Here is a 57,671-nt window from a genome sequence, read left to right on the forward strand (position 1 = left end):
TGCAAAACCAGCTTGCCGGGGCCATCTCCCAGCTGGATGGGACCGTGGCCGACAACCTTGCAAGCCAGGCCGTGCTGCTGGTTTCCCTCGAATACGAAGCCCAGGGCATCGCTCACGACGTGCAGATAGCGTATCTGCTGCGCATTGGCGGGCAGATGCTGGGCCTGACCCTGCTGATGGTTGCCGCCGCGGTGGCGGTAGGCTTCATCGCATCCCGCGTGTCGGCTGCCATTGGCCGCGACCTGCGCCGCGAGGTGTTCTCCACCGTCGTGGGTTACTCCAACGCGGAGATCGAAAAGTTTTCCACAGCGTCGTTGATAACCCGCACCACCAACGACATCCAGCAGGTGCAGTTCGTCTGTGTGATTCTGCTGCGCATGGTGGCCTATGCGCCTATTTTGGGTGTTGGCGGCATTTTGCACGTGGCAGCGGGCAATACCGGTCTTTCCTGGATCATCTTTGTGGCGGTGGCCGCGCTGCTGGTGCTTATCACCATCCTGATGAACGTGGCTATGCCGAAATTCAAGCAGATGCAGACGCTGGTCGATCGGCTGAACCTTGTCAGCCGCGAGATCCTGACCGGCATCATGCCCATCCGCGCCTTCAGCCGCGAAAAGTTTGAGGAAGCCCGTTTTGATAAAGCCAACCGCGATCTGATGGGCACCCAGCTGTTTACCAACCGCACCATGGCTGCCATGATGCCTTTTATGACTCTCATCATGAACGGCACCAGCCTGCTCATTGTCTGGTTCGGCGGTAAGGCCATGGACCTGGGCAACATGCAGGTGGGCGAGATGATCGCTTTCATCACCTACACAATGCAGATCGTCATGTCCTTCCTGATGCTGGCGATGGTAGCCGTCATGCTGCCCCGTGCCGGTGTGGCAGCCGACCGTATCGACGAGGTCATCAAGACGCCGGCCACCATCCACGACCCCGATGCCGCCACCGCCAAACCGGCGCTGGAACGCAAAAACTGGAATGGCGAAGTGGAGTTCAAGGATGTCAGCTTCCGCTATCCCGGCGCCGACAGCGACGCACTGGAGCACATTACCTTTACCGCCAGGCCCGGCGAGACCACGGCCATCATCGGCTCCACCGGCTGCGGCAAATCGACGCTTCTCAACCTGATCCCGCGCTTTTATGATGCCACCGGCGGTGCGGTCTGCATCGACGGCGTGGACGTGCGCGATATGCCCCAGGCCACGCTGCACGACCTGATGGGCTATGTGCCGCAAAAGGGCGTGCTGTTCAGCGGCACCATTGACAGCAACCTGAAATTTGCCGGCGAGCATATCACCGATGAGGACGTGCGTACCGCCGCCGGCATTGCCCAGGCCACCGAGTTTATCGATGCCAAGCCCGAGGGCTATGCAAGCCCCATTGCTCAGGGCGGCAGCAATGTCTCCGGCGGGCAGAAGCAGCGTCTTTCCATTGCGCGTGCCATCGCCAAAAAGCCGCGCATCTACCTGTTTGATGACAGTTTCTCGGCGCTGGATTACAAGACCGACGTGGCCCTGCGCCGTGCCCTGAAAGCCCAGACAGACAACGCCACCGTCATCATTGTGGCCCAGCGTATCTCCACAGTGCTGCATGCCAACCGCATCCTTGTATTGGACGATGGCTGCATCGTGGGCGACGGTACCCACGCCCAGCTGATGGAAAGCTGCCCCGAGTATCAGGAAATCGCCCGCAGTCAGCTGAGCCAGAAGGAATTGAACCTGTCGAAGGAGGGCGAGTGATATGCCAAGACCCGGACGCATGACCACCGAGCGCGCCAAAGACTTTAAGGGCAGCCTGCTGCAGCTGCTGCGGGCGATGGGCAAGTATAAGCTTTCGCTCATCGTGGTCGTTGTTTTTGCCATTTTGTCTACCATATTTAATATAGCAGGCCCCAAAATTCTCGCCAAGGCCACCACGGCCCTGGCCACCGGCTGGATCGCCAAGCTGCGGGGCACCGGCGCCATCGACTTTGGCTACATCGGTAAAATTTTGCTGATCCTGTTGGGCATGTACCTGCTGTCCTCGGCGTTCAGCTTTATCCAGAGCTGGCTGATGAGCGGCCTGTCCCAGAAAGTCTGCTATGATTTCCGCCGTCAGATCAGTGAAAAGATCGACCGCCTGCCTCTGGCCTATTTTGAAAAGCGCACCGTGGGCGAAGTGCTCTCCCGCATCACCAACGATGTGGACACCCTGGGCCAAAGCCTGAACCAGTCGGTCACACAGCTGATCACCAGCGTGACCACCATGATCGGCGTGCTCATCATGATGCTGTCCATCAGTCCCAAAATGACGCTGATCGCACTGCTGATCCTGCCGGTCTCGTTGGCGCTGGTGCTGCTGGTGGTCAAATTCAGCCAGAAATATTTTAAGGCGCAGCAGGCAACGCTGGGCGTTGTCAATGGCCAGGTCGAGGAGATCTACTCCGGCCACAACGTCATCAAGGCTTTCAATCGTGAGAACGCCGTGCTCGCAGATTTCAATGCCGCCAACGATAAATTGTACGAATCCGCGTGGAAAAGCCAGTTCCTCTCCGGCCTGATGCAGCCCATCATGAACTTTGTGGGCAACCTGGGGTACGTGGCCGTAGCTGTGGCGGGCAGTATTTTTGCTGCCGCCGGTGCTATCACCATCGGTGACATCCAGGCGTTCATCCAGTACGTCAAAAACTTCACCCAGCCCATCCAGCAGTTGGCGCAGGTATCCAACATGCTGCAAAGCATGGCCGCCGCGTCGGAACGTGTGTTTGAATTTTTGGGCGAGGAAGAGGAGGACCAGCTGGCTGATCCGGCCTGCCGTGCCGACCCGGCCGCCATCGACGGGCAGGTCACCTTCGACCACGTCCGCTTTGGCTACACGCCGGAAAAGACCGTCATCCACGATTTCAGCTGCAAGGTCCGGCCCGGCCAGAAGGTGGCCATCGTCGGTCCCACCGGCGCAGGCAAGACCACCATGGTCAAGCTGCTGATGCGTTTTTACGATGTGGACGCCGGTGCTATCACCTTAAACGGCCGCAATGTGCGGGACTTTGACCGCAGTGCCCTGCGGGAAGGCTTCGGCATGGTATTGCAGGATACCTGGCTGTTCAAGGGTACTATTATGGAGAACATCCGCTACGGCCGCCTGGATGCCACCGATGAGGAAGTCATCGCTGCCGCCAAGGCTGCCAATGCCGACCACTTCATCCGCACGCTGCCCGGCGGCTACCAGATGGAGCTGAACGAGGACGCCTCCAACGTCAGCCAGGGCCAGAAACAGCTGTTGACCATCGCCCGCGCCATCCTGGCGGATAACCGCATCCTGATTCTGGATGAAGCAACGTCCAGTGTGGATACCCGCACCGAGCAGCGCATCCAGTCCGCCATGGACCGCCTGATGAAGGGCCGTACCAGCTTCGTCATTGCCCACCGCCTGTCCACCATCCGTGATGCCGACAAGATTTTGGTCATGCGGGATGGCGACATTGTGGAGCAGGGCACCCACGATGAGCTGATCGACCAGGGCGGCTTCTACGCTGATCTGTATAATTCCCAGTTCGAGGATGTGACGGCGTAAGATTTTAAAGGCCCCTCTGGAAGAGGGCTCCGGCTCCCTCTCAGGGGGGCCTTTTTATGCCCTCTTATTTCGATGCAATACTTCTTGACAATTGCCTTAAATAACGATAAAATTGTAAACAGGAATAAAAGGAAAAGCGCCGCACCTTAGCCACTGCCTGTGCGGTTGCGTCCATAGGGTGTCGCCCACCGGGAACACCGCTTTTTTACGATACAGTATCCGCCTGTTTTTGGCTTAGTTACGTTTTATATTGCTGCCTTGTGGCATAAGTGTGTGCTTTTTTGCCCGCATTTGCCGCGCTGTGTTGCTTTTGCCATAAAAAACAAACAAACCGTATATTGAAAAAGCGTCCCGCTGTGCTGCGCCCTCCTGAATTTGCATTTTTCCAAAATTAAGGAGTGAACTGACCATGAGCCCAATTATCACTGTGCTGCTGGTCCTTGTTGCTGCTGCTGTTTGCGGGACGCTCGGTTTTTACCTGGGCGGCGAAAACCGCAAGCGCACGGCCGAAGCCAAGATCGGCTCGGCGGAAGACGAAGCCAAGCGCATCGTAAACGATGCCATCAAGACGGCTGAAGCCAAGCGCAAGGAAACCATCGTAGAAGCCAAAGACGAAGCCTTCAAACTCAAGAGCGAAGCTGACAAGGAGATCAAGGACCGCCGCGCCGAGATCACCCGCCAGGAGCGCCGCATGGACCAGAAGGAGGAGGCGCTGGACAAGCGCTCCGCCGCCATGGAGCGCAAAGAGGAAGACCTCAAGCGCCGCACCGAGACCGTGGAAGCCCGCCTGGACGAGCTGGAGCAGCTGAAAATGCGTCAGACCGAAAAGCTGGAGACCATCGCCGCCATGAGCCAGGAGGATGCCCGCGCCGTGCTGCTGAAGCAGGTGGACGACGAGCTGACCCACGAAAAGGCCATGAAGATCAGCGCCTACCAGGCCAACATGAAGGACGAGTGCGACAACATCGCCCGTGAGCTGGTCGGCCAGGCCATCGCCCGCTGTGCCGCCGATGCCACCAGCGAAGCTACCGTCAGCGTGGTGCCGCTGCCCAGCGACGAGATGAAGGGCCGCATCATCGGCCGTGAAGGCCGCAACATCCGCGCCCTCGAGACCGCCACCGGCTGCGACCTCATCATCGATGATACGCCGGAAGCCATCACCCTGTCCAGCTTTGACCAGACCCGCCGCGAGGTCGCCCGCATGGCCCTCGAGCGCCTGATCGCCGATGGCCGTATCCACCCGGCCCGCATCGAGGAGACCGTCGACAAGTGCCGCCGCGAGCTGGAGATTCAGATGAAGCGCGAGGGCGACAAGGCTGTCATGGATCTGGGTATCCACAGCCTGCACCCCGACCTGGTCAAGCTCATCGGCCGCCTGAAGTACCGCACCAGCTACGGCCAGAATGTGCTGAGCCACTCGCTGGAAGTTGCCTGGCTGGCCGGCCTGATGGCTGGCGAACTGGGCATCAACGTTCAGCTGGCCCGCCGCGCCGGCCTGCTGCATGACATCGGCAAGGCCCTTGACCACGAGATCGAGGGCAGCCACGTGCAGATCGGCGTCGACATCTGCAAGAAATACCGCGAGAACCCGCAGGTCATCCACGCCATCGAGGCCCACCACGGCGACGTGGAGCCCAAGACCACCCTGGCCTTCATCATCATGGCTGCCGATGCCATCTCCGCTGCCCGCCCCGGTGCCCGCCGCGAGAACATGGAGAGCTACATCAAGCGTCTGGAAACGCTGGAGGCCCTCTGCAACGGCTTCGAGGGCGTCGAAAGCTCCTACGCTGTCCAGGCTGGCCGCGAGGTCCGCATCCTGGTTCAGCCGGACAAGGTCAGCGACGATCAGGTCATCCTGCTGGCGCGCAATGTCGCCAAAAAGATCGAGAACGAGTTGGATTACCCCGGCCAGATCAAGGTCAGCGTCATCCGCGAAAGCCGCGCTACCGAGTACGCAAAATAATTTCCGCAGCCTGCCGCTTGCCGGTGGGCTGCTTTTTTATTATTCGGCCCCCTCTGGGAGGGGGCCTTTTTCATATTAGCATCTTGCATATTTCCCCGCTACGCTTTATAATAAATAAGAATACTGTTATAAGGAGGGGTGCGCCACGACGGAGAAAAACCTGCCGCAAAACCCCCATAAAGAAGTTCTGGGCATCCTGGGTGGGCTGGGGCCTGCCGCCAGCTGCTACCTGTACCAGATGCTGATCGACCATACCCCCGCATCCTGTGACCAGGATCATATTGACATCGTCATTTCCTCCCGCGCGTCCACGCCGGATCGCACGGCGTTCATCATGGGCGAAAGCAAGGACGATCCCTTCGCTGTCATGGAGCAGGACGGTTTCAGCCTGGTGCACTACGGCGCTACGGTCATTGCTATCCCCTGCAACACCGCCCACTATTTCTACGACCGCCTGGCCGAGGCACTGCCCGTGCCGGTGCTGAACATGCCACGCCTGACCGTGGCCGACGCCAAGGCTGCAGGCTGCACTAAGCTGGGCATCCTGGCTACCGACGGCACCCTGCAGGCCGAGACCTACCAGATCGCCTGCCGCGATGCGGGCATCGAGTGGGCCGCCCCCGCCGGCGACCACCAGGACGACATCATGTCGGTCATCTACGACGACATCAAGCAGGGCCGCCGCGCCGACATGGCCAAGTTCGGCGGTGCTGTGCACGACCTGAAAAAGCAGGGCTGCGATATGGCCGTCCTGGGCTGCACCGAGTTGAGCCTCGTCAAGCGGGACGAGCACCTGGGTAAATTCTTCATCGACAGCACCGAGGTGCTTTGCCGCCACGCGCTGGAAGCCTGCGGCGTAACACCCATCGGGTTTTAAAAGTAAACACACCTGCAAAGTGAAAACACCTACGCGGTTGTTATAAGGAGAGAATCATGGATCAGAAAAAATTCTACATCACAACGCCGATCTATTACCCCAGCGATAAGCTGCACATCGGCCATACCTATTGCACCGTGGCCACCGACGCCATGGCCCGCTACAAGCGCCTGCAGGGCTACAACGTCAAGTTCCTGACCGGCACCGACGAGCACGGCCAGAAGATCGAGCTGAAGGCCAAAGAGGCTGGCGTCACCCCGCAGCAGTTCGTCGACAACATCGTCGAAGGCCCCAAGGGCGTCAAGGACCTGTGGAAACTGATGAACATCAGCTACGACCGCTTTATCCGTACCACCGACGATTATCACGTTGCCGCCATCCAGAAGATCTTTAAAAAGATGTACGAGAAGGGCGACATCTACAAGGGCACCTACAAGGGCAAGTACTGCACCCCCTGTGAGAGCTTCTGGACCGAGAGCCAGCTGGTCAACGGCTGCTGCCCGGACTGCGGCCGTCCTGTCGTCGATGCTGAGGAAGAGGCTTACTTCTTCCGCCTGTCCAAGTACGCCGACCGCGTGCGCGACCTGCTGGTCAACACCGACTTCCTGCTGCCCCGTTCCCGCGTCAACGAGATGGTGCACAACTTCATCGATCCGGGCCTGGAGGACCTCTGCGTCTCCCGTACTAGTTTCAAGTGGGGCATCCCCGTCGACTTCGACCCCAAGCACGTCGTCTACGTTTGGATCGACGCCCTGTTCAACTACACCACCGCCCTCGGCTTCATGAACGATAAGTACCCCGACAGCGACTACGAGACTTTCTGGCCTGCTGACGTGCATTTTATCGGCAAGGAGATCGTGCGGTTCCATTCCATCATCTGGCCTGCCATGCTGATGAGCATGGATATGCCCCTGCCCAAGCACGTTTACGGCCACGGCTGGCTGCTGCTGGACGGCGGCAAGATGTCCAAGTCCAAGGGCAACGTGGTGGATCCCTACCTGCTGGCCGAGCGTTACAGCGCCGACGCCCTGCGTTACTTCCTGCTACGTGATTTCCCGTTTGGCTCCGACGGCAACTTCTCCAACGAGCTGCTGATCAACCGTATCAATATGGACCTGGCCAACGACCTGGGCAATCTGCTGTCCCGTACCACCGCCATGGCGGACAAGTACTTTGGCGGCTGCCTGCCCATCGAGCAGGACGAAGGGGCCGAGGATGCCGCCCTGCTGAAAAAAGTCAGCGGTCTGCGCGCCCGCTACGAGGCCGACATGGAGGCTTATGCTTTCCAGAACGCTTTGGCCGACGTGTTTGAGGTCATCGACAACGCCAACAAGTACATCGACGCTACCGCCCCCTGGGTGCTGGCCAAGAGCGAGGACACCAAGCCCCGCCTGGCCCGTGTGCTGTATAACCTGGCCGAGACCCTGCGCATCTGCACCGTGCTGCTGCAGCCGTTTATGCCTGCCACCTGCGAAAAGATCTTTGCCCAGCTGGGTGTGGATGACAGCCTGAAGACCTGGGACAGCGCCGCTGCCGTGGGTTCTATGCCTGCCAATGCCACCCTGCACAAGGGCGAGAACATCTTCCCCCGCATCGACACCGCCAAGGAGCTGGCCGAACTGGATGCCCTGGAGGCTGCCCAGAAAGCCGCTGCCCAGGCTGCCAACGCCCCCGCCGAGGAGCCTAAAGCCGAAGCCGCTGCTGCCAGCGCCGAGCTGATCGGCGACCATGAGGAAGAGATCAGCTTCGATGATTTCTGCAAGGTAGAGCTGCGTGTGGCCGAGGTTCGTGCCTGCGAGCGCATGAAGGAGAGTAAGAAGCTGCTGCACCTGACCGTTTTTGACGGCGAGCGCGAACGCTGCATCCTGTCCGGCATCGCCAAGTGGTTCGCACCCGAGGATCTGATCGGCAAAAAGATCGGCATCGTGGCTAACCTGGCACCCCGCCCGATGATGAAGGGTAAGTATGTCAGCGAGGGCATGATCTTTGCTGCTGATACTGATGTCGACGGCGGCTGCTCCATCGCCTTCTTCCCGGACAGCACCCCCGCCGGTGCACGCATCCATTAAGGCTGTTTGTTCCTTTCTTGAAAGAAACTGAAAGAACTTTTAATTAAAATCACATAGTCATGCAATTTTGGGAGAATAAAATTTGGATAACCAGAAGTCAAAGCTGGATAAATTCTTCTCCAATCCGGCGGCTGCTGTAGCTATGGCTATCCTCTGCAACATTCTGTGGGGGTCGGCACTGCCGTTTATCAAGATGGGGTATCGGATGTTCGCCATCGATTCCTCCGATACAGCGACCATCCTCTGTTTTGCAGGCGTCCGCTTCATGATGGGCGCGGCGCTGGTCTGGCTGGCCGGGCTGGCGCTTAACCGCCGCCCGCTTCCCATGCCCCGCGGCAAACAACTGGCCGTCTGCTGCGGATTGGGTCTGTGGCAGACCGCCGCGCAGTATTTCTTCTACTACTCGGCGGCCGCGCTGCTTACCGGTGCCATGGGCGGCATCATCAACAGCACCCAAAGCTTTATGGGCGTTATCGTGGCCCATTTCCTGTACGGCAATGTCGACCGCATGACCCCGCGCAAGGCATTGGGCTGCGTGCTGGGTTTTGGCGGCGTCCTGTTTGCCACCTTAGGCAACTACGGCAGCGGCAGTGCCAAAGGCATTTTGTACATGCTGCTGGCTTCGGCCATCTTCTCGTTGGCCGGGCCGTGGAATAAGGCCGCCGCCAAAAAGACCGACAGCTTCACCGTCAGTGTCCTCAACCTGGGCTGCGGAGGGTTCGCGCTGGCCGTCATCGGCTTTGCCATAGGTGGCAGCTTGCACCCGCAGCAGGGCTGGGCTATCCCGGTATTACTCGTGCTGGCGTTCATTTCCGGTGCTGGCTATGTGCTGTGGGCTTTGCTGATGAAGAACAACCCCATTTCCCGCATCGCCATCTTCGGGCTTATTATCCCAATCATGAACGTGCTGCTCTCGGCCCTGCTCAACGGCGAGCCGCTGTTTGAGTGGCAGTACATCGCGGCGCTGGCGCTGGTCTGTGTGGGCATCTTCCTAGTCAACCGCGCCCCGCAGCCAAAGGAAAGCTGAATCATGACGAATATTTTTGACACCCATGCCCATTATGCCAGCCGCCAGTTTGACGGTGACCGTGTCGACCTGCTGGCCGCGCTGTCCCGGGGCGGCGTGGTGGGCGTGCTGGAATGTGCCACCCACTCCGGCGACGCCCAAAAGGTGCTGGAACTGGCGCACACCGCGCCTTACTTCCACGCCGCGCTGGGCATCCACCCGGAAAGCCTCATCGAGGAGGACGCCGCCACCGTGGCCGTCTACCACGGCGATTGGCGCGCCGAGCTTACCGCCATGCGTCCGCTGTATGAGGATCCCGCCGTTGTCGCGGTAGGGGAGATCGGCCTCGACCACCACTGGCCCGTGCCCCGCGAGGAGCAGTACGCCCTGTTTGAGGCCCAACTGCAGCTGGCCAGGGAGCTGGACCTGCCCGTGTCGGTCCACGACCGGGAAGCCCATGCCGAAATGTACGATCTGCTGCGCAAATATAAGCCCCGCGGTGCCCTGCACTGCTACAGCGGCAGCGCCGATGACGCCGCCTGGCTGGTGGAACAGGGCATGTATCTGGGCTTTGGCGGTGCCGTGACCTACAAAGGCGCCAAACGTGCCGCCAAAGTGCTGGCCGCCATCCCCCATGACCGCGCCTTGCTGGAGACCGACTGCCCCTACATGGCGCCGGAGCCGGTGCGCGGCACCCGCAACGACAGCCGCAACATTGCCCACGTGGCCGCCTACATCGGTACGATCTGGGACGTGGACGCCCAGGCCGTGCTGGACCAGACCGCCGAAAATGCCCGGCGCTGTTTCGGGCTGTAAATTCGCCTGAATATACAAAACGTATATTTTTTATAAAAATCACAGGAGTGTATCATTATGAAAGCACGTATCCCCAAACACCGCGAATTCATCATCGATTTCCCCCAGAGCATGGACCAGGCCAAGGCTGACGAGGGCTGGGCAAAGCTGAACGAGATCGTGGAAGAGTACAAGAAGGCCCACAACGGCCAGAGCGTCTACTCCGCCACCTTCATCGAGGACTGCGAGCCTGCCGTGAAGAAGCTGCAGGAAGAGTACGGCTTCAACTACACCATCCAGGAAATCAAATGAGAAAGCGGCGGACAAGTGCGTCCGCCGTTTTGTTTTAGCGTTAAGGCAATACCGCATAATTCTAAGTGCCGATACGGCGAGCGAGGTGCGGCAACTGCTAAGCCAAAAGCGCAGATAATACTGGATGTCTTATCGAGCATTTTGGCAACGCAGATGCCGTGCCGCAGCCGCCGGAGCGGTGCTTGAGCCGTTAGGCGGGAATTGTGCGGTGGTGCCTTATATAGGATTGGGGGAATAAGCATGCCCAAGATCACGATCCACCCGGCCGGGGAAGGGGACATCCCGGCCGTCGTGGCACTGTACCGCCAGCTGGATCAGGCGCTGGTCGACCTGCAGCCGGAGTTTTTCTGCGTTGCCCCGCGGGAGGATGAGTTTGTCCGCCAGGCCGTCAAGGCCGCGGATGCCGACTATCTGCTGGCCGAGGAGGACGGCGCGGTGGTCGGTTTTGCGCTGGTGAATTATGCGGGTTGGACGCCGGAGTTCAGCTGTGTGCTGCCCCACCGCTACGCCTGCCTGGCGGACCTGGTGGTAGACGAAGCCCACCGCCAGCAGGGCATTGGCAGTACCTTGTTGGGCGCCGCCAAGCGCTGGGCGCGGGACCGCCGGCTGGAATACCTGGAGTTAAGCGTCCTGTCCCAGAACGCCCCCGCCATCGCCCTGTACGAATCCCACGACTTCGTAGAGGCGACACGGGTTATGCGGTGTATGCTGTAAAACAATAAGTGCCAACCTACATCTTTGCAAACCAAAATAGAATCACAAACCAAAAGCCGGGGCGAACATTTCTGTTCGCCCCGGCGGTCTTACTTCTTCGGAGTCATAGCCTCATAACCCTTACTCGTTATTTTTCGGACTGTACCCTTGTTTTCATAAGGATCATCCTAACTTTGCGATTTTGTTTAACCCTTTCAGGATCTCAATTTACCTGTTCATTGGTCTTACCCTCTGGTTCGTTATTTGCTGAAAAGCATTTGTGGAACGTGGTAAAATCGGTTCGGCTCTTAAGATCGTTCCTGGGGTATCGGGGTCTGATGCTGAGGACTGCGCCTCTTAACTCTAGTACATTGGAGTGTCTCCTTGTGGATCAGATGAAATTCAGGTTCTTCCTGTTCGGTGGAGTGGTGACGGTCATCGCTACCGACCTTCTTTCATCTTAATCTATATTACACGCCAGAGTCTGTCTTGACGGCCCCTGGACTTGCTGAATCTGATTTATGAACCAACCATCTGAATTTTTCAATCTTTTACAGGTTACGACCTGCGGCTTTCAATGTGGTTCTCTTCGTTTCAGCAGGCCCAGGCCCGCCGGTGATGAATGGGATCTTTAAAGTTTGCCATCGGGTCCAGAGCCTCCTTTCATCCGAAATCCTGCCGGCGGCCTTTACAATTTCTTCCTTGTTCTTCCCGCTGCCCTCGTGCTGCTGGATCGGAGTCCTTAAAGTGCTCCTTCTTCGCGTTTCCGCTTCGGGAGATCTGCTTTAAGATGTCGGTCTGTTCACGATCGGTCTTTTATGGGGAAGTGTTAAGAAAGTGGCTTCGCTTGGAGTTCTTATCTCCTTATCTCCGGCTGTTTTCTTTCTGTGACTATACTATAGCACACGCTTAGAAATTCGTCTATTCGCAGAGCAGACAATCCTGCGATGAATTATTTGTGCATGTTAAGGATTGATAAGTGCATGTAAAAGGTGCTATAATAAATATGTTGGGCTGCTATAACCTTGAATGGGTTGCAACCTCGCTGTAGGGGCGGATGCTCCCTACTATTAATCACAAAAAACAAAACCCCCGCCGTTATTCCTTGCGAACAACAGCGGGGGATATTTTTATGTTTGCGCCTTACTTATCTTACTTATACTCATCCAGCAAATTGGTCATGCTCTTCAGGCTGATGGCCAGGGTCGAGGCGTTGTGCAGCAGGGCCGAAGTGGCAGGCTGCAAAATGCCCATGGCGCCCAGCACGATCAGCGTGCTGTTGAAGCCCATGATAAAGCGGTAGTTGTCATGGGTACGCTTCTGCAGGCCGTTGGCGATGCACTTCAGGATGACCAGCTCATTCAGGCTGTCGGCGGCCACGGTCACATCGGCAATTTCGCGGGCAATGGCAGCGCCGTCGCTGATGGCAATGCCAACATCAGCAGCGGACAGGGCGGGGGAGTCGTTGATGCCGTCGCCCAGCATGATGACGGTGTGGCCTGCGGCCTTCTCCTGCTCCACAAAGCGGGCCTTGTCCTCGGGCAGCACCTCGGCATAGTAGGCGTCCACGCCTACCTGCTTGGCAATGACGGAAGCCGTGCGGTCGTTGTCACCGGTCATCATCACAGCCTTGCGGATGCCTAAGCCGCGCAGGGCCTTCAACACATCGGCGGCCTCCTCGCGCAGCGGATCGGCAATGCAGATGACACCGGCCAGTTCACCGCCGATAGTCAGATACAAATGGGAATATTCCGGCGGCAGAGCGTCAAATTTATCGCTCTCGCTGGTGGGGATGTAGCAGCCCTCATCCTCAAATACAAAGTGTTGGCTGCCGATGACGACTTTCTCACCGGCTACGCTGCTGGCGATGCCGTGGGCCACGACGTACTGCACTTCGCTGTGCATTTCATCGTGGTTGATGCCCTTATGGGCAGCGGCCTGCACAACGGCGTTGGCCATCGAGTGGGGATAATGCTCCTCCAGGCAGGCGGCAATGCGCAGCACATCGTCGGCATTGCGGCCGCCAAACGGCACAACGTCCACCACGGTGGGGGTAGCATGGGTCAGGGTGCCGGTCTTGTCGAAGACAATGGTGTCGGCTTTGGCCAGGGCTTCCAGATACTTGCCGCCCTTGACGGTGATGTGGTAGCTGCCGCACTCACGCATAGCAGAAAGCACCGCCAGCGGCATGGACAGCTTCAGCGCGCAGGAAAAGTCGACCATCAGGATCGAGATGGCGCGGGTGGTGTTGCGGGTCAGTGCGTAGGTAACGGCGGTGCCCAGCAGGCTGTAAGGCACCAGTTTGTCTGCCAGGGCGGCGGCACGGGTCTCGCTGGAAGACTTCAGCTTTTCGGAAGCCTCGATCATCTGCACGATCTGGTCATAGCGGCCGTTGCCGGCCTGCTGCTCCACGGTCATCACCAGCTGGCCTTCCTCGACCACGGTGCCGGCATACACAACAGCGCCGGTGCTCTTGCGCACGGGTTCAGCCTCGCCGGTCAGGGAGGCCTGGTTCACACTGGCTTCACCCTCCAGCACGCGGCCATCCAGCGGGATGACGCTGCCCGTGTGTACGACCACGGCGTCGCCGGGGCGCACCTGGCTGATGGGCACCAGTACCTCGCCCTCGGCAGTCTGCTGCCAGACGCGGTCGACGTTCAGTGACATGCAGCGGGCCAGATCGCTCAGGGACTTCTTGCGGGTCCACTCCTCCAGCAGCTCGCCCAGCCGCAGCAGGAACATAACGGACCCTGCTGTGGGGAAGTCCCCCCGCAGCATTGAAACGCCGATGGACAGCGCATCCAGCACTTCCACTTCCAGCTTGCGGCGCAGCAGGCAGGTCAGCCCGCGCCACAGGTAGGGCAGGCTGCGCACGGCGGTGTAGGCGATGCGCAGCGGCATCGGCAAAAACAGCTTGCGCGCAAGGTGGAAGATCGTCATATTGACGAGCTTTTCCTGATACTCACGGTTCACAGCGCGGGGACTGTTGGCGGGTACCTCGGCCAGGGCTTCCACATCAAAACGGAAGGCGGCCAGGCCCTTCACCAGGCTTGCGCGGTTCTCGGTATACACGACCACCACATCACAGGTGCGCTCATACACGGCGGCGGTGCGCACGCCGGGCAGGGCCGCCAGGTAATCCTGCAGCTGGTCGGCTTCGGCCAGGCTCATGCGCGGCTTGTTCAGGTGCAGGCGCATGCGGCCTTTGCTTTCATGCAAAATTTTCCATTTCATTGTTATACTCTCCCACAAATAAAAAGCTGCCCACCGTGCAGCGGGCAGCTCTTTTCAGTGAAAATTATTCGGCTGCCTTGTCTTCAGCGGCCTCGTCGGCAACGACAGCGGCCTCGTCAGCGGCGGCGCGCTCCTCGTTGATCTCCTTGGCGTCGGCCAGGATGTCACCGCAGTTCTCCTGCAGGGTGGTAGCAGTCTCCATGACGCTGTCCTTCATGCGCAGCACAGCGGCGGTGCACTGGGTGTACAGCTTCTTGGCGTCCTTGCTGGTCAGAATTTCGATACCGGCGGAACCAAACAGTGCGCCGCCTGCGAACAATGCAACTTTAGCCCAATTCATAATTTTTGTCCTCCACTCTATATATTTCACAACAGTGTTGAGATGTTGACAACAGAGTTGTTGTCGGTGTACAAAATATTTTATTAGGGTTAGTTATAACTGGGTTATACGCAATCGGCCGGAAAATATGCCGTTTGGATTTTTGTCAAGCGCTGGCATCGCTCTCGTTTTCGGGCGGTGTGGGGCAGGGGACACGGCGCAGTTCGGTGGGGCGGCAGCCGGTATGACGGCGGAAGGCTGCCGCAAAGCGGCTGGGGTCCTCGTACCCCACGCGGTGGGCAATCTCGGCCACCGGAAGGTCGCTGCTGCGCAACAAATTGGCGGCGGTGTCCATCCGCAGCCTCCGCAGATAGCTGGCCACTGGTACGCCGTACAGCGCCTTAAAGCAGATCTTCAGCGAGCTTTGGGACAGGTGGAACCGCGCGGCCAGCTCGGCCAGCGTGATGTGGCTGCCCTGGTTGGCCAGCAGGTAATCGTGGGCCTGGCGGGTGTGCTCCAGCTGCAGGCGGTCAAAGTAGGGTGTGGGCGGTGTTTCCACTTCGGTGTAGCGGCTCACCAACTCATCCCAACAGTTCATAGCGGCGGCCACGACCTGTGGATCATACATTACACCGCTGTTTTTCTCGATTTCATGGTGGCAGACCGTTGCGGTCATGGCCGGGCGGTAGCTGCGGTTGCTCATCATGGCGTCGATGGAATCCGCCACCGCGATGATGCGCGCCCCCAGCGGAATGGCGGTCCCGGCCAGCTGGTCCGGGTAGCCGCGGCCGTCCCACCGCTCGTGATGGTGCCGCACGATGAGCGCCACCCGCTGGAACTGGGGCACCTTGCGAAGGATGTCGTACCCCGTCACGGGGCAGCGGCGCATCTCCTCCCACTCGGCGTCGGTCAGCGGCCCGGCTTTGCGCAGCACGGCGTCGGACATCGAAATTTTGCCGATGTCATGGGCGAAAGCGGCAACCTGCACCGTGGTGGTGTCGTCCTCGCTCAAGTGCAGGACCCGGGCCAGCACCACCGCCATAGCGGCCACCCGGTCGGAATGGTGGGCAGTGTAGACATCCCGTGCGTCCACGGCGGCAACGATGCTCTGGATCAGATCGCGGCAGGTCAGCAGAGAAGAACTTACAGGCTCCGTCATGGAACGCACCTCCTTTTATAATTTACACCGCAAACCCCGGTTGGCGGATAGGGCGGAAAGATTCACAAATCCTAACAGTTAGCGTAGACTATCTTACCGCCTTTAGGGCGAAATGTCAAGTGCACGGCCGCCCAAAAACCGCCCTGCTGCCAGAAAACATGTCAAACGGGCAGGAATAAGACCGATTGTGAATTTATTTTGGGCAAAAACCTGTTATCTTATTGACAAAGCACCCCTGTACATGGTATCGTATCGCTGGTTAGCAAAAGCTAACCAAAAGCGCGCCCACATGCCTGCGCATGGGCATGTTTGCACGGCACTTCACCCATACTATCCCTGTTCAATATTGTTATAGATAGAAAGGAACGTGCACCATGAGTTATCTGGAAATTGAAAAGGTCATCGGCCGTGAGATCATCGACTCCCGCGGCAACCCCACTGTCGAAGCCGAGGTCTGGCTGGCTGACGGCACCATCGGCCGCGGCGCTGCCCCCAGCGGCGCTTCCACCGGCGAGTTCGAGGCCCTGGAGCTGCGCGACGGCGACAAGAGCCGTTTCGGCGGCAAGGGCGTCAGCAAGGCTGTCGAGAACATCAACACCACCATCAACGAGGTGCTGGTCGGCCTGGATGCCGCTGACATCAATGCGGTCGACGCTGCCATGCTGAAGGCTGACGGCACCAAGGATAAGTCCAACCTGGGTGCCAACGCCATCCTGGCGGTCTCCATCGCTGCGGCCCGTGCTGCTGCCACCTCTCTGGACATTCCCCTGTACCGCTTCCTGGGCGGCGTTTCCGGCAACAAGCTGCCCGTCCCCATGATGAATATCCTCAACGGCGGCGCCCATGCAGCCAACACTGTTGACGTGCAGGAATTCATGATCATGCCCGCCGGCGCCCCCAGCTTCAAAGAAGGCCTGCGCTGGTGCACCGAGGTCTTCCACGCCCTGCAGGCTCTGCTGAAGAGCAAGGGTCTGGCTACCTCCGTTGGCGATGAGGGCGGCTTCGCTCCTGACCTGGCCAGCGATGAGGAGGCGATCCAGTATATCCTCGAGGCCATCGAGAAGGCCGGCTATGTGCCCGGCAAGGACTTCGTCCTGGCCATGGATGCCGCTTCCAGCGAGTGGAAGGGCAGTAAGAAGGGCGAGTATAAACTGCCCAAGTGCGGCAAGGTCTTTACCAGCGAGGAGCTGGTCGAGCACTGGAAGCAGCTGGTCGAGAAGTATCCCATTTACTCCATCGAGGACGGCCTGGATGAAGAGGATTGGGAAGGCTGGCAGTATATGACCAAGGAGCTGGGCGGCAAGGTCCAGCTGGTGGGCGACGACCTGTTCGTCACCAACACCGAGCGCCTGTCCAAGGGCATCAGCCTGGGCTGCGGCAACTCCATCCTGATCAAGCTGAACCAGATTGGCTCTGTCTCTGAGACGCTGGAGGCCATTAAGATGGCCCACAAGGCTGGCTACACCGCCATTGCTTCTCACCGTTCCGGCGAGACTGAGGACACCACCATTGCTGACCTGGCCGTTGCCCTGAACACCTGCCAGATCAAGACCGGTGCCCCCAGCCGCAGCGAGCGCGTTGCCAAGTATAACCAGCTGCTCCGCATCGAGGAAGAACTCGGCGGTGCTGCCCAGTACCCCGGCTTCGGCGCCTTCAACATCAAGCGCTGATTTCCGCGTAAAGCCCCCCCTCTGGGAGGGAGCTAAAAAAGTTAAAAATGTTGCCTGGACAACATACTAAATCCTTATCTTTTGGTATGATATACCTGCCGGGTGGGAAAATCCATCCGGGTACACAATTTTCCAGTTGCACAGCATACCATCCATAGTGTATAATGCTACTGGTAAAGCATATATCTGGTATTCCTGATTTTAAAAAGAGGTGCAATATGACAGATTTCAAACAGTGGGAAGGCTTTGAAGGCCGTATCTGGAAAGAGGAAGTCAACACCCGCGACTTCATCCAGAAGAACTACACCCCCTACGACGGTGACGAAAGCTTCCTGGCTGGCCCCACCGATGCTACCAACAAGCTGTGGGGCGCCCTGCAGAAGCTGCAGAAGGAAGAGCGTGCCAAGGGCGGCGTGCTGGACATGGAGACAGAAGTCGTCTCCGGCCTGACCGCATACGGCCCCGGCTACATCGACCCCGAGCTGAAGGATCTTGAAAAGGTCGTCGGCCTGCAGACCGATAAGCCCCTGAAGCGTGCTTTCATGCCCTACGGCGGTATCAAGATGGCTGAGCAGGCCTGCACGACCTATGGCTATCAGCCCAGCGAAAAGCTGCACGAGATCTTTACCAAGTACACCCGTACCCATAACCAGGCTGTGTTTGATGCCTACACCCCCGAGATGAAGAAGGCCCGCCACAGCCACATCGTCACCGGCCTGCCCGATACCTACGGCCGCGGCCGTATCGTCGGCGACTACCGCCGTGTGGCCCTGTACGGTATCGATTACCTCATCAAAGCCAAGCAGAACGACTTCGCCAACTGCGGCGACGGCACTATGACCGAGGAGATTGTCCGTCTGCGCGAGGAGATCGCCCTGCAGATCAACGCCCTCAAGGGCATGAAGGAGATGGCTGCCTCCTACGGCTACGACATCTCTGAGCCTGCTGCCAACGCAAAAGAGGCTGCCCAGTGGCTGTACTTCGGCTACCTGGCCGCTATCAAGACACAGAACGGCGCTGCCATGTCTGTCGGCCGCGTTTCCACCTTCCTGGACATCTACATCCAGCGCGATCTGGACAACGGCACCCTGACCGAGACCGAGGCCCAGGAGCTGATCGACCACATGGTCATGAAGTTCCGTATGGTCAAGTTCGCCCGTATCCCCAGCTACAACCAGCTGTTCAGCGGCGACCCCGTCTGGGCCACCCTGGAAGTTGGCGGCATCGGCATGGACGGCCGCTCCATGGTCACCAAGAACGACTTCCGTTTTCTGCACACCCTGGAGAACATGGGCCCCGCTCCGGAGCCGAACATGACGGTTCTGTACTCCTCCGCTCTGCCCAAGACCTTCAAGGATTACGCCTCCAAGATCTCCATCAGCACCTCTTCCGTCCAGTACGAGAACGACGATGTGATGAAGCCCGTCTGGGGCGATGACTACTCCATCTGCTGTTGCGTGTCTGCTACCCAGACCGGCAAGGAGATGCAGTTCTTCGGCGCCCGCGCCAACCTGGCCAAGTGCCTGCTGTACGCCATCAACGGCGGCGTGGACGAGAAGCTGGGCGAGCAGGTCGGCCCCGCTTACGCCCCCATCACTGCCGAATATCTGGATTACAATGAGGTCATGGCCAAGTATGATGTCATGATGGACTGGCTGGCCGGCCTGTACGTCAACATCCTGAACCTGATCCAGTATATGCACGACAAGTACTACTACGAAGCCGCCGAGATGGCCCTCATCGATACCGATGTCCGCCGCACTTTTGCCACCGGCATCGCAGGCTTCAGCCATGTGGTCGACTCTCTGTCCGCCATCAAGTACGCCAAGGTCAAGTGCATCCGCAATGAGCAGGGCCTTGTCACCGATTACGAGATCGAGGGAGATTTCCCGAAGTACGGCAACGATGATGACCGCGCCGATGACATCGCCGTTGAGCTGCTGCGCAGCTTCCTGGAGAAGATCAAGCGCCGCCACACCTACCGCAACTCCGAGCCCACCACCTCGATCCTGACCATCACCTCCAACGTTGTCTACGGCAAGGCCACCGGCGCTATGCCCGATGGCCGCAAGGCTTACACCCCGTTTGCCCCCGGCGGCAACCCGTCCTATGGTGCCGAGACCCACGGCCTGCTGGCATCCCTGAACTCCGTTGCCAAGCTGCCCTATCACTGGGCACTGGACGGTATCTCCAACACCCAGACCATCAACCCCGATGCCCTGGGCCACAGCGAGGGTGAGCGTATCAACAACCTGGTGCAGGTCATGGACGGCTACTTTGACCAAGGCGCCCATCACCTGAACGTCAACGTCTTTGGCACCGAGAAGCTGATCGACGCTATGGAGCACCCGGAGAAGGAAGAGTACGCCAACTTCACCATCCGTGTTTCCGGTTACGCCGTTAAGTTCATCGACCTGACCAAGGAACAGCAGCTGGACGTCATCGCCCGTACCTGCCACAAGGTGCTGTAAGTCCTACGGGAGTTTTTCCACCTTTTTTGCAAAAAAGGCGGAAAAACTCCAAACAAAAAATAAAATAGCAAAAGGGCCTGTGGCTGTAGCTGCAGGCCTTTTTATATGGTATACTAATAGGCAACCTACATACTTCTGGCCCCCTCTGGGAGGGCTCCCGCGAAGCGGGTGGGGGAGAGAGCCCTGGTTTATATGCCGCTTTCTCCGACGCACCAATACAAAAACAACGGAGGCAACCTATGTCCGAAACTTTGGGCTACATCCATTCTGTCGAAACCTTTGGCCTGGTCGATGGGCCGGGCGTGCGGTATATTATCTTTATGCAGGGCTGCGCCATGCGCTGCCAGTACTGCCATAACCCCGAGACCTGGGCCTTTACCCAGGACACCGCCAAGACCCCGCAGGAGGCCTTCTCGGCCGCCTACCGCTACCGCAACTATTGGCGCAACAACGGCGGCATCACCATCAGCGGCGGCGAGCCCCTGCGCCAGCTGGATTTCGTCAGCGAGGTGTTCCGCCTGGCCCACGCCAAAAAGGTGCAGACCGCCCTGGACACCAGCGCCCAGCCCTTCGCGCCCGATGACGCCGAATGGATGGCCCGCTTTGACAAGCTGCTGGCCAACACCGACCTGGTGATCTTGGATTTAAAGGAGATCGACGACGAAAAGCACAAAAAGCTGACCGGCCACACAAATAAAAACATTCTGGCTATGGCGCAGTATGTGGCCTCCAAAGGCGTGGACCTCTGGATCCGCCACGTGCTGGTTCCCGGCCTGACCGATGACACCGACGGCCTGCGCCGGCTGGATAGCTTTATAAAGTCACTGCCCACCGTGCGCCGCGTCGAGGTTTTGCCTTACCACACACTGGGGCTTTTCAAGTGGCAGAACCTGGGTATCCCGTACCCTCTGGACGGCGTGCGCGTGCCCACTGCCGAGGAAGTAGCTGCCGCCGAAGCCCTGCTGCACGTAAAAGACTACCCCGACGCCCCGAAAGAGTAAGGGCAACACCGCACAATTCCCGCTTTACAGCTTAAGCACCGCTGCTGCGGCTGCGAAGCACAATCTGCGTCGCAAAAATGCTCGATAATACATCCAGTATTATCTGCGCTTTTTGCTTAGCAGCTTGTACTTCTCGCTCGCCGCATCGGCACTTAGAATTATGCGGTGTTGCCTAAGAATAGATGAAATTCTTTTGCAGAGCAGGGACGAACATGGTTCGCCCGCCTCTTAATTGCCGCCGCATGTATGTAGGGGCCGATGCTTGCATCGGCCCGCAGGCGCTCCGACAAATGCCTTTTTGTCAGGTTTGACACAACAAATAACGTTACAATGACAAAAAATCAAACACTTTTCTACACGGAAAAAATCCTACAAAAATACAGGAATTATTTTGGAAAAACGCTTGACATTAAGGCTTTGGTATGGTAAAGTATAACCGTGGTTAGCGGATACTAACCATAACCAATCTCGAACCCCATCGGCCTATTGCCTCACCGGTGCGGTTCCTGCCAATAACAGGCTGCGCCTCCGTTATGGCGTTTTGCTCTGCGCCTTTTTTAGCGGTCTGCTTATTGCGTTACGCCCGCATCGTTTACTGCTCCAAACGATGCGGGATTTTTTTATGCCTTGCTAAGGCCCCGTTCAAAATAAAAGCAAGCGGGTACGGTTTCTTTTCCGCAACGGGTAGTTGCAACTATGCGTTGTGTGTGATTTTTCTCATAATTGGTACAAAAAACAGGGTCAATACACATTACATCGTGCATCGACCCTGTTTTTTAATCTCGTTTCATTTTGCCCAGCAGTAAATAATACCCGGCCCAATCCAGCTTGCCGTACAGGGGGGCATTGGCGCGCCGGGCTTCGTCCACACGGCACACAAGGCCCACGTTACGCCAGCGGCAGGGCAGGTAATAGGCGCTGTAGCAGTGCTCGATCTTCATCCGCTCCAGCAGCGCCCGCAGCCAGGGACTGCGCAGCGCGGCCTCGGCCTTGTAGCCTTTCAGCCGTTGGGTGGGGGAGGGATCGCGCCGCATGATGTCGGCCACGCCCTCGGCAAACACCTGCAATTCGGCGCGGTGTAAGGGGCGCATGTCCTCGGCCGGGCAGGCGGCGGCATGGCAGGCGGCGTTCAGCTTGGCAAAGTGTTTCGGCCAAATGTCGCAGTAGTTGGCGTGGTACCGCGTCGAGAGCGTCCCGCCGCGGCTGCAATCATAAAAAGTCAGGGGGCTGGTCATTACCCGGTAGCCGAACTCCGGCATCGTCTGCCCCAGCAGGGCGATGTAATCCAGCACAAACTGCAGGTCCTCGCCTAAGGTGTACTGCACATCAAACTGCAGTTGCTTGGCCAGGTCGGCCCGGTACAGCTTGTTCCAGGGCATAGCCAGCAGGCAGTCCAGCCACAACCGGGCAAGGCCTGCCTGGGGGCGCGGCTCCGCATCGGCAGTCACGGCGGCGGGGTCTTTTGCGTCGGTGGTATAGTGCCACACCACAAAGTCCTGCGGCGCGGCGCGCTGGGCGGTCAGGGCTGCCTGCAAAGCACCGGGGCGCAGTGCATCGTCGGAATCCAAAAAGACGATAAACTCACTGTCCGCGGCAGCCAGTCCGCTGTTGCGGGCACCCGAAACACCTAAATCGTCCTGGTGGATGACCGTCACCCGGTCGTCCTTTGTGGCCCAGGCGTCGCAGAGCGCACCGCTTTCGTCGGGGCTGCCGTCATCCACCAAAATGCAGGTCAGCCCGCCCTCCACCTGCTGGGCCAGTACGCTTTCCACGCAGCGGTCCAGAGTGGCCATGGCTTTGTATACGGGCACCACCACGCAAATAGCTGCTTTGCTCATGGCGTCCCTCCGTTCTGTGCGATCTCGCTCACAATACGCACAAATTCATCATAGTAACGTGCAACAGAAAAATCTTGTGCCCGCTTGGCCCCGGCGGCGCCCATCTCGGCGCACAGGGCCGGGTGCTCGTACAGCATGCGGATGCTCCACGCCAGCTGGTCGGCGATATTCTCGCCCCGCTCCACCAGAACGGCCTGACTGCCCTCCAGATATTCGGGCATACCGCCGCTGCGGGTAGCCAGCACGGGGCGGCCGCAGGCCATGGCCTCCATGGCTACCAGCCCGGCGGCTTCCTCCACCAGGGTCGGCACACAGACAAGGTCGGCCAGGCGGTAGTAATCGGGTAGGTCCTCGTTGGGGATGTAGCCGGTAAACTGTACGCGGTCGCCCAGCGCCTTGGCCTGCTGCTCCAGCTTGCGCAAAAAGCTGCTTTGCTGGGTGCGGCCAAAGAACGGACTGCCCACGATCAGCAGCCGGATATTCGGCACCGGCAGCTTGCTCAGCGCTTCCATCAGCTTGTGGATGCCCTTGTCCGGCTCCAACCGGCCGCAGAACAGCATCACAAAATCCCTGGGGCCAAAGCCCAGCCGGGTGCGCAGGGCCATCGGCGGCGGGGCAGGGCGGAAACGCTCGGTATCGATGCAGTTATATAAAATGTAAGCGCTGCGGCGGTCAAGACTGCTGTTTTGCAGGTAATCGTCCCGGATGAACTCGCTTAATGCCAGCACGCCGCCGTAAATAGTATCCATGGCAGGGCTGCCGCTGGTCTGGCCGTGCAGGTGGGCCAGGCAGCGCTTGCGGCCAAACATGCGGCTGATGGCGCTGCACTGGGTCAGGTTGCCGCCCTCAGCCACGATGACATCGGGCGGGGGCAGTTCCAGCGCCAGCGAGAGCTGCACTTTCTGGTACCACGGGTCGTAGGGGGCAGCAATACCCACGCACCGTTCCAAAAAGACCATGGGCCAATAGCGGCGGTGGCCATGGGGGCGGGCGACGTACAGCATTTTGGTGTGCTGCAGGCCCTCGGCGGCACGGCGGGCGGCCTCATCAGGCACGCTGGCGCATAGCAGATCCAGCCGGCCCTGCTTCTCGTTTTCACGGATCAGATGGGTCAGCAGCGTTTCTACCGCGCCGCCCTGCACCGCAGGCACCGGCAGGTCCGGCGGCGGGATCAGCAGCACGCGGGGACGCTTGTTTGCGTCTTTCTCTTTGTCGGGTTTCAGGATGGGCAAAGGGGGTAACTCCTTGTTAGGGTCACGCCGTACTGTAGGGGCGGATGCGGGCATCGCCCCTACAAAAAAGCACGAACCACAAAAATTATTTTTTGATCGGGCACAAACTCTCCGCACTCATCATGGCCCAGCGGGCGGCGGAAAGTTTCTCGGTCATCTTCATCTGGCGGCAGTTGGGCAGGTAGCTGATGAGCCCCTGCATCAAAAACTGCTCCTTGCTGATGGCCTTTACCAGCTGCGGGGTGGGGTTCTGGCGCACCTTGGCACACAGGAAGAGATACCGCCGCCAGCAGGCTGCATAGGCGGCATCGATCACCGCGCGGTCAGCACCGTTTTCCACATAGAAGCGGTAGCGGTCGGCCAGGCCGTCCACAGCGTCAAAGGCTTCGGGCTTGGTGTTAGTGCGGCAGATGCTGCCGCCGCGCAGCCGGTAGTGGTACAGCACCTTGTCCACGCAGACGACCTTGTCGCACCGCCAGAACAGGCGGTGGGCCACAAAGTCATCCTCGTGCAGGCGGCCTTCGGGGTAGTGCAGCAGCTTCCAGACCTCGGCGCGGTAGAGCTTGTTCCAGGCAACGGTGTACACGGTGCCGTTGGGGGTGTAAAACTCATTCAGCAGGTCTTTGCCGCAGAAAACGCCCTCGGCGTTGGGGCGGGTATAGCTGGCAGGATCGCAGCTCTTGCCGTTCTCCTGCACGTCCTCCACGGAGCAAAGCGACATGTAGGCGTCATTTTTCTCGCAGGCGGCGTACAGGGTGTGCAGGTAGCCGGGGCAGACCACATCGTCCGAGTCCACAAAGGCGTAGTAGCGGCCGCGGGCGGCGTCGATGCCGGTGTTGCGGGCGGCGGACAGGCCCTGATTCTCCTGGTGGAAGACCCGCACACGCTTGTCCTTGGCGGCAAACTCATCGCACATTTCGGCGCAGCCGTCGGTGGCGCCGTCGTCCACCAGCAGCACCTCAAAGGGCACTTCCACTTCCTGCTTCAGGATGCTGTCCACGCACTCTTTCAGGTACGGTTTGGTATTGTAGATCGGTACGATCACGCTGATTCCGATATGTTCCATCGTTTATTTCCCCTTCCTCTTTGCTGTCAGGCGTCCCCAGGCCGTGGCGGCCCCGTAAAAGGCCGATGGATTGGCACTGAACAGGACAAGCCGTACTTTTTCCCCCGCCGACAGCAGCGGGCTGCGCATCAGGTCCGGCACAACGGCATCCAGATGCTTTTTATGTGCCATAAACTGGTCTTTCAGATCGTTCAGATTGCCAGCCGTGCCGGATTGGCACCAGAACTGGTAAAACAGCCGCCAGTAGCAGGCCGTGGCCCATTGCTGGTATTCCGTGCGGTCTGGTTTGGCGGCAAAATATTGCAGCCAATCCCAGTACATGCGCAGGTCATCCAGCTTGCGCGGCGGGAAGCCGGCCGTGGTGATCTGCCCCGCGCGGGTGCGGTAATGGTAGAGCGTATCACCCAGGCAGTTGCATTTCTCACCCTCAAACACGCGGTGCAGCACGCTGGCGTCGTCGCCAAAAAGCATCGTTTCATCGTAATGGATGCCTTTGTCTTTAAACAGGCGCGCATCAAACAGCTTGTTCCAGCTCAGCGGTCCGTAAAAGCTGCCGGTCTTAAACGCATCCAGTAAAAGCTCCTGGGCGTCATGCACGCCCCGCAAGTCACTGGTGACGACGCGGCCCTCAATTTTGATGCCGTCCTCGTCGATGCAATCGCCCGTGCAGGCGGCCAGCCGCACGCCGGGGGCCTGTACAGCGGCGTAGAGTTTCTCATACATATCCGGCGCGATCAAATCGTCGGAATCGACAAAGCCGATGTAGTCGCCGCGGGCGTTGTCCAGTCCCATGTTGCTGGCGCTGGCAGGGCCGCCGTTCTCCTTGTGGAAAACGCGGATGCGGGCATCGGTCTTGGCCAGTGCATCGGCGACCTCGCCGCTGTTATCGGGGCTGCCGTCGTCGACCAGCAGCAGTTCAAAATCGGTAAACGTCTGGGCCAGGATGCTTTGCACGGTCAGCGGCAGATAATGCCCGGTTTTGTAAACCGTGGTGATAATGCTGATTTTGGGGTGATCCATCGCCATGGCGGACTCCTTTTATCATTTACAAAAATCGCTGTTTGGCCAGCGTGTAGGCAGCCAGCAACCCCGGCGCGCGCAGCGCCAGCCCCAGCTTGTAGGGCAGGGCCAGCAGGCGGTTGGGGTCGTTTTGCAGCCGCGCCCGCAACGCCGCGCGGGCATCGGCATCAGCCAAAATGCGGGCAAATACATCCCGCCGTTGTTTATAGGTTAAACTGCCCTTGCAGCCGGTCAGCAGCCCGTACTGGTTGATGCAGGCACGCACCCGGCTGGTTTGCAGGTAGGGGGCGGGGTCAATGCCGTTTTGGGTCAGCAGAGCTTCCAGCGCCGGGCGGGTGATGGCCTCGGCATCCAGCAAGTCTCCCCGCAGTGAGCGGGAAAGGCTGCCGATCCCTACATCGTTTTGTTTATAGTATACACCATGCAGGCAATAAATGGCAGAGCCATTTTGTAAAAATTGCAGATTAAACAAAACATCTTCGTTGATCTGCAGCCGCGGGTCGAACCGCAGCGCCCCTATCACGGTCCGGCGGAACAGTTTGGGGTAGGGGGCCGCCAGCAGGCCGCTGGTAAACAGCAGCGGCTCCAGCGCAGCGCCCAATGCGGACAGATCCGGGTAAAAGCCTGGTGCCAGCACCCCGGTGGTGTCGCCGCCGCTGGCCCGGCACAGGTGAAACAGCAGCAGGTCGGCTTTTTGGGCGGTGTCATCCAGCGCGGCCAGCTCGTCCCACAGGCCGGGCAGCAGTTCGTCGTCGGCGTCTAAAAACAGCACCCAGTCGCCGGTAGCGGCGTCCAGCCCGGTGCTGCGGGCCGCACCCGCGCCGCCGTTTGCACGGTGCAGCGCGGTGATGCGGGGGTCAGCGGAGGCCAGCTCGTCGCAAAGCGTGCCGGTCGAATCCGGGCTTCCGTCGTCCACCAATAATAGCCGGGTATCGGCTGGCGCACCGCACAGAGTGGAATCCACAGCCCGGCGCAGCGTGGCAGCGGCTTTATAACAGGGGATGATGATGGTGACAGCGCCGATCCTCACTGGGCATCCCCCTTCAAAATCGTTTCGTAAATGCCCACCAGCGCGGCGGCGTTGGCGGCGGCATCGTGGGTGTGCAGGGCACGGGCGCGGGCTGCCTGGCCCAGGGCCGTGCCGCCGTCGGGGGCGGTCAGCACCTGCAGCAGGCAGCGGGCCAGGGCGTCCGCGTCCTGGCTCTCGCCGTAAAGCAGCCCCTCGCGGCCGGCGGCCAGCATATCGGGGATGCCCCCGGCGTTGCTGGCCACGCAGGGCATGCCCAGCAGCATGGCCTCGCCCAGGCTGTTGGGGCTGTTCTCGCAACTGGAGGGCAGCAAAAACACGTCTGCCTCTAAGTACGCCTGGCGCATGGCGGCGGCATCCAGCGGGCCGGTATAATGCAGAGCATCAGCCACGCCCAGCTGCGCTGCCAGCCGCTTGCAGTAGAGTTTATAGGGGAACATGCGGTCGATGATGGGCCGCAGAAGCGGGCCTTTGTCCAGCGGCGGCCAGCCAGCAATGTGCAGCGTGGCACCGGGAAACTGTTGGCGCACGGCAGGCAGCGCCCGGATGACGGTGTGCAGGTTTTTCAGCGGGTAGTTGCCTTGGGGCAGAAACAGTACCGGCGCGCGGCCAAACTCCCGCGCATGCCACAGCGCCCCGGTGTAAAACAGGGGGCGCAGCGTCTCGTTGCAGGGGTAGTAGCGGGCGGCGGGGGCCAGGTCGGCGGCGGCGCGGCGGTCAAAGCCGGTGCGGCCGGTGACGCAGCGGGTCTTGCCCAGAACGGCGGCTTCTTTCTGCGCCAGAACGTCAAAATTGGCTTGCATGTTGTCCAGCAGTTCGCCGGGAATGACCTTATCAATGGTGTGCCACAGTCCGCCGGAATGGCGGTAGGCGTCGGGCACGCCGTCGCACAGGTGCGCCGCGCAGTCCCGCATCACGCCCTGGATGCTGATGAGCACCGGCAGGTTCGCCGCAGCGGCGGCATCCTGCATGGCGGCGGCTTCGGGGTACTCGGTGCCCCAAATATGCACAAGGTCGGGCTGCTCGGTTTGCAGCAGGGCGGCAAAACCATCGGCACCGGGCAGGATGCGGTAGCTTACGCCGTCCTGCTCCCCCTGCAAGGATGCTTTCTGGCGGGCATCGGTGCAGGCTACGGTCAGGCGCAGTTCCCCGTGGGGGCGCAGCGCTGCCAGCTGGCCGGTGAGCCAACTGCCGCTTACATCGCTGGCACCTGCCAGCCCGCAGGCAGCCGCCGCCTGCGGCAATACAGTTTTTACAAGCCAGAGGATGTGCATAAAGGTTGAGGTCCTTTCATGGAGTTGAGGTACGGCCCTCTCTGCGAGGGGGCTCCCGCGCAGAGGGAGCCAAAGAGCGATGCGGCTTACTAAATCCGCCCAATAAACGTCTGTGCCACTACTCCCGGCGTAAACTCCGGGTAGAGGGCGGCCACCTGTGCATAGGGCAAGCACTGCCCCTGCACGTCAGTCAGCCAGCGTCGCAGCGTGTCTACTACTTCCGGCGTTACGCCGTTCTTTTTGTGCAGCACCAGCGCCAGCGGATACTTCGCCAGGTAAGGCAGGGTGGGGTCGGTGTCGGTCACGGCCAGGTGCAACAGCGGCTTGCCGGTGCCCAAGTAGCTGAACAGCTTGCTGGGCATCTGGTTGTCAAAGGCGTTGCCAAGGCTGAGCAAAATGTCAGCCCCGCTTTCCAGCTCTGCCGCCTTTTCCGGCGGCAGCAAACCGGGGCGGACGAACCGTGCCCCCAAAACGCCCTGTGCCCTTTGCGCCGCCGCTTCAAACGGTTCCCACCCACGGCCGGCCATCGTCAGAGTCAGGTCGGGGGCGTTCAGCGCGGTAAACAATTCCAACGTAAAATCCGGCTTCCGTAACGTGGGGTACAAACTGCCGCAAAATACGCACCGCACCCCCTCGTGCGCAGGCACCGGCCCGCCCGGCAGTAAAACCGGGAAGCCCAGCACCTGCACCTTGCCGCGCCAGGAGGAAAGCGGCCCGCCCTCATAATCCGGCAGGGCCTGGGGCGTGATGAACGCTGTATCAATGGTTTGCAACAACTGCCCTTCCCGCGCGTAACCACCCGGGGCCGTGTAGTCTTTGTTGCTGGCGTAGGGGTCCAGCTGCCACAGCAGCTTTTTGCCGCCGATCTGCGCGGTCTCCAGCGCAAAGGCGGTGCGGTAGGGGGCACAGACGGCACACACCGCGTCGAAGTGAAATTCCGCGTCCAGCCGTTCCATTTCCCGGCGGCTGTCCACCGTGCGGCGGGGTGCATGCAGCACCAGTTGGCGGAACGCCGCCGCTACGGCCGTGGGGTGGGCCGCCAGCCGCAGCAGCCGCAGGGGCACTGGGTTGCCGGCCTTGGCACCGTTTTCCAGCGCATGGTTCATCAGCCGCTCATCGGCAAAGGCCAGTGTGTGCTGGCTGGCCCCGGCGGGCGGCGCGGGGGGCGGATTCTCGCCATCCCACAATTCCAACAGGTGGATCTCGTGCCCCTGGGCCAAAAGCTGCTCTGCCAGGCGGCAGGCCAGCTGTGCGTTGGCGCTGGCGGGGTTCTCTACCCGGTCTAACACAAATAAAATACGCATTACTGTCGATCTTTCAAATATTTGCGGCACACCTTGCGCCACAGTTTGGGCGCGTGTACGGTGGCCCAGGCCGATACTTTAATGGCAAAGGGCAGCTGTGGATTGCGGCCCAGCTGGCGGTCGTTCAGCCCGGCGGTGATGCCAATGCGCAGCTCACCCAGCTGCACGCGGTAAGGCTCAATGTCGGCACGGCGCAGGATCATGCTGGCCAGGTACACCAGCTTTTCATAGTAGAAAGCGTTGGCGCTTTGCTGCAGCACGGGCCACTGCCCGGGCACGCTGCCGCGAATCAGCGCAGCCGCGCGGCGCTGGTCATCGAGACTTTGGGGTGGCAGGCCCCGGCGGCTGGCGCTGTCGGCATGCTGGCGGTAGTGGTAGCCCGGCCAATCGCAAAAAGCACAGCCGGGCGCGGCGCAAAACGCCTGCCAGTTGGCCAGCAGGTCTTCGTTGTAGGCCAGGTCATTGTCCAGCATGGCGGGGGTCAGAAGCGTGGCGGAGTACAGCTTGTTCCACAGGCCGTAGTCCACGGCGTGGTCATGCAGCAGCGCGTCCAGATGCGCCGGGCCGTCCAGCCGCTTTACGGCGGCAGGGGGCGCGGCCTCGGCAGGCAGGGCATCGGCAAAGGTATCGTACCGGCAGCAGGCCAGCGGTAGGTGGGTCTCCTGCACCGCCTTATATAAGGTGGACAAAAACGCAGGGTGGTACAGATCATCCGCATCGCAGAACGCGATCCACTCGGCCCCGATCTCCAGTGCCCGGCGCAGCCCGGCGGTGCGGGCGGCACTCACCCCGCGCTGGGGCTGGTGGATGACGGTAAACCGCGCATCCCCGGCGGCCATATTGTCGCACAGCAGCGGCGATTCGTCCCGGGAGCCATCGTCCACCAGCACGCAGCAAAAGTCGTCAAACTGCTGGGCCGCGATGGCGTCCAGGCAATCCGGCAAATATTTGGCCGCGTTGTGTACGGGCACGATCACCGCAATGGTGCAGACCGGGGCGCTCATCGGGTCACCTCGGCATAGCGGCGCAGGTAGAACTCCTGCAAAATTTCGGCGCTGTGGTGGATGTCATACCCGGCCTCCACGGCCTTGCGGCGGGCGTCCGGGTCGCGGCGCAGGCTGGCCCCGGCGATGGTGTTCGCCCAGGCGGCTTCATCCTGCAGCGGCAAAAAATGCACGCGGTCGGTAAAGGCGGCGCCCTTGTCCACGGTGTCGGCCACAAAGCAGGGCAGTCCGGCGGTCTGAGCCTCTACCAGCACCACGGGCAGGCCCTCAAACAGGCTGGGCAGCAAAAAGGCGTCCATGGCGTCGTAAAAGCCCTGCATGTTGCTGCGCACTCCGGCAAAGATCACGCTGTCGCCAAGGCCCAACCTACGGGCCAGGTTTTGTATCTCTTCTATGTAGCCGGGCTCGCCGCCGCCCAGCAGCACCAGGCGGGCTTTGGGCAGACGGGCGCGCACAGCGGCAAAAATTTTCAACAGCCCAGGGTGGTTTTTCTGCGCCGAGAACCGCCCTACATGGCCAAATAAAATTTCGTTATCCGCTACGCCCAGTTCCCCGCGCAGCAAGGCGCGGCGCTGCGGGTCGCGGGCGGCAAAGCGGGCCGTGTCAATGCCGTTGGGCAGCACGGTGAAGGGGCTTTTGCCAAACAGCATCTCCCCGGCCTTCTGGCTGCAGGCGAAGCGGTCGGTCAGGCCTGCGTTGAAGCGGCTGCTCATGAGCTTATCCAGCCGGCCCACCAGGTTCGGCTCATAGGCAGTGTTGTGGCTGTGGCCCACCCGCACAGGGATGCCCGCCCGGAGTGCCACGGGGTTGTAAAACATGCCAAAGCCGCTGTAATGGCCGTGGATAATGCGCCACTCCGGGTGGGCGGCGAACAACTCGCGCAGTTCACGCAGATAGCGGGGCAGGTTATTGTCCTGCCGCACGGTCATTTTGTAGATATTGCCGCCTAATGTGCAGATCTCATCGTCAAAAAAGCACGGCTTATCGTAATGATACAAAAAGTCGAACTGCACCTTGTCCCGGTCGATGGTGCGGTAGACGTTCATCACAAAAGTCTCCATGCCGCCGGCGTCCATGGCGGGCATGACCTGTAAAACGCGGATGGGTACCATCAGCTGTTCTCGGCCTCCAATCGGGTGCGGCAGTCCTGCAAGTTCTGCTGCGCTTCGGTGCTCAAAACGGGGTAGTTGTGGCTGGTATGCTCCAGCGCGTCTACTACAATTTCACTCACGAGATACCGCGTGTACCATTTCTGGTCGGCGGGCAGGGCGTACCACGGGGCCTCCTTGGCGGCGGTGGCATCGATGACCTGCTCGTACAGGCGTTGATAATCGTCGAAATAGGCGCGCTCGGCCAGGTCGCTGGCGGAGAACTTCCAGTTTTTAGCGGGGTTATCGATGCGCTCCAAAAAGCGCTTTTTCTGCTCGTTTTTGGACACATGCAGGAAGATCTTCACCACGCGGTAGCTGTTCTCATAAAGATACTGCTCGTAATGGCGGATCTGGCGGTAGCGCTGGGCGAAAAACTCGTCCTTGTCCTGCTCCAGCACACGCGGGGCCATCTGGTAGCCTTTTTGCAGGTCGTGCAGCTGGACCACCAGCACATCCTCGTAGTAGCTGCGGTTGAAAATGGCGATGGACCCGCGGGCGGGCAGTGCCTTGTTGACCCGCCACAGGAAGTCGTGTTTCAACTCTTCGCTGTTAGGTTGTTTAAAACTGGTCACCTGCACGCCCTGGGGGTTCAGGCCGGACATCACATGTTTGATGGTGCTGTCCTTGCCGGCGGCGTCCATGGCCTGCAAAACGAAGATCAGTCCTTCGCGGCCGTCGGCATAAAAGGCGTCCTGCAAAGCGGCCATTTTTTGCAGGTTTTCGGTGGTCTTTGCCAGAATTTTCTCTTTGTCGATCCCGTCGGCCTTGCTGTTGGTAGCCAGTTTGTCCAGTCGGCACTTGCCGCTGCCGTCAAAACGATAGGAATCCGCTTTCATTCAGGTGCCCTCCCCGCAATGTATACTTATTTATAGTATACCCGTTTTTGCAGAAAGACGCAACCATGCGGGCATAAAAAAGGCTCCCCATGCAAAGGGGAGCCGTAGCGCAAAGCCTCCCTTGTGTAAAGGGAGGTGCCCCGAAGGGGCGGAGGGATTGTCCCGTTTGTCGGGCAAGCCGGTTTACAAAACAAGGCCACAATCCCCCAGTCAGCTTCGCTGACACCGCTTACGCGGCCGAACCTCTCTGTCGCTGCGCGACATCTCCCCGCACTGCGGGGAGTCACCCTTTACATAAGGGGGCCTTTGGCGGCTGCTTATTCAAACCCATCCAGTACTTGCCGCAGTGTTGCGCGGCAGTCATCCAGTGTGACCACGGAACCGTCGAAATAGTTGGAGACCGGCGTACAGGCCAGCTGATACAAAATGCCGTCTTTTTCAAAATAAGCCCGGCAGCTGCTCCAAGGGGAACTGTTGGGATTGCTGGTGCAAAGCGGTAGCAGGGCGGTGCAGCCGTTGGACATCTCGTAAGTTTCGCAATCCCAGGTAAGAGCGGCGCGTTTGTTGAAATAGTTTACGGCGGTGGTATCGGAAGAACCATCGCCCAAGTAGACAGTGCCCAGCAGTTCGATGCAGTAGCGGTAGTCATTCAGATAATCCAGCCGCTTAAAGCACAGTTTTTCAGGGGCATTTTTGCCAACGGGAACAAAGCCGACTTGGGCGGAGGAGACATCGGTCCAATAGCCATTCTCGGCGATGATCTTGCTGTGCAGCCGTATGGCAGGTTCTTCTTCACCGGCGTCCAACACAGGGTTCTCCGGCAGCGGAAGCCCAGTGGCTTCAGCCATGGCAGACCAACTCTCGTATCCGCGGGAAGCGTTGCTGTAAGTGGTGCGCCCGTCGCTGCCCGTGAGATAGAGATAACCGTCAAAGTGTCCACTCATGGGCAGTGTTCCATCTTCAGCGGTTTCCAAATCGTGGTTGGCCTGCATCCCGGCCCACAGGTCGGCAGGCAGGGTGTAATACTGTCGCTCATAGCTGATAGCATACCCGGCGGTGGCGTCAGGGGCAAAGCTGGGGCGGGGGTTCGTGCGCAGGTCGGTGAACTGTGCGCCCGTGGCGGCCACCCCGGCGGCAATCAGCAGCGGCGCGGCCAGACACAGCCACAAATGGCGGCGGTGCGGCTTGGCGGGTAAATTTTCGGCCACCGCAGGCCACAGGTCCACCGGGGCAGGGTGCAGGTCAGCAGAGAATTTTTCGTGCAGAAATTGTTCATCGCGGTCAAAGGTCATCGTGTTCACCCTCCTTTAAAGTGGCGGCCAGTTTGGCTTTGGCCCGGCTGTAGCGGGTGCGTAAGTAGGGCGCGGGCAGCCCGTGGATGCGCGCCAGCGCGGCGTAGTCCATGCCGTCCAGCACCCGCTCCAGCATCAGGGCACGGTCCAGGGGGGACAGCGCGTTTAAGGCGGCGCGCAGTTCGTCGCTGATGCCGGGGTCCTGCTCCAACGGCTGCGGAGTGGGGTAGTTGGCGGCGCGTTTGGCTGCCCGCAGCATGTCCAGCGCCGTACGGTAGGCAATGCGGTACAGCCAGGCGCGGATGTTATTTTCACCCTCGCGCAGGGTGTGGCGGCGCTGCCAGGCCTTGATAAAGGTTTGCTGCACGGCGTCCTGGGCGTCATGTTCACTGCCCAGGATGCCGGTGCAGTAGCGCAGCAGCGCCGGGGTGTAGGTGCGGACAAGTTTTTCCAGATCCTGCTCTGTCTGCATGGCGGGCCTCCTTTCTTTGGGTTTCACCCTTATAACGCCGATGGGGGAGGGTTTGTATCAACTTTTTATGATTTTGTTGAAGGCGGTGGTTTTCGGTGTCCGTCACCTTGTGGCGGACACCTCGGAACGAGCGGGACTTTTCTGGTACTCTTTTGGTAACAAAAGAGTACGCATAGCGGCCGGATGCCGTTAAAAAAGTGGCTCACCGCAAGGTGGTGAGCCACGTAAAAGCTGCTATTAAAAACTAAAAATCATTCCTTATCAATGGCCGCCACAACCCCCGAAAGTGCCAGCAGTGCCAGCAGGTTGGGCACGGCCATCAGGCCGTTGAAGAAGTCCGCCATGGCCCACACAAGGTCCACTTTCAGCGTAGAGCCGACCAAAATGAACACCACTACGATGACGCTGTACACCGGCAGGGCTTTCTCACCAAACAGGGCCTTGAAGTTGGACTGGCCGAAGAAGTACCACCCAATGATGGTGGAGAACGCGAAGAAGAACATGCAGATGGCGATAAACACTGGACCGAACCCGCCGAACGCCTGGCTGAACGCTGCCTGGGTCAGGGAGGTGCCGGTCAGCCCCTCGGGGATCAGGCCGGAGGTGATGAGCACCAGGCCGGTCAGGGTCAGCACCACGAAGGTGTCGATGAACACGCCCAGGATGGCCACGGCGCCCTGCTCACGCGGGTGGTTGACCTTAGCCAGTGCGTGGGCGTGCGGGGTCGAGCCCATGCCGGCCTCATTGGAGAACAGGCCGCGGGCCACGCCAAAGCGCATCGCCTGCTGCACGGTCACACCGGCCACGCCGCCGGCCATCGCCTGCGGGTTGAACGCCAGCACAAAGATCTGCGTAAAGGCATTGGGCAGCGCCTTGTAGTTCATGACCAGGATCACCACGCAGCCCACAATGTAAAACGCCGCCATGATGGGCACGATCTTTTCGGTCACAGCGGCAATGCGCTGCACGCCGCCCAGGAAGATGAACGCTGCGATCAAGGCTACGACAATGCCCACGGCCAGATGGCTCATGCCAAAGGCGTTATGGAACGCATCACCGATGGAGTTGGACTGTACCATGTTGCCCATGAAGCCCAGCGCCAGAATAATAAGTACCGAGAATACGCCCGCCAGCACCTTGCCAAAGGTGCCCTTGAACGCCGCGCGGATGTAGTACGCCGGGCCGCCGGTGACTTTGCCGTTGACGGTGGTGCGATAACGCTGGGCCAGCACGGCCTCGGCGTAAATCGTCGCCATGCCGAAGAACGCCGATACCCACACCCAGAACAGCGCGCCCGGGCCGCCGCTGACCAGCGCCGTGGCGCAGCCGGTGATGTTGCCGGTGCCCACCTGGGCCGCAATGGCCGTGGCTAATGCCTGGAAGCTGCTCATTCCCTGGTCATCGGCCTTTTTGCCCCGCAGGGTGAAGTTGCCGAAAACGCGGTGGAACCCCTCGCCAAAGCGGCGTAGCTGTACGCCCCGCAGCCGGATGGTGAAAAACACGCCGGTGCCGACCAGCAGGAACAACAGCAGTGAATTCCACAGAATATCGCTGGCCTGCTCAATGGCCGCCGTAAAAATTGTCATGCAAAATACCCCTCTTCTTACATCTTGTCTTTTATACACTTACCTCTGCCCGCTTTGCGCGGACAATGTAACTACTATACTATGCTTTCTCAATAAAGTCAAGTGTATTTATATAGTGAACATACCAGAGAAAAAAGTTGTAAATTCTCCCGAAAAAGCGCAGAATTGAAACAACTCTGTCACAACTGTGGGGTATCCTGCAGCTAAACCGAACGCGAAAGGAGAACACATCATGAACAAGCTGCTGCCCTTTGCCCTGGCTTTGGCGCTGGCCCTGCCCGGCTGCGCCGCAGGCGATACCGCGCCCCAGCCCCCGGAGACACCCACCACCACCACCGAGACCGCCGCAGAGGCCCCGGCCGAGAGCACCCTGCCCGGTCTTGCGGGCCGCCTGCGCCAAACGAGTTATGATACCGCCGCCGTGGGGCAGACGTTCTACGGCATGATGAGCACCTACGATGAGGAGACCTTGACCAGCGTCTACACCATAATTGCAACCGACACCGCGGCCAACACCCAGCAGAAAGCGGCCGAGCTGGAGACCCAGGGTTACTATACCAGTCTGGCCGCCTGGCAGGACGGCCTGGAACTGTACATTGACGATTGGTTGGATGAGACCGGCCAGCCCGTGACGAACAGTTACCAGAATGGCGAGATAACCAGCTGGCGCTATAAGATCGACCCCGCCACCGGCCAGATGGAGCGGCTGGAAGTGGAAGGTGCGCCGTATTCCCCGCAATGGCAGGACGACGCGGCTGTGTACGCCGAGCGGAGCATGGGCCAGTGGATCGAATGTATCAACCGGCTGGATCACGCCACCGGCCAGCAGGTGGACCTGCCTCTGCCGTCCCAGACGCAGAACGTATATGATGCCATCGGGCAGCGCTGGCTGATCGGCCGTATCATCAGCCCCGGCCCCATGCCGGATTACACCACCGACCGGGATGCCTTTTTTGCCATGTGGCAGAACTCTCAGCTGGAGATCGACCTGTACGACCCTGCCACCCGCGCCTGCGAAAAGCTGTTCGAGACCCCCTGCTGCGACGGGGAGAAGTGGATGTACAGCGGCCAGCGGGACGGCGTACCGTACTTTATCCACTATACCGCGACGGAGGACCAGAGCTACACCATGGCGGTGGGGCTGGACAAGCTGGAAAACGGCACCATGACGACCGTGTACACCCCGCAAAGCGATCAATGGCCGGAGTTTGAAAGTTACGGTCAGGACGGAGAAAACCGCTGGGTCGTGGAATATCTGCGGGACAGCATTGCAATTTATGATTTGGCAGACGGCCAGACCTACACCCCGACGGTCGACCACGATAATTATATAGGCTATCCCATACAGCTGCTGCCCGATGACCGTGTGGTCGTGACCAACGACTGGTACGAGACGACCGCCGCCACCGACAGACAGCCCGCCCTGGTGACCATCGACATGACCGCCTACCTCAACGGCAGTACCGACTACACCCCGATAGAAATGTACACGGGCAAGTAAATCAAGTAAATGCAAACGCGAAAGGAGAACACCCTATGAAAAAAGCCATTGCCTGCCTGCTGGCCCTGCCCCTGGCTCTCGCCGCCTGCGGAGCGCAAACCACCCAGCCTGCGCCCACCCAAGCCCCGGAAGTAACCACCAAAGTGACCGCCGAGAGCGGGGAAACCACCCCGGCGGGCACCAGCCAGACATCGCCCACCGGATGGCTGCGCCACTGCGTTTTGGAGGCTGGCATCTGGGAGCTGGATTGTGACGATGGCTATTATGATGTAAACCGCGTGTGGGACGAAAGCACCGCCACCAACACGTTCACGGTGCTGAAGACCGACCCGGCCGCCGCAGAACAGAAAAAGGCGGCGGAGTTCCAAACGCAGGGCTGGATCGCCGCGACCGCCCACTGGGGCGATACGATTGAGTTTTATCTGGGCGAAGAATCCACCGAGGACGGCGGGATACAGTATTCTCGTTGCATCGTGGATGCCAGCACCGGCGGCGTGGAGACCCAGCCGCTGGAGGGGAACTTCCCCCCGACCTGGTACGATGACACCGCCGTGTACAGCGAACAGCGAAAGGGAATGTTTGTAACTGCTTTGACCCGGCTGGACCGTGCGACCGGTGAAATGACCGAAGTTGCCATGCCGGGACAGACCTACTTGATCAGCGGGAGTGTCGATGGCCGCTGGCTGTTGCAACGGGTGAACAGCCCGGCCCAGCTGCCCGAGGTGGCCAGCATGGACGGCACCTTTACCTCGATTTGGCAGAATTCCGAAATCGAATACATCCTGTACGATGCCGCCACCGGCGATATGGAAAAGCTGTACAGTATGCCGACGGACGGCGAAAGCTGGACCTATCTGGGCCAGCGGGACGGCAGTCTGTACTTTATGCACTCGGTCACCACCGATAACGGCGGTACCACTCCGAGCAGCATCGACAAGCTGGAAAACGGCACCATGACGCCGGTGAGCGAAATTGCCGCCCAACATGATGACGTTAAGCCGGTCATCGAGGATGGCGAACTGCAATGGGTTACTCAGATGAAGCAATGGTCCACCATAGAGGACGAAATAGACCTGTATGTTTTTGACCTGAGCGACGGCCAGACCAGCAGGATCGGTATCCAGATGGATGCGGCCAAAGTCTGGGATACCGGGCGCCCGCTGTGGCTGGCACCAGACGGCAAGGTGATGCTCAGATATGGTGCCTACAAGGATACTGCAGGCAATGAGCGCACAGCCTACGCGCTGGCCGACCGCGCCGCCTACCTGGCGGGCAGTACCGACTATACCCCGATTGCAATGTATACAGGAGACTAAATAATAGACGTGAAAGGAAAACACCCTATGAAAAAAGCCATTGCCTGCCTGCTGGTCCTGCCCCTGACCCTCGCCGCCTGCGGGGCGCAAACCACCCAGCCTGCGCCAACCACTGCCCCGGAGATGACCACCGAAGCGACCACCGAGAACGGGAAAAGCACCCCGGCGGAAGTCAACCAGCCGGGCATCACGGGCCGGATGCGGCCATGCAGTACCGAGGTGGAAACCGCCGCAGGTCTGTATACCCTGCATGAGCTTTTCAACGAAGCTGCAAATGAGGATGTCTACTGTGTCGTCAAAACGGACATCGAGACAGCCACGCAGGAAAAGGTGGCAAGCATCACGTTGGATGGCGGCTACTACGGTATGGCCGTCTGGGATGATGCGGTAGACCTGTACCTGCAGGAAAACACGGCTGAGGGCGAGCGGCCCAGCCTGCGCTATACCATTGACACGGCCACCGGTGGCGTGGAAAAGCAGCAGATGGATGGCGCGTTTGCCCCAACCTGGTACGATGACGCTGCCCTTTACCAGGAAAACCGCTCAAACCTTTGGGTCGAAAGCCTTACCCGGCTGGACCGCACCACCGGTGAAGTGACCTTGCAGAACCTGCCGGGCCAGACCTATACTGTATGCGGTTCGGTGGATGGCTGCTGGCTGTTGGTGCGCGTCAGCAGCCCGTCTCCTATGCCGGATCCGACCAGCGAGAAGGACGCTTTCGACGCCACCTGGCAGAACTCCACGGCGGAAATTATCCTGTACGAGCCCGCCAGCGGTGAGATGGAAAAACTTTACGAATTTCCTACGACAGGTGATAGTTATGACTACTGCGGTCAGCGGGACGGCAGCCTTTACTTTATACATTGGCAAACGAACGGGAACGGCATCGGTGACACAGCTCCGGCCACGGTGGACAAACTGGAAAACGGCGTAATGACTCCCGTATGGACGCTGCCCTTCAGCAGTATCAGTGTATCCACCGTACAGCAGCAGGGCGAACTGCGCTGGGTCACCCAGCTGACAGAAAAGGGCGAAGCAGCCATCAAAATCTATGATCTGGCAGACGGCCAGACCTACACGCGGGCAATTGAGTGGGATAAAGTGGAAGGATGGAACGCCGGATACCCCGAAAAACTGCTGGCAAACGATAAGATTTTGGTCAGCAATGGTACCTACACCAATGTCTATGGCATCGACCGCAAAGCCTACGCCGTAATGGATTGCGCCGCCTATCTGGCGGGCAGTACCGACTATACCCCGATTGCAATGTATACAGGAGACTAAATAATAAACGCGAAAGGAGAACACCCTATGAAAAAAGCCATCGCCTGCCTGCTGGCCCTGCCCCTGGCTCTCGCCGCCTGCGGAGCGCAGGGTGCGGATAGCGCCCAAAGCCAGCCGGCCACGGAAACCGAACAGACCACCGAGACCGCCCAGAAAACGACCGCCCCGGCGGTTGGCACTGCGGGCAAGCTGCGCGGCACAGCGTACACGCTTTATACCAACACCGGCCTGTACAGCATGAACCAGAAATACGATGAAGCCACCAACACCAATACGTTTTACCTGATAAAAACCGACTGCGACACCGCCACGCAGCAAAAGCTGGCGGAGATCGAGCTGCAAGGCGGAGAGACCTGTGGCATGGCCGCCTGGGACGACATGGTAGAGCTGTACTGCTTTGAAAATATGGACAAGGGCAACCCCACCGAATGGTGTTACATCGTGGATACTTCCACCGGCAGTGTGGAGCGCCTGCCTGTGGAAGAGGAATTCTACCCTGCATGGTATGATGATGCCGCGCTGTACGAGCTGGACTATGCCAGCGGCAAGCGCATCATCCGGCGGGACCGCACCACGAACGAGGTAAGCTATATCAACCTGCCGGAACAGACCATAAATGTATATGGCGCGGGCGATAAATGGGTCATCCACCGTATTGTCAGCCCCAGCCCGCTGCCCAGCAATGTCGACGGGGATGAGTACAATGCCGTTTTTCAGAACTCAGAGTATGAGTATGACCTTTTTGATGCTGCCACTGGCGAAATGAAAAAACTCTACAGCTATCCCACAAGTGAGGATTTTTATTGGTATCGCGGCCAACGCGACGGCACACTGTATTTCGACCTGTATGGGGAGGATGGCTACCCAACCGGTGTGGGTAAGCTGGAAAACGGCGAAATGGTACAAGTGCTGGCACGGGACGACCCGTACACAAGTGAGCAGATGTTGGAGAACGAACAGGGCGAGCTGCAATGGATCGTTTTGGATGAGGGCGAATCGGTACAGGTATATGACCTGAACGATGGGCAAAGTTACCGCCCGGCGTTTGTAAATGAATCGAGCCAGTATGCCTACACAGGCTACCCGGAAATGCTGCTGCCCGGTGGGAAGGTATTCGTCACCCACGGCAGCATGGATGCCCCGGACTTTTTGGATAAGATCGCCTACGCCATCCAGGACCGCGCCGCCTACCTTTCCGGCAGCACCGACTATACCCCGGTAACGATGTACACGGGCAAATAAATATAAACAGGAAAGGAGAATACCCTATGAAAAAAGCCATCGCCTGCCTGCTGGCCCTGCCCCTGGCCCTTGCAGCCTGCGGGGTACAGAATGTGCCAGCGCAGACCGCCCAGCCCACCGATACCCCGGTCGAGACACCGGCACCCGCGACTGCAAGTACTGCGCCGGTAGAGGAACCCGCGGCATCGTCTGAACCGACGCCCGAAAGTACACCGGCGCAAGGCGAACAGATGCCTGCGGCCCCTGACCAGGCGGCGCAGGAATCCGAGCTTGCATCGTATACCCAAACGCTGGGCTGTTTCTTTAATACGCCCCTGCAAAGCACGAAAGAACTTCCGCAGGATTACTATTTATCGTTCTTTTTGCTGTACCAAACCTTTGAAAGCAAGGGCGAAGGCAGTACCTATACACAAAATGATAATTACTTTTGGGAAATTCCGGAAAGTGATCTGCTGCAAACGGCTGCGATATATTTGGGGCTTTCGGACCTTTCTATTTCGGATATAACCGAATGGCCTTTTGGCGAGCCGCAAAACGGGATCTGCTATTATAGTCAGGAGACATCTCTCCCGTATGGTGATATTACGGTAACGAATGTGAAAATTGATACCGCGACGTCAAAAGCACAGGTGTTTGCGGAAGCGGGGGATACCCAATTCGAGGATTCCACCCGGCAAAGCAGGGTCTTGGTTTACCACTTCACCTGCACAGCTGGCCCGGATGGCAGAACGGTTTACAGGCTGGAGTCCATTGCCGTCCAGTAAATTATACATACACACAAAAAATGCTCCCCGTGAGGGGAGCATTTTTATGTGCTGGTTACTTCTTCTTTTCCTGTTTTTCTTTATCGCTGCAATGCTGGTGACAGCTGGCGCAGTTGCCGCCGCAGCCACCCTGCCAGCCGCCGTTCTGGCAGATAAACAGGATTGCCAGCGCCAGCAGCACAAAAATTACCACTACAATGATCGCACTTGCCATAGTCAATTACCTCCGGGACAAGGGTTCACACAAACCCCAGCAGTGTACCTATACAGTGTACCACAAAGGCAACCACCCATGCAATACCGCACTGCATCACAACCACCCCGGCGGCGGCTTTTGCACTACCAAGTTCGCGCTTGGCGGCGGCCACAGCGGCCACGCAGGGGGTATACAGCAGGGTAAACACCAAAAATACCACGGCGGTAAACGGGGTAAACATCGTGGAAAGTGCTGCCGTATCGCCGCCCAGCAGCACCGTCAAGGTGGAAACAACGCTCTCCTTGGCGGTAAAGCCGGTGAGCAGCGCGGTAGAAACACGCCAGTCACCAAAGCCAAGCGGCTTAAAGATCGGCGCTACCCAGCTGCCGATCAATGCCAGCAGGCTGGTATCCGGCGCTGCAACATTCAGCCGTGTATCAAAAGTCTGCAGGAACCAGATCAACACGGTGGCCACAAAAATAATGGTAAAGGCTTTCTGCAAAAAGTCCTTGGCCTTCTCCCAAATCAGCTGGCCCACGCTGCGGGCCGAGGGAAAGCGGTAGTTGGGCAGCTCCATGACGAAGGGAACAGGCTCGCCCTTATAGCGGGTCAGTTTCAGCACCAGCGCGTACAAAATACCGCATACGATGCCGGTCAGGTACAGCCCCACCATTACAACGGCCCGCCACTGCCGCGGGAAAAACGCGGTGGTAAACAGTGCGTAGATCGGCAGCTTAGCCGAGCAGCTCATGAACGGTGTCAGCAGAATGGTCATCTTGCGGTCGCGGTCACTGGACAAAGTACGAGTGGCCATGATAGCAGGCACCGAGCAGCCAAAGCCGATCAGCATCGGCACAAAACTGCGGCCCGAAAGCCCCACCCGGCGCAGCAGCTGATCCATCACAAACGCCACGCGGGCCATATAGCCGGTATCCTCCAGGATGGAAAGGAAGAAGAACAAAGTGACGATAACGGGCAAAAAGCTCAGCACGCTGCCCACGCCGGCAAAAATGCCGTCGATGACAAGGCTGTGCACCACCGGGTTGATGCCGTAGGCGGTCAGCGCATGGTCAGCGGCGTTGGTCACGGCGTCGATACCCAAAGTCAGCAGGTCAGACAGCGCCGCGCCGATGACCCCGAAGGTCAGCCAGAACACCAGCGCCATAATGCCGATAAAGCAGGGCAGGGCGGTGTACTTGCCGGTCAGGACCTTATCCATAGCCACGCTGCGCTTGTGCTCGCGGCTTTCACCGGGGCGCACCACGGTCTTGTCGCACAGGCGCTCGATAAAAGTAAAGCGCATGTCAGCCAGGGCAGCCTCGCGGTCCAGGCCGGTCTCGTTTTCCAGCTCGGCGATGGTATGGCCCAGCAGTTCGGTCTCGTTTTCGTCCAGCTGCAAAGCAGCTTCGATCAGCTGATCACCCTCCACCAGCTTGGTGGCGGAAAACCGCAGTGGCAGACCGGCGTGCTGGGCGTGGTCCTCGATCAGGTGGGCCACGGCGTGGATGCAGCGGTGTACCGCGCCGTCCTTGCCATCGGTGGCATCGCAGAAATCGATGCGGCCGGGGACCTCGCGGTGGCGGGCCACATGCAGGGCATGCTCCACCAGCTCGTCGATGCCCTCGTTCTTGGCGGCCGAGATGGGCACCACCGGCACACCCAGCAGTTCCTCCAGTTCGTTGACCATGATGGTGCCGCCATTGGCGCGCACTTCGTCCATCATATTCAGCGCCAACACCATCGGAATCTCCAGTTCCATCAGCTGCATGGTTAAGTAAAGGTTGCGCTCAATATTCGTGGCATCAACGATATTGATGATGCCGTCTGGGTGGGTGTTCAGCAGGAAGTCCCGGGTGACGATCTCCTCGCTGGAATAGGGCGACAGGGAATAGATGCCCGGCAGGTCGGTGACGGTGGCCTCGGCATGGCCGCGGATCATGCCGTCCTTGCGGTCTACCGTGACACCGGGAAAGTTGCCCACATGCTGGTTGGAGCCGGTCAACTGATTGAACAGCGTCGTTTTGCCGCAGTTCTGGTTGCCGGCCAGGGCAAAACGCAGCGGCTGTCCTTTGGCGATCTCACTGCCCGCCTTGCGGTCGTGGTAGCTGGCGGCCTTGCGCAGTTCGCCCACGCCGGGGTGGGGCACAGGCGCGTGCCGTGTCTCGCTGCGGGCAGCGCGGTCCGTTTCGTGGACATTGTCCACTTCGATCTTGGCGGCATCAGCCAGCCGCAGGGTCAGCTCGTAGCCGCGCAGCTCTACTTCGATGGGGTCGCCCATGGGGGCAACCTTGCGCAGGGTCACCTCGGTGCCCGGGGTCAGGCCCATATCCAGCAGGTGGTGGCGCAGCTCGCCCTGGCCGCCGATGGTGCGCAGTACCGCATCCTGCCCAACTTTGATTTCTGCCAGTGTCATTTTTTCCAGTCCTCTTATAAAAAAGTTTGATTATTCTAACTTCTATCTGCCGCCAGTATAGCACAAAGCTTTCCGCTGTGCAAGATGGAACTTCGTTTGCGCATTGCACGCACCCCGGCTTTGTGCTATACTTTATTATATGTTCACATAAAGAGGGGACGCGCTGCTATGCAGCCTTTACAAAGGGAAAAACTTTTTGCCAATCACGAATTGCTCACGCTGCTTTGGCCGCTGATTATTGAACAGACGCTCAGCGTGCTGGTGGGCATGGCGGATACGGTCATGGTCTCGTCGGTAGGCGAGGCCGCCATCTCCGGCGTTTCGCTGGTGGATATGATCAACCAGCTCATCATTACGGTGTTTGCGGCGCTGGCCACCGGCGGCGCTGTGGTTACCAGCCAGTATCTGGGCGCCAAAAAGCCTGAGCAGGCCGCCCGCAGTGCCGGACAGTTGGTGGGGTTAAGTGCCCTGCTGGGTCTGGCGGTGGCGGCGTTCTGCCTGCTGACCCGCCGCCCGATGCTGCGCCTGCTGTTTGGCGCCATCACCGATGACGTTATGGACGCGGCGGTGATCTACTTTACCATCACGGCACTGTCTTTCCCGTTTTTGGCGCTGTATAACGCAGGTGCGGCCATTTTCCGCTCCACCAGCAACAGCGCTGTGTCCATGAAGGTGTCAGTCATCGTTAACGCCATCAACTTTGGCGGCAATGCCATCTGCATCTACCTGCTGGGCATGGGCGTCGAGGGCGTGGCCATCCCCACGCTGATCTCCCGTGCGGTGGGCGCGTTTATCATCCTGGCGCTGGCCGCTCAGCATGAGTATGTGCTGCACATTACGCCGCGGTCGGTCACCCACCTGGAGAGGGGGACCGTGCAAAGCATTTTGCGCATCGGCATCCCCTCGGCCTGTGAGAACAGCCTGTTCCAGCTGGGCCGTGTGCTGGTGGTGTCGATGATCTCGTTATTCGGCACGGTGCATATCTCGGCCAATGCGGTGGCCAATAACCTGGACGCCGTGGGCGCTATCATCGGCCAGGCCATGGGTCTGGCGATCATTACCGTAGTGGGCCGCTGCGTGGGCGCACAGGACATGCAGCAGGTGGTGTACTACACCAAAAAGCTGATGCTGTGGGACTACATTGCCCAGGGCATTGCCAATGCGGCGGTCATCCTGTCGCTGGGGGTGGTGCTGAATATGTACACCCTATCGCCGGAGACCCGCAGCCTGGCGGCGGAACTGGTCATCATCCACTGCGCCATGGGTATCCTGATCTGGCCGGCGGCCTTTGTGCTGCCCAACGCTCTGCGCGCCGCCAACGACGTAAAGTTTACGATGGTCGCATCGGTGGTCTCGATGCTCGTCTGGCGTTTGGCGTTCAGCTGGATCTTGTGCGTCAACATGGGCTGGGGCGCCGTCGGCGTCTGGTGGGCCATGGTCATTGACTGGGTCTGCCGCAGCATTTGCTTTGTCGGCCGCTTCGTCAGCGGCGTCTGGAAGAAAAAAGCAGTTAAGATGCCGAATTGATTTTTGGCTTTGGCGGATGCCGCCCCGGCCCCGCCGCAAGGAGGCGGAACACAGAAAGCCGCCCATACACCCACGTAAAACAAAAGAAAGGCTTACCTCATGAAATTCATCAGTTGGAACGTCAACGGCCTGCGGGCTTGCCTGAAAAAGGGTTTTGAGGATACCTTCAACGCCCTGGATGCCGACTTTTTCTGCGTGCAGGAGACCAAAATGCAACCCGGCCAGGCGGACTTCGCCCCGGCAGGCTATACAGAGTATATTTACAGCGCCGAGAAAAAAGGCTACTCCGGCACGGCCATCTGGGCCAAGACTCCGGCATTGTCGGTCAACTATGGCATCGACTGCGAAGCCCACAGCCATGAGGGCCGCGCCATCACGCTGGAATACCCGAATTTTTACCTGGTCAACCTCTATGTGCCCAACTCCCAAAACGAGCTGGCCCGCATCGATTATCGCATGCAGTGGGAGGATGACCTGCGTACTTATTTAAAGAAGCTGGACGCCGTTAAACCTGTCATCCTCTGCGGCGATCTCAACGTCGCACACGAGGACATCGACCTGAAGAACCCCGGCCCCAACCGCGGCGCGGCGGGCTTCAGCGACCAGGAACGCGGCAAGCTGGACGAACTGCTGGCCGCCGGTTTCACCGACAGCTTCCGCTGCCTGCACCCCGCCGACACCGGCATGTACAGCTGGTGGAGCATGCGCTTCCGCGCCCGTGAGCGGAACGCAGGATGGCGTATCGACTATTTCCTCGTCAGCGACCGCGTGGCCCCCAACATCAAAGAGGCCGGTATCTTAATGGACATCATGGGCAGCGACCATTGCCCCGTAAGCCTGGACATCGAAATTTGAGAGAAATCTTAAAAGAAATTTAAAAAATATCCCCCGCGTTGCAAAATCCGGCGCGGGGGATTCGTTTTAGTAAACAGAAAGACAAAACAAAGGAGGTGTGGGAACTGACAAACGGAGAATTTACCGAACTGATGCAGCAATATCAGCGGCTGATCTACACGGTCTGCCTGCAGTTTGTTCACGACCCCCACACCGCCGAGGACCTGACCCAGGATACCTTCCTCTCCGCCTTTTCGGCCATTGACCGGTGCGAGCCCCAGTATTACAAGGCCTGGCTGGTGCGTGTGGCCGCCAACAAATGCAAGGACCACTTAAAAAGCAGCTGGGTGCGCCGGGTGGAAGCCCCGGGGGACGATGCCCTGCCCGAACCACGGGGAGCACCCCTCGGGGACGCGCAGGACCCCATCGAGCAGCTGACCGAGCGGGCCGGTGCCGCCGAAGTGGAAACTATGGTGCGCAGCCTGCGCGAACCCTACGGCAGAATTGCTGTGTTGTACTTTCTGGAACATAAGACCACCGCAGAGATCGCGGCCGCCGTTGGCCGTCCGCCTGCCACGGTCAATAACCAGCTCTGGCGCGCCAAGAACATCCTGCGCCAGCAGATCATCGAGAGGAGGCAGAAGGAATGAGCCTTTACTTTGATAACGAAAAATTGTTTGACGCCGAAGGCCACCTGACCGACGAGGGTCTGTATGCCCTGAAGGACGGCACCCTCGACGATCTGGGGGCGCTGGAAGCGGCCGAGCACCTGACATTTTGCGATTACTGCCTGCTGCGGTACACCAAAATGATCGATAACGCGCCGGAATGCCTGCAGCAGCCGATGCGCGACCTGATCCCGCAGGTGCAGAACCTCATGCGGCTGCGCAGCTTCCGCATTATGACCAACCGCTACGTTTCCACGGCGGCCGCGGTGGCGCTGGCTTTCCTGCTGTGGAACGTGACCACTTTCGGCATAACTGGCAGCACAGGCGTGCCCGTGGCCAGACCCACACCCACCGAGCCGCAGCCCAGTTTCCGCCAGCGCGTGAACAGCGTAGTGGGCGGCTTTTACGAAAGCCTGAACAATACCTTTAAAAACTTTACCCTGACCGCCGAAAGCGGCCTGGAACAGCTGAAAACAGAACCAATCGGCGGCGGTACCGCCAAGGGGGAATAAACTATGAAAAAGAACGCATTTCTGACATTTATTTTTGCCTGCATCCCAGGCGCAGGCCAAATGTACTACGGTTATATGAAGCGCGGCCTGTCGATGATCACGTTCTTCTGCCTGTTTATCATGGCAGGCACGCTGGTGGATGTTCTGGTCGTTGGCTCAGTCATCGTGTGGATGTACAGCTTTTTTGACACCTATGACCTCATCCGTCATCTGGCGGCAGGGGAACCCAAGGACGACGACCTGCTTCTGCCCGCCAACTGGGACAATATTAGGGCCATACTGCCCCAGCATAACAAGCTGCTGGGCTGGGGCCTGATCGCCTTTGGCGTCTGGGCGCTGTATGATATCCTCATCGCGGACTGGATGACCACCGTGCTGGTGCATTTCTTCGGCTACGGTTATGCGTATGATATCATCCACGGCATCCCCAATATCCTGGTGGGCATCCTGCTGGTGGTGGCCGGCATCAAGCTGCTGGGCCTGCACCCGGCCAAGAAGGCTGACCCCAACGAGGCCGACACCCTTCCGCCGTATCCGAATGAAAAGCAGTAAGGAAGCAGACCATAAAAAGGCCCCCTCTGGGAGGGGGCTCCCGCAAAGCGGATGGGGGAGAGAGCCTACGATTCAGCGGCAGCTAATGGGGCGGTCTCTCCCTCCGTCTGCGCTTCGCGCAGCCACCTCCCTCGCAGAGGGAGGCACTGCTCTGCTGCGTCTTAATGCTAATACAATCTGTATAATGCAAAGCGAGGTATTACAAAATGGATGAAATGAAAACCAACCCGCCGGTGCAAAATTCCCCGGCGGAACCGCCTAAAAAAGTCCGCCGCGTGGGCACGATGGCCTTTGCGGTGCTGCTCATCGCGGGTGGTGTACTGCTGCTGGCCCAGCAGTTCATGCCCAAGGCAAACCTGCTGGCTGTGTTAAAATTCGCGCCGGTCATCCTCATCGTGCTGGGCATCGAGGTGCTGGTCTACAGCACCAAGCCAAACGTAAAGATCAAGTTTGATTGGCTGGGCATTTTGGGCTGCGCGTTCGTCCTGGTCGTGGTGGGCACGGCGTCCCTGATACCGCTGGCCTGGCGCTGGCTGGGCGGCGCGGACCGCAACGCCGAAAAACGCATCGAGCAGCAGGTCGTGGACAGCATGTACGAGCAGCTTTCCGCCGACCCGGAGCTGAAAGCCAGCGTGACCTCGATGTACGCCAGCGTTGATTTTAACCGCACCGATATGGAAAACGTGGACTACACGCTGGAGCCGGGCGACACCCTGATCCTGTACCTGAACTTCCGCCAGGACGCCGCCGGCAATGAGCCGGAGTTTGCCGCCAACTGTGCCGCCATTGTGCAGGCCGCCAAAGCCGCAGGCTGGAACTTTACCACCATGAATTTTGGCACCGAGGAAAATGTCGGCGGCGTGTATGATACTTACCGTGCCGAGTTCTCCCAATCCTTTGCCGACGGCTTGACCACCGAGCAGCTGGCCAGGCGGGTGCAGAAGGGCTACTACTATAACTACGATTGCTACGACAGCAAAGAAGCCCGCGACAATGCCATCAAGGCTGACCTGCGGGAACAGATCAGCAATCGCTATGCCGATGAACACGACGACGTTTACCCCAGCGTTGATTACCTGAATGAGGAAACAGAACGCCAGTTCAACGCCCTCTACGGCAGCCAGACCACCGAAATTGCCACCCCGGAAAGCGCGGAGTAAATAAAGGCAATACCGCATAATTCTAAGTGCCGATACGGCGAGCGAGGTGCGGCAGCTGCTAAGCCAAAAGCGCAGATAATACTTTGTGCTGCAAAGGTGAGCGCCGCCGGTGGCGGATACAGCGAACCGAAGCAGGGGCAGCGGTCGCAGAGTGCGAGGGGCTTTTGTCCCCGAAGCACGATGCGGGTACCGCAACCCGACATTATCGAGCATTTTGGCAACGCAGATGCCGTGCCGCACACCGAGCCGCAGCGAGGCGCTTCGGAGCGCAACCGACGCTTTGCGGCGGCTCTTGGCGCGGAGATCCGCCGGAGCGGTGCTTAAGCCGTCAGGCGGGAATTGTGCGGTATTGCCTAAAGCAAAAACACCCCCGGATGCACGAACCAATGTGCATCCGGGGGCGTTTTATTTCGGATTTTAACGGTTATTCGTATCTCAAAGCTTCAATCGGGTCCAGCTTGGCGGCTTTGTTGGCGGGGTAATACCCGAAGAACACGCCAATGGCCATACTGAAACCAACGGCCACTACGATGGAAGAAATCGTAGGCTTGCCCGGCACTTTCATCAGGGTGCTCAATCCCACACCGGCCGCGATACCCAGCACCACGCCGATGACACCGCCGATCAGGCAGAGGATCACGCTCTCGGTGATAAACTGCATGCGGATGGCCGACGCCGGGGCGCCCAGCGCCTTGCGGGTGCCGATCTCACGGGTGCGCTCGGTGACCGAGACCATCATGATGTTCATAACGCCGATGCCGCCCACCAGCAGCGAGATGGCGGCAATGGCCGAGATGCCCAGAGACACGGTGTTCAGCATTTCGGTCATGCTTTCTACCAGGTTGGAAATGCTGGACGCGCTGACCGTCCAGCTGTCGTTGTAGGTGTAGTAGCTGGCGAAGAAATCGCCTACGGTGTTCACAAAACTGGTCACGTCCACGCCGTTGGCGGCCACCACCGTAAAGCTCTGGTAGCCGCTGGCGATGCCGGTGATGGTGCGGGCCACGTCCAGCGGGATGTAGATGTCCGTCTGGATGTCATCATCGCTGGTGGAACCGAACATGCTGGAATAGCTGTCCTCGGTGTATTTATACACACCTACGATGAAATAGGTGTACAAAGTGCCGTCGCTGCCCTGCAGAGTGAAGGACTTGCCGATGGCATCCTGCGGGCTGCCGCCGATGGCCTGGGTGACGAACTTCTCCGAGACACAGGCCAGCATACGGCCCGTGTCTTTGGCATCGTCCAGCCAGCGGCCGTATAAGATTTGCGAGTCATCGTCCTTGTTGGCCAGCGTGTCGTGGTTTACGCCGCTGACTGAGGCTTTGATGGTCGTGGTGGGGTCGCCGTATTTAGAAATCGTCTCCTGGCCGACGTCCACCGTGTATTCAAAGTGGTCTACCTTGTCAGGAAAAGCTGCATAAAAATCATGGATCATCGCATCGGTAATGCGGTCGCTTTCGCCGGGGGTCTCGTCCATAAAGCGGCGCAGCGTCACACCCTGGGCCGTGCCCTGGGTATCGCCGGAGGTTTTCTGCTTGACCGTTACCGTAATGTTGCTTACGCCCATGCCGGACATTGAGTCAGTGACCGAGCCGGTCATGCTGTTGCCCACCGTGACAATGGCAATGACCGCCGCAATGCCGATGATGATGCCCAGCATGGTCAGCAGGCTGCGCATCTTGTTGCTGCGCACGCTGGCAAAGGCCATGCTGATATTCTCAAAGAGCTGCACGTTTGCCACTCCCCTTTCTTTCGCCCACAATCAGCCCGTCCCGCAGGGTCAGCACACGCTCACATTCGTCGGCCAGCTCGGGGTTGTGGGTGATGAGCACGATGGTTTTGTGGTAGGTGTTGTGCATTTCATGGAACAGATCCATGACGGTGCGGCTGGTCTGGCTGTCCAGCGCGCCGGTGGGCTCATCGGCCAAAATCAGCGCCGGTTCGTTGACCATGGCGCGGGCGATGGCTACACGCTGCTTCTGGCCGCCGGAAAGCTCGTTGGGCTGGTGCTTCATGCGCTCGCCCATGCCTACGCGCTCCAGCCATTCCTTGGCGCGGCGGGTGCGCTCACCGCCGGGCACACCGGCGTACAGCATCGGCAGCTCGACGTTTTTCAAGGCGCTCTGCCGGCCGATCAGATTGTAGGTCTGGAACACAAAGCCAATCTTGCGGTTACGGATATCGGCCAACTGGTTATCTTTGGCGTCATGGATGTTCACGCCGTCCAGCGTGTACTCACCGGAGGTGGGCTTATCCAGCACGCCGATGATGTTCATCAGGGTGGATTTGCCGGAGCCGGACTCGCCCACGATGGCCACAAATTCACCGGGGTAGACCGTCAAATCGATGCCGTGCAGAATTTCCAACTCATTGGGCTTGCCGATGTAGTAGCTTTTGCGGATGCCGTGCATCTCAATCAGCGGCTTTTTGGTTTCCGGGACAGGGGAGACAGGCTGCGGGGCATCATTCTGGGTCAGCAGGCTTGCAGCGATCTGTTTGGCAAAGGCTTCGGTATCGCGGGCGTCGGCGCCGCGGCGGATGGGGGTAGGGCTCTGGCTCATTGTCCGCCTCCCGGCCCGCCGTCAGGGCCGCCTGCCGGGGCATCGCCGCCGCCCATCACAACAGTGCCCTCGGGCATGTTGCTGGGGTCGCCTACATACAGGTCGCCGTTTTCCATCTGCTGCACGCCGTCGGGCAGGGTGGAGTCGTTGCTGGTCTCAATACCCTGGGTCAGGTCGGCGCTGGAGCGGATCACATCGCCCTCCTGCAGGTCGCTGCCGGTGATCTCCACATAGAAATCGTTGGTGTCGCCGGTGGTCACGGTCACCTGCTCAAAGGTCATATCCACGCCTTCGCCGCCGGTCTTGCGCAGCACGTAGCTGCTGCCGTCGTCGGCGGTGCCCACAGCGTCGCGGGGCACGATAAAGACGTTGTCTTTCTCGCTGATAACGATCTCCACCTTGGCGGAAATGCCGATCAGCAGGCCGTCCGCATCGCCATTGACCACGACCTTGGCGCCGAAGCTGCCCGTGTCGTTGGCAACAGGGTCGATCTGGGTCAGGGTGCCGTCGATCACAGCGTCGCCGGTGGCATCGCTGGTGATGTGGCAGGTCATGCCGGTAGAAAGTTTAGGCACGCTGTTGGCGGGAATGGTCACGTCCACCACCAGTGCATCGGTATTCTGGATGGTAGCCACGGTGCCGCTGCAGACCGAACCAACGGTAGCATTCAGCGCCGTGATGGTGCCGTCCATCGTGGCAGTCAGGGTGCAGTCCTCCAGGGTGCTGCGCAGTGTTTCCAGATTGTCCGGGGTACGCTGGGCCTGCTCCAGCTTGGTAGCGCTGTCCTCCACATTCTGGGATTTGTTCAGCAGGTTGGAGTAGTTCTTCTCCTGGTCGTAGCTGTCGTGGGCTGCCTTGACCTGCTGCTCACAGGTACTGATCTGGGTATTGGCAGTGTCGACAGCGTTCTTAGCGGAGTCCAGGGCGGATTCCGCCTGATTCTTGGTGCTGTCGGCGTTTTTCAGGGCGTCCGAAATATTGTTGAAACCGTACAGGCCCAAAGAGGGAGCAGAGCAGCTGTTCTGGGCATCCGTCAGGGAAGATTGTGCGCTTTGGTAGGTTTCCTGCGCGGACTTCAAGTTGTCGTTGGCGGCGTTCATTGCGTCCTTGTTGGCGTCGCTGGGGTCAGCGTTGTAAGCCGCAATGGCGCTGTTTACGGCGGAGATAGCCTGATTCTGGGCATCGGCAGCGGCGTTCAGCGCGGCGGTGTAGGTGCTGATGCTGGCCGAAGCGCTGTCATAGGCGGATTTCAGCGTGTTATAGTCAGATACCGCAGTATCGTAGGTGCTCTGGGTCTTGCGCTCGTTCTCCTGCGCCTTGGTCAGGGCATCCTTGGCATCCTGCAAATTCTGGTCAGCCTGGTCGATCTTGGCCTGCAGGTCGATGAGGCTATTCTCGTGCTGCACGGTGGAAGTTTCCAGGTCGGCGGTAGCACGGTCATAACTGGTCTGGGCCGATTTCAGTGTGTCGCCGTAGCTTTCCTCGGCACTTTCGATCTGCTTTTCCAGGTCGGAGGTGTCCAGCGTGGCAATGACGTCACCCTTTTTCACGGTATCGCCCACGGCCACCTTGACCTCGCTGACCTTGTACAGCTTGGCCGAATCTGCCACGGTGACGCTGGCCTCGTAGCCGGATTTGACGGTGCCGTTCACACTCACCGAGTCGGTCAGGCTTGTCTTTTGCAGGGTGGAGGTGCGCACGAACTGGTAGGTGGAACCGGCGGCCTTTTTGCCGCCCAGCACAGCGCGCAGCACCAGCACAGCTGCGATCAGCACCACAAGCAGCAGGGCAGTCAGCTTTTTATGCTTGCTGAACCATGCCAGCGGATTGTGCCGGGTCTTTACGGTATCTTCCATTTGGTATTCCTTCCTCTTTAACGGGGTGGTAAATTTTGACTTTGGCATTATAGCATGAATTTGTGTAAAAGTTTTGTATGAGGTGTGAAAAAAGGCCCCGCAAGTGGGGGCCTTCCAAAAAATTATTTTCCAAACAGCGCACTAATTCCGCTGAACGTATTCGTGATCGTCTCCACCTGCTGCTGCAGTTTATTCACGTTGTCCATCAAGGTGGGCAAACCTTGCAGCACGGTGTTCAGGCTGTCCACATCCAGCTGCTTCAGCTGCTCGGTGATGGCAGGCAGGTCCTGCATCATGTTGTTCAGTTCATCGGGGTCCAGCGTGTCCAGGCTGCTTTGCAGGGTGTCGGCCAGTTCGTTTACCTGTGTGCAGGCGGTCATGACCTCTTTATAGGCTTGGTCCATGTGGTTCCAGAACAGCCCCAGCACCACCAGCAGCACTACCGTGATGATGATGGTCAGCAGCATGCGCAGGCGCTGGTTTTTCATAATGCTGCGGTTCTGCTCGTCCTGCAGTTCCAGCTGGGCTTCAATGCGGTTCAGCTGGGCTTTCAGGTCGGCGGCGTCCAGTTTGCCGTCGCCGGTCTCGTCGTTATGGGCATCCAGTTCGGCCACGCGGCTGGCCAGCTGTTCGTCCATCTTGCGGTTCAGTTTCTCGTCCATACGGGGTCTCCTTTCAGGCTTGCGGCCCGGTGCGGACGTCCCGCATCACGAACCAGAAGGTGGAGCCCTGCCCTATGGCGCTGTTTACGCCAAAGGCAAAGCCGTGCTGCTGTAAAATTGCTTTGGTAATGGAAAGCCCAAGCCCGGTGCCCACTTTGCCGGAATCCTGCCGTGCGCGGTAGTAGCGGTCAAAGATATAGGGCAGATCCTCCGGCGGGATGCCGGGGCCGTGATCCTCGATCTCCACGCGGCAGCCGTCCGGCTGGGGCAGCACCCGCAGCATCACCTGGCCGTCCGCACCGATGTGGTGGAAGGCGTTGCCCAAGAGGTTATGCAGCACCCGCTCCATCATGGCGGGGTCGGCCCGCACCGGGGCGGCCTCGTCGGCCTGCAACTCCAGATGCCAGTGGTTCTGGTCGCACAGGGCGTCGTAGCGGCCCGCAACTTCAAAGCAAAGTTCGCCCATGTCAAAATCAATGAGGTTGGGCTTTTCGGCACCGCTCTGCACCTTGCTCAGCTCCATCACGCTGTTGACCAGTGCCGACAGACGGTCGGTCTCGTCCACAATGATGTTGCACTGCTCGGTGCGCTTTTCGGCGTCAGTGCCGGTCAGGTCGCGCACAGTCTCGGCGTAGCCCTTTATCAGGGTCAGCGGGGTGCGCAGGTCGTGGCTGACATTGGCCAGAATGTCTTTTTCCAGCTGGGCGCTGCGCTTGACCTCAGCGGCCATGTGGTTGAAATCCTCGGCCAGCTGGCCAATCTCGTCATGGTGTACAACGGGCAGCTGGATATCATAGTTGCCGGCAGCAATCTCTTTTGCACCGCTGGAAAGCTGCTGCACCGGCCGGGTGAACCACCGGCTGAACAGCATGGCAAACAGCAGATCCAGCACCAGCAAGATCAGCGCCACCGGCCACAGGATGCTGCGCAGCACCTCGGCGGCTGTGGCGATCTGTGCCATGCCGGTGGACACGATGATGCCGTACTTGCCGTCCGCCGAAAGCTGGCCCACCAGCATCTGCCGGGTGGAGCCGATCTGCACGATCTTGTACAGTGAGCCTTCCTCGAACAATTCCTGCCTAAAGGTGATGAGCTGGCGGGTGTTGAGGTTGTACCCGAACTCCCCGCTGAACGAGCCGCTGCTCTCGTGCAGCAGGCAGGGGAACATGCTCTCGTAGGCTTTCAGGCAGCGCAGTGTCGAATCGCTGAAGTCGACGCAGTAGCCGTCCATATTGATCTTTTTGTCGGAAAAGGTCTGGCCTAAAGCAGTCCAAAAATCATCGTCCAGCTGCAAAACACCGAAATCCCGGCTGGAAATTTCGGAGTCGGTCTGGTCAAAAATGGCCGTGATGGCGCTGGCTTTGTTGGTCAGGTTTTGGCGGATGGTGGCGTTATATTTCGGGGCCAGCGCGTAGGTGATGATGCCCCAGATCAGCCCCACGGTCAGCAGGGTCATGGCCCCGATGAAGAACATCAGCTGCCAGCGGATGCTGATGGACGGGGCGCGCTTTTTAGCGTTTTTCAAAGCGCAGCACTTCCCTTACGATAAGACTTCGGGGTCGAATTTATACCCGATGCCCCACACGGTAACGATGAATTTGCGGCAGGGGCCCAGATGGCCGCGCAGCATTTTGATGTGGGTGTCCACGGTGCGGTCCTCGCCGTAATAATCGTAGTTCCACACCTGCTGCAAAATTTTCTCGCGGCTCAGGGCGATGCCCTTGTTGTTGACCAAAAAGACCAGCAGGTCGAACTCTTTGGGGGTCAGCGGGGCTTCCTGCCCGGCTACCTTGACGCTGTGGCTGGCGGTATCAATGACCAGGTCGCCAAAGGTGAACACGCCGGAGTTCTCGGCAGGTTTGGGCATGGTACGGGCCAGCACGGCCTTGACGCGGGCCACCAGCTCCCGCGGGGAGAAGGGCTTGACGACGTAGTCGTCGGCGCCGCCCTCGAGGCCGGCCAGTTTATCGTATTCCTCGCTGCGGGCAGTCAGCATGATGACGGGGGTCATGATCTTGCGGGTGCGCATCTCGCGCAGGCAGGTCATGCCGTCCATAAAGGGCATCATGATGTCCAGGATCACCAGATCGATGCCCCCCTGGGCCAGCACGGCCAGCGCCGCGCCGCCGTCCCCGGCTTCCTCACACACAAAACCGGCGTACTGCAGATGCTCCCGGATCAGGTCCCGGATACGCGGTTCATCGTCAACGATCAATATTTTTGCCATAAGGATGACCTCCTCATTTACCTCTATTTATAATAATAACACAATACAATGTGATGATGGAAGAATTGTGAAAACTTTTGGGAAAAAGTTTTAAAACTTCTTTTTGATTGGTGGCCACCCGGCCCTGCCTGTCCTGCGGCAGGGCCTTTTATAACGGATGGCCCTGT

At 59.3% G+C, this 57,671-nt stretch carries 47 protein-coding genes (1 of these 47 cut by a window edge); 23 read left to right on the forward strand and 24 right to left on the reverse strand.

Features of this window, described 5'->3' with window-relative positions:
- The 9 genes from OGM81_07870 to OGM81_07910 form a co-directional block, all read left to right on the forward strand.
- Positions 1 to 1,742, forward strand: the 3' portion of a protein-coding gene (locus tag OGM81_07870) for an ABC transporter ATP-binding protein/permease (protein UYJ42269.1). It extends 475 nt beyond the left edge of the window; only the last 1,742 of its 2,217 coding nucleotides appear in the window; its start codon lies off the left edge, out of view; the stop codon is at positions 1,740 to 1,742.
- A 1-nt stretch (position 1,743) separates the two neighbouring features.
- A complete protein-coding gene (locus OGM81_07875) occupies positions 1,744 to 3,555 on the forward strand; it encodes an ABC transporter ATP-binding protein/permease (protein UYJ42270.1) in 1,812 nt (603 codons plus the stop codon).
- Between the two features lie 409 nt (positions 3,556 to 3,964).
- The gene (gene rny, locus OGM81_07880) at positions 3,965 to 5,518 is read left to right on the forward strand and encodes a ribonuclease Y (protein UYJ42271.1); all 1,554 of its coding nucleotides are present in this window, start codon (positions 3,965 to 3,967) and stop codon (positions 5,516 to 5,518) included.
- Between the two features lie 238 nt (positions 5,519 to 5,756).
- Positions 5,757 to 6,395 carry an amino acid racemase gene (locus OGM81_07885; GenBank protein UYJ42272.1) on the forward strand — a complete coding sequence of 213 codons (639 nt, stop codon included), beginning with the start codon at positions 5,757 to 5,759 and terminating at the stop codon, positions 6,393 to 6,395.
- 56 nt (positions 6,396 to 6,451) lie between these two features.
- Complete coding sequence (metG, locus tag OGM81_07890; protein UYJ42273.1) at positions 6,452 to 8,464, forward strand: methionine--tRNA ligase; 2,013 nt, start codon at positions 6,452 to 6,454, stop codon at positions 8,462 to 8,464.
- A gap of 82 nt (positions 8,465 to 8,546) precedes the next feature.
- Entirely contained in the window at positions 8,547 to 9,491 is a 945-nt protein-coding gene (locus tag OGM81_07895) for a DMT family transporter (GenBank protein UYJ42274.1), read from the forward strand.
- 3 nt (positions 9,492 to 9,494) lie between these two features.
- Positions 9,495 to 10,286: a TatD family hydrolase gene (locus OGM81_07900; GenBank protein ID UYJ42275.1), complete on the forward strand. Its 792-nt coding sequence runs from the start codon at positions 9,495 to 9,497 to the stop codon at positions 10,284 to 10,286.
- Positions 10,287 to 10,343: 57 nt separating this feature from the next.
- A complete protein-coding gene (locus OGM81_07905; GenBank protein UYJ42276.1) occupies positions 10,344 to 10,577 on the forward strand; it encodes a methylenetetrahydrofolate dehydrogenase in 234 nt (77 codons plus the stop codon).
- Between the two features lie 240 nt (positions 10,578 to 10,817).
- The gene (locus OGM81_07910) at positions 10,818 to 11,291 is read left to right on the forward strand and encodes a GNAT family N-acetyltransferase (GenBank protein UYJ42277.1); all 474 of its coding nucleotides are present in this window, start codon (positions 10,818 to 10,820) and stop codon (positions 11,289 to 11,291) included.
- 1,131 nt (positions 11,292 to 12,422) lie between these two features.
- On the opposite strand, the gene OGM81_07915 is transcribed toward OGM81_07910, so the two are convergent.
- The 3 genes from OGM81_07915 to OGM81_07925 all read right to left on the reverse strand — a co-directional run bounded on the left by OGM81_07915 (position 12,423) and on the right by OGM81_07925 (position 15,982).
- Positions 12,423 to 14,504, reverse strand: coding sequence for a heavy metal translocating P-type ATPase (locus OGM81_07915; GenBank protein UYJ42278.1), 2,082 nt, complete (start codon positions 14,502 to 14,504; stop codon positions 12,423 to 12,425).
- 64 nt (positions 14,505 to 14,568) lie between these two features.
- Entirely contained in the window at positions 14,569 to 14,844 is a 276-nt protein-coding gene (locus OGM81_07920) for a DUF6110 family protein (protein UYJ42279.1), read from the reverse strand.
- A gap of 145 nt (positions 14,845 to 14,989) precedes the next feature.
- Positions 14,990 to 15,982, reverse strand: a complete 993-nt coding sequence (locus tag OGM81_07925; GenBank protein UYJ42280.1) for a helix-turn-helix domain-containing protein — start codon at positions 15,980 to 15,982, stop codon at positions 14,990 to 14,992.
- 374 nt (positions 15,983 to 16,356) lie between these two features.
- Between OGM81_07925 and eno the strand changes: the two genes are divergently transcribed.
- From eno to pflA, 3 genes are all read left to right on the forward strand, one after another.
- Positions 16,357 to 17,652: a phosphopyruvate hydratase gene (gene eno / locus OGM81_07930; GenBank protein UYJ42281.1), complete on the forward strand. Its 1,296-nt coding sequence runs from the start codon at positions 16,357 to 16,359 to the stop codon at positions 17,650 to 17,652.
- A 218-nt stretch (positions 17,653 to 17,870) separates the two neighbouring features.
- Positions 17,871 to 20,123: a formate C-acetyltransferase gene (gene pflB / locus OGM81_07935; GenBank protein UYJ42282.1), complete on the forward strand. Its 2,253-nt coding sequence runs from the start codon at positions 17,871 to 17,873 to the stop codon at positions 20,121 to 20,123.
- A 239-nt stretch (positions 20,124 to 20,362) separates the two neighbouring features.
- Positions 20,363 to 21,124: a pyruvate formate-lyase-activating protein gene (gene pflA / locus OGM81_07940; protein ID UYJ42283.1), complete on the forward strand. Its 762-nt coding sequence runs from the start codon at positions 20,363 to 20,365 to the stop codon at positions 21,122 to 21,124.
- A 776-nt stretch (positions 21,125 to 21,900) separates the two neighbouring features.
- Here pflA and OGM81_07945 read toward each other — a convergent pair.
- The 13 genes from OGM81_07945 to OGM81_08005 all read right to left on the reverse strand — a co-directional run bounded on the left by OGM81_07945 (position 21,901) and on the right by OGM81_08005 (position 36,226).
- On the reverse strand, positions 21,901 to 22,962 hold the full coding sequence (locus OGM81_07945) for a glycosyltransferase (protein ID UYJ42284.1): 1,062 nt from the start codon (positions 22,960 to 22,962) through the stop codon (positions 21,901 to 21,903).
- Positions 22,959 to 24,194, reverse strand: coding sequence for a glycosyltransferase family 4 protein (locus OGM81_07950; protein UYJ42285.1), 1,236 nt, complete (start codon positions 24,192 to 24,194; stop codon positions 22,959 to 22,961). The genes OGM81_07945 and OGM81_07950 overlap by 4 nt, the downstream gene beginning before the upstream one ends.
- Positions 24,195 to 24,279: 85 nt before the next feature.
- Positions 24,280 to 25,260 carry a glycosyltransferase gene (locus OGM81_07955; GenBank protein ID UYJ42286.1) on the reverse strand — a complete coding sequence of 327 codons (981 nt, stop codon included), beginning with the start codon at positions 25,258 to 25,260 and terminating at the stop codon, positions 24,280 to 24,282.
- 3 nt (positions 25,261 to 25,263) lie between these two features.
- The gene (locus OGM81_07960; GenBank protein UYJ42287.1) at positions 25,264 to 26,286 is read right to left on the reverse strand and encodes a glycosyltransferase; all 1,023 of its coding nucleotides are present in this window, start codon (positions 26,284 to 26,286) and stop codon (positions 25,264 to 25,266) included.
- 19 nt (positions 26,287 to 26,305) lie between these two features.
- The gene (locus OGM81_07965; GenBank protein UYJ42288.1) at positions 26,306 to 27,310 is read right to left on the reverse strand and encodes a glycosyltransferase; all 1,005 of its coding nucleotides are present in this window, start codon (positions 27,308 to 27,310) and stop codon (positions 26,306 to 26,308) included.
- Entirely contained in the window at positions 27,307 to 28,581 is a 1,275-nt protein-coding gene (locus OGM81_07970) for a glycosyltransferase family 4 protein (protein UYJ42289.1), read from the reverse strand. The genes OGM81_07965 and OGM81_07970 overlap by 4 nt, the downstream gene beginning before the upstream one ends.
- 89 nt (positions 28,582 to 28,670) lie before the next feature.
- On the reverse strand, positions 28,671 to 29,885 hold the full coding sequence (locus OGM81_07975) for a hypothetical protein (GenBank protein UYJ42290.1): 1,215 nt from the start codon (positions 29,883 to 29,885) through the stop codon (positions 28,671 to 28,673).
- Complete coding sequence (locus OGM81_07980; GenBank protein ID UYJ42291.1) at positions 29,885 to 30,889, reverse strand: glycosyltransferase; 1,005 nt, start codon at positions 30,887 to 30,889, stop codon at positions 29,885 to 29,887. Before OGM81_07980 ends, OGM81_07975 begins: the two co-directional genes overlap by 1 nt.
- On the reverse strand, positions 30,886 to 32,001 hold the full coding sequence (locus tag OGM81_07985; protein ID UYJ42292.1) for a glycosyltransferase: 1,116 nt from the start codon (positions 31,999 to 32,001) through the stop codon (positions 30,886 to 30,888). The genes OGM81_07980 and OGM81_07985 overlap by 4 nt, the downstream gene beginning before the upstream one ends.
- Positions 32,001 to 32,876, reverse strand: a complete 876-nt coding sequence (locus tag OGM81_07990) for a polyphosphate kinase 2 family protein (protein UYJ42293.1) — start codon at positions 32,874 to 32,876, stop codon at positions 32,001 to 32,003. The genes OGM81_07985 and OGM81_07990 overlap by 1 nt, the downstream gene beginning before the upstream one ends.
- A 317-nt stretch (positions 32,877 to 33,193) precedes the next feature.
- On the reverse strand, positions 33,194 to 34,168 hold the full coding sequence (locus tag OGM81_07995) for a hypothetical protein (GenBank protein ID UYJ42294.1): 975 nt from the start codon (positions 34,166 to 34,168) through the stop codon (positions 33,194 to 33,196).
- The gene (locus OGM81_08000; GenBank protein ID UYJ42295.1) at positions 34,158 to 34,640 is read right to left on the reverse strand and encodes an RNA polymerase sigma factor; all 483 of its coding nucleotides are present in this window, start codon (positions 34,638 to 34,640) and stop codon (positions 34,158 to 34,160) included. Before OGM81_08000 ends, OGM81_07995 begins: the two co-directional genes overlap by 11 nt.
- Before the next feature lie 251 nt (positions 34,641 to 34,891).
- Positions 34,892 to 36,226, reverse strand: coding sequence for a sodium:alanine symporter family protein (locus OGM81_08005; protein ID UYJ42296.1), 1,335 nt, complete (start codon positions 36,224 to 36,226; stop codon positions 34,892 to 34,894).
- 232 nt (positions 36,227 to 36,458) lie between these two features.
- On the opposite strand from OGM81_08005, the gene OGM81_08010 reads away from it, so the two are divergent.
- Genes OGM81_08010 through OGM81_08030 form a run of 5 tightly spaced genes read left to right on the forward strand, consistent with a single transcriptional unit; the run spans position 36,459 to position 42,333 of the window.
- The gene (locus OGM81_08010) at positions 36,459 to 37,727 is read left to right on the forward strand and encodes a hypothetical protein (protein ID UYJ42297.1); all 1,269 of its coding nucleotides are present in this window, start codon (positions 36,459 to 36,461) and stop codon (positions 37,725 to 37,727) included.
- Between the two features lie 35 nt (positions 37,728 to 37,762).
- Positions 37,763 to 39,043, forward strand: coding sequence for a hypothetical protein (locus OGM81_08015; GenBank protein ID UYJ42298.1), 1,281 nt, complete (start codon positions 37,763 to 37,765; stop codon positions 39,041 to 39,043).
- Positions 39,044 to 39,070: 27 nt separating this feature from the next.
- Positions 39,071 to 40,327, forward strand: coding sequence for a hypothetical protein (locus OGM81_08020; GenBank protein ID UYJ42299.1), 1,257 nt, complete (start codon positions 39,071 to 39,073; stop codon positions 40,325 to 40,327).
- A 27-nt stretch (positions 40,328 to 40,354) separates the two neighbouring features.
- Positions 40,355 to 41,569, forward strand: coding sequence for a hypothetical protein (locus OGM81_08025; GenBank protein ID UYJ42300.1), 1,215 nt, complete (start codon positions 40,355 to 40,357; stop codon positions 41,567 to 41,569).
- A gap of 26 nt (positions 41,570 to 41,595) precedes the next feature.
- Positions 41,596 to 42,333 carry a hypothetical protein gene (locus OGM81_08030; GenBank protein ID UYJ42301.1) on the forward strand — a complete coding sequence of 246 codons (738 nt, stop codon included), beginning with the start codon at positions 41,596 to 41,598 and terminating at the stop codon, positions 42,331 to 42,333.
- Between the two features lie 55 nt (positions 42,334 to 42,388).
- Here the strand turns inward: OGM81_08030 and OGM81_08035 are convergent, their stop codons facing one another.
- Both OGM81_08035 and feoB read right to left on the reverse strand, forming a co-directional pair.
- Positions 42,389 to 42,547: a FeoB-associated Cys-rich membrane protein gene (locus OGM81_08035; protein ID UYJ42302.1), complete on the reverse strand. Its 159-nt coding sequence runs from the start codon at positions 42,545 to 42,547 to the stop codon at positions 42,389 to 42,391.
- A gap of 25 nt (positions 42,548 to 42,572) precedes the next feature.
- On the reverse strand, positions 42,573 to 44,942 hold the full coding sequence (gene feoB, locus OGM81_08040; GenBank protein ID UYJ42303.1) for a ferrous iron transport protein B: 2,370 nt from the start codon (positions 44,940 to 44,942) through the stop codon (positions 42,573 to 42,575).
- A gap of 168 nt (positions 44,943 to 45,110) precedes the next feature.
- On the opposite strand from feoB, the gene OGM81_08045 reads away from it, so the two are divergent.
- The 6 genes from OGM81_08045 (at position 45,111) to OGM81_08070 (ending at position 50,195) form a co-directional block, all read left to right on the forward strand.
- On the forward strand, positions 45,111 to 46,469 hold the full coding sequence (locus OGM81_08045; GenBank protein UYJ42304.1) for an MATE family efflux transporter: 1,359 nt from the start codon (positions 45,111 to 45,113) through the stop codon (positions 46,467 to 46,469).
- Between the two features lie 99 nt (positions 46,470 to 46,568).
- Positions 46,569 to 47,324 carry an exodeoxyribonuclease III gene (locus tag OGM81_08050; GenBank protein ID UYJ42305.1) on the forward strand — a complete coding sequence of 252 codons (756 nt, stop codon included), beginning with the start codon at positions 46,569 to 46,571 and terminating at the stop codon, positions 47,322 to 47,324.
- 95 nt (positions 47,325 to 47,419) lie between these two features.
- Positions 47,420 to 47,953, forward strand: coding sequence for a sigma-70 family RNA polymerase sigma factor (locus OGM81_08055; GenBank protein ID UYJ42306.1), 534 nt, complete (start codon positions 47,420 to 47,422; stop codon positions 47,951 to 47,953).
- Positions 47,950 to 48,483 carry a hypothetical protein gene (locus tag OGM81_08060; GenBank protein UYJ42307.1) on the forward strand — a complete coding sequence of 178 codons (534 nt, stop codon included), beginning with the start codon at positions 47,950 to 47,952 and terminating at the stop codon, positions 48,481 to 48,483. Before OGM81_08055 ends, OGM81_08060 begins: the two co-directional genes overlap by 4 nt.
- A gap of 3 nt (positions 48,484 to 48,486) precedes the next feature.
- Positions 48,487 to 49,035: a hypothetical protein gene (locus tag OGM81_08065; GenBank protein UYJ42308.1), complete on the forward strand. Its 549-nt coding sequence runs from the start codon at positions 48,487 to 48,489 to the stop codon at positions 49,033 to 49,035.
- Between the two features lie 206 nt (positions 49,036 to 49,241).
- Complete coding sequence (locus OGM81_08070; GenBank protein ID UYJ42309.1) at positions 49,242 to 50,195, forward strand: hypothetical protein; 954 nt, start codon at positions 49,242 to 49,244, stop codon at positions 50,193 to 50,195.
- A gap of 424 nt (positions 50,196 to 50,619) precedes the next feature.
- Here OGM81_08070 and OGM81_08075 read toward each other — a convergent pair whose 3' ends face one another.
- From OGM81_08075 to OGM81_08100, 6 genes are all read right to left on the reverse strand, one after another.
- Positions 50,620 to 51,930 carry an ABC transporter permease gene (locus tag OGM81_08075; GenBank protein UYJ44986.1) on the reverse strand — a complete coding sequence of 437 codons (1,311 nt, stop codon included), beginning with the start codon at positions 51,928 to 51,930 and terminating at the stop codon, positions 50,620 to 50,622.
- Complete coding sequence (locus OGM81_08080) at positions 51,917 to 52,618, reverse strand: ABC transporter ATP-binding protein (GenBank protein UYJ44987.1); 702 nt, start codon at positions 52,616 to 52,618, stop codon at positions 51,917 to 51,919. The genes OGM81_08075 and OGM81_08080 overlap by 14 nt, the downstream gene beginning before the upstream one ends.
- Before the next feature lie 137 nt (positions 52,619 to 52,755).
- Positions 52,756 to 54,615 carry an efflux RND transporter periplasmic adaptor subunit gene (locus tag OGM81_08085; protein UYJ42310.1) on the reverse strand — a complete coding sequence of 620 codons (1,860 nt, stop codon included), beginning with the start codon at positions 54,613 to 54,615 and terminating at the stop codon, positions 52,756 to 52,758.
- 122 nt (positions 54,616 to 54,737) lie between these two features.
- A complete protein-coding gene (locus OGM81_08090) occupies positions 54,738 to 55,277 on the reverse strand; it encodes a hypothetical protein (GenBank protein ID UYJ42311.1) in 540 nt (179 codons plus the stop codon).
- A gap of 13 nt (positions 55,278 to 55,290) precedes the next feature.
- A complete protein-coding gene (locus tag OGM81_08095; GenBank protein UYJ42312.1) occupies positions 55,291 to 56,802 on the reverse strand; it encodes a HAMP domain-containing histidine kinase in 1,512 nt (503 codons plus the stop codon).
- A gap of 15 nt (positions 56,803 to 56,817) precedes the next feature.
- Positions 56,818 to 57,504 carry a response regulator transcription factor gene (locus OGM81_08100; GenBank protein UYJ42313.1) on the reverse strand — a complete coding sequence of 229 codons (687 nt, stop codon included), beginning with the start codon at positions 57,502 to 57,504 and terminating at the stop codon, positions 56,818 to 56,820.
- Between the last annotated feature and the right edge of the window lie 167 nt (positions 57,505 to 57,671).

The organism is Oscillospiraceae bacterium, from assembly GCA_025758045.1.
In the GTDB taxonomy this organism is placed as follows: Bacteria; Bacillota; Clostridia; order Oscillospirales; family Ruminococcaceae; genus Gemmiger.

Bases quoted from the DNA above. Each gene is read 5' to 3' on its own strand.
- OGM81_07980 (UYJ42291.1), bottom strand. From the start codon at position 30,889: ATGAGCGCCCCGGTCTGCACCATTGCGGTGATCGTGCCCGTACACAAC.
- OGM81_08065 (UYJ42308.1), top strand. From the start codon at position 48,487: ATGAAAAAGAACGCATTTCTGACATTTATTTTTGCCTGCATCCCAGGC.
- OGM81_08025 (UYJ42300.1), top strand. From the start codon at position 40,355: ATGAAAAAAGCCATCGCCTGCCTGCTGGCCCTGCCCCTGGCTCTCGCC.
- pflB (UYJ42282.1), top strand. From the start codon at position 17,871: ATGACAGATTTCAAACAGTGGGAAGGCTTTGAAGGCCGTATCTGGAAA.
- OGM81_07910 (UYJ42277.1), top strand. From the start codon at position 10,818: ATGCCCAAGATCACGATCCACCCGGCCGGGGAAGGGGACATCCCGGCC.
- OGM81_08030 (UYJ42301.1), top strand. From the start codon at position 41,596: ATGAAAAAAGCCATCGCCTGCCTGCTGGCCCTGCCCCTGGCCCTTGCA.
- OGM81_07920 (UYJ42279.1), bottom strand. From the start codon at position 14,844: ATGAATTGGGCTAAAGTTGCATTGTTCGCAGGCGGCGCACTGTTTGGT.
- OGM81_07955 (UYJ42286.1), bottom strand. From the start codon at position 25,260: ATGGAACATATCGGAATCAGCGTGATCGTACCGATCTACAATACCAAA.
- OGM81_07945 (UYJ42284.1), bottom strand. From the start codon at position 22,962: ATGAGCAAAGCAGCTATTTGCGTGGTGGTGCCCGTATACAAAGCCATG.
- OGM81_07960 (UYJ42287.1), bottom strand. From the start codon at position 26,286: ATGGCGATGGATCACCCCAAAATCAGCATTATCACCACGGTTTACAAA.
- pflA (UYJ42283.1), top strand. From the start codon at position 20,363: ATGTCCGAAACTTTGGGCTACATCCATTCTGTCGAAACCTTTGGCCTG.
- OGM81_08100 (UYJ42313.1), bottom strand. From the start codon at position 57,504: ATGGCAAAAATATTGATCGTTGACGATGAACCGCGTATCCGGGACCTG.
- OGM81_08005 (UYJ42296.1), bottom strand. From the start codon at position 36,226: ATGACAATTTTTACGGCGGCCATTGAGCAGGCCAGCGATATTCTGTGG.
- OGM81_08070 (UYJ42309.1), top strand. From the start codon at position 49,242: ATGGATGAAATGAAAACCAACCCGCCGGTGCAAAATTCCCCGGCGGAA.
- OGM81_07905 (UYJ42276.1), top strand. From the start codon at position 10,344: ATGAAAGCACGTATCCCCAAACACCGCGAATTCATCATCGATTTCCCC.
- OGM81_08000 (UYJ42295.1), bottom strand. From the start codon at position 34,640: ATGCAGACAGAGCAGGATCTGGAAAAACTTGTCCGCACCTACACCCCG.
- OGM81_07970 (UYJ42289.1), bottom strand. From the start codon at position 28,581: ATGCACATCCTCTGGCTTGTAAAAACTGTATTGCCGCAGGCGGCGGCT.
- OGM81_08045 (UYJ42304.1), top strand. From the start codon at position 45,111: ATGCAGCCTTTACAAAGGGAAAAACTTTTTGCCAATCACGAATTGCTC.
- OGM81_08010 (UYJ42297.1), top strand. From the start codon at position 36,459: ATGAACAAGCTGCTGCCCTTTGCCCTGGCTTTGGCGCTGGCCCTGCCC.
- OGM81_07885 (UYJ42272.1), top strand. From the start codon at position 5,757: ATGCTGATCGACCATACCCCCGCATCCTGTGACCAGGATCATATTGAC.
- metG (UYJ42273.1), top strand. From the start codon at position 6,452: ATGGATCAGAAAAAATTCTACATCACAACGCCGATCTATTACCCCAGC.
- OGM81_08060 (UYJ42307.1), top strand. From the start codon at position 47,950: ATGAGCCTTTACTTTGATAACGAAAAATTGTTTGACGCCGAAGGCCAC.
- OGM81_07915 (UYJ42278.1), bottom strand. From the start codon at position 14,504: ATGAAATGGAAAATTTTGCATGAAAGCAAAGGCCGCATGCGCCTGCAC.
- feoB (UYJ42303.1), bottom strand. From the start codon at position 44,942: ATGACACTGGCAGAAATCAAAGTTGGGCAGGATGCGGTACTGCGCACC.
- eno (UYJ42281.1), top strand. From the start codon at position 16,357: ATGAGTTATCTGGAAATTGAAAAGGTCATCGGCCGTGAGATCATCGAC.
- OGM81_07975 (UYJ42290.1), bottom strand. From the start codon at position 29,885: ATGCGTATTTTATTTGTGTTAGACCGGGTAGAGAACCCCGCCAGCGCC.
- OGM81_07985 (UYJ42292.1), bottom strand. From the start codon at position 32,001: ATGGTACCCATCCGCGTTTTACAGGTCATGCCCGCCATGGACGCCGGC.
- OGM81_07900 (UYJ42275.1), top strand. From the start codon at position 9,495: ATGACGAATATTTTTGACACCCATGCCCATTATGCCAGCCGCCAGTTT.
- OGM81_08015 (UYJ42298.1), top strand. From the start codon at position 37,763: ATGAAAAAAGCCATTGCCTGCCTGCTGGCCCTGCCCCTGGCTCTCGCC.
- OGM81_08035 (UYJ42302.1), bottom strand. From the start codon at position 42,547: ATGGCAAGTGCGATCATTGTAGTGGTAATTTTTGTGCTGCTGGCGCTG.
- OGM81_07990 (UYJ42293.1), bottom strand. From the start codon at position 32,876: ATGAAAGCGGATTCCTATCGTTTTGACGGCAGCGGCAAGTGCCGACTG.
- OGM81_08050 (UYJ42305.1), top strand. From the start codon at position 46,569: ATGAAATTCATCAGTTGGAACGTCAACGGCCTGCGGGCTTGCCTGAAA.
- OGM81_07925 (UYJ42280.1), bottom strand. From the start codon at position 15,982: ATGACGGAGCCTGTAAGTTCTTCTCTGCTGACCTGCCGCGATCTGATC.
- OGM81_07995 (UYJ42294.1), bottom strand. From the start codon at position 34,168: ATGACCTTTGACCGCGATGAACAATTTCTGCACGAAAAATTCTCTGCT.
- OGM81_08020 (UYJ42299.1), top strand. From the start codon at position 39,071: ATGAAAAAAGCCATTGCCTGCCTGCTGGTCCTGCCCCTGACCCTCGCC.
- rny (UYJ42271.1), top strand. From the start codon at position 3,965: ATGAGCCCAATTATCACTGTGCTGCTGGTCCTTGTTGCTGCTGCTGTT.
- OGM81_08085 (UYJ42310.1), bottom strand. From the start codon at position 54,615: ATGGAAGATACCGTAAAGACCCGGCACAATCCGCTGGCATGGTTCAGC.
- OGM81_08090 (UYJ42311.1), bottom strand. From the start codon at position 55,277: ATGGACGAGAAACTGAACCGCAAGATGGACGAACAGCTGGCCAGCCGC.
- OGM81_07875 (UYJ42270.1), top strand. From the start codon at position 1,744: ATGCCAAGACCCGGACGCATGACCACCGAGCGCGCCAAAGACTTTAAG.